The following is a 54,017-nucleotide window of genomic DNA, read 5'->3' on the forward strand; positions in this document are numbered from 1 at the left end:
ATTAATTTCTTAGAAGCGTCAATTGTTCTTCAACATTACTATGAGTAACGGTGTGTTTCTTGAAGTAATGTATGAGCGTCTCTTTTTCTTGTGAACTGGCATTGTATTGGTTTAAGATGTTCATAAGATGCATTTTCATATGCCCTTGTTGAATTCCCGTAGTTACAAGCGATTTTACAGCTGCAAAATTTTGTGCAAGGCCTGCTACTGCCACTATTTCCATAAGTTCTTTAGCATTTGGTTTTTGAAGAATTTCCAAAGCTACTTTTACCAGCGGATGTAAATTGGTAAGCCCACCCACAGTTCCCAAGGCAAGAGGAATCTCCATCCAGAATGTGAAAACACCATTTTCAACAGCTGCATGTGTTAGGCTGCTATATTTTCCATCTTTAGCTGCGTAGGCGTGTACTCCGGCTTCCACCGCTCTAAAATCGTTGCCTGTAGCCAATACTACAGCGTCAATTCCATTCATGATCCCTTTATTGTGCGTAACCGCTCTATAGGGTTCTATCTCTGCTATTTTTATGGCGGTTAGAAATTTTTCAGCAAAGGTGTGAGAATCGATTTTTTTATCATCAGATAATTCTTCAACCTTACAGGAAACTTCAGCTCTAACAATGCATTCGGGAACATAATTAGAAAGAATGCTCATTATGATTTCCGGATGTTTTTCTTCTTCATTGAAATCCTTATAATTTTCGGCCTGAGTCTTAAAGGTGTCGGCAAATTTTTCCAGACAGGAATTTATAAAATTCGCACCCATAGAATCTTTAGTTTCAAAAGAACAATGAAGTTGATAATAATCAGCCATTTCAGAGGTCTTATCCTTAAGCTCAATATCTAAAACACCTCCCCCGCGTTTTTCCATGTTTTTGGTAATGCTACTAACGGCATCCCGTAACTGAGGTTTGCAGGTATTAAAAAATTGCTTTAGTTTTTCTTCATCGCCTTTGAAAAGAAAATGCACCTGTCCAATTTTAATAGTGTTACGCACCTCTACTTTAAACCCTCCTCGGTTGTGCCAATATTTCGCGGCTTTGCTGGCTGCTGCAATTACTGAGCTTTCCTCAATTGCCATTGGGATAGCTATCAACTTATCATTTATAAGAAAGTTGGGAGCAATTCCAAAAGGCAGGTAAAAGTTACTGATGGTGTTTTCTGTAAATTCGTCATGAAGCTGCTGTAGGTTATCATCTTCATTCCAATATTGGCGTAAGATGCCTTCGGCAGATTCAGATTCTTTTAGATATGTTTGGGATAGCCAGGCTATTTTTTCCTCCTTTTTCAATTTGGAAAAACCGGAAATGGGTGCAATCATTTATAATAAATTTGGATGCCAAAGATACAATTCCTCTTCCTAATCAGGAAGTCGCTTTGTTTCAAATAGATAAAACTGGAATAATCAAGTGTTCGGGTTTAACAAATTGTTAGTATTTAACAGGCGGAAATGGCGTTTTTTGCTGAATTTTTAGTAAACTTGGCGTGCATAACACATTTTCTACATTTTATGAGATTTACAAGATTGATTCTTGCCCTGTTAGTGATAGGAACCTCTTCGGTTTTTGCTCAGGAAAAACAAATAACTTTAAATGAAATTTGGAATGGAACTTTTAGTCAGCAACGGCTAGAATCCCTTAATTCCCTTAACAATGGCACAGAGTATATAGTGCTTAATCAAGACAGGGATGCCGGTACTACTAGCATTGATGTATATGATTATAAAAGCGGGGAAAAGCAAGGAAGTCTTTTAAAGAGTAGTGACCTTGACCAAATAAACAGGTTTCAAAGCTATGAGCTTAGCGCGAACGAAGATAAAATTCTTTTAAGTACAGAAGGAGAGCAAATTTACAGACGTTCTTCTAGATCTATATACTATATTTACGATGTAGCTTCAAAAAAACTTACAAAGCTAAGTGAGAATAAGGTACAAGAACCAGCCTTTTCTCCAGATGCTTCAAAAGTTGCCTATGTGTATGACAATAACCTGTATATAAAAGACCTTGAGTCGGGGAAGGAAACACAAATAACTACCGATGGCAAAAAGAATAAAGTTATCAATGGTATTACCGATTGGGTGTATGAAGAAGAGTTTGCATTTGTAAAAGCTTTTGAATGGAATGCGAACGGAACTACTGTTGCTTTCTTAAAATTTAATGAAGCAGATGTACCTGAATTTTCAATGGACATCTACGGTCAGGATCTATACCCGGGAGCTTCTACTTTTAAATACCCAAAAGCAGGAGAGGCTAACGCCATAGTTTCTTTGAATATGTATGACCTTAAAAGTGATTCTTCAAAAGAAATAACGCTAGGAAATTATACTGATTTTTATATCCCAAGAATAAAATGGACGAATGAGACCGATGTGCTAAGTGTACAGGTTTTGAACCGTCATCAAAATAAATTGGATCTTATTTTTGTTGATGCTAAAAAAGATAAGGTTGAAGTGGTATTGACCGATTCCGATAAGGCGTATGTTGACATTACTGATAATCTAACTTTCCTTGCAGATAACAGTTTTATATGGACAAGCGAGAAAGATGGTTTTAATCATATCTACCATTACAACAAAAAAGGGAAGTTGATCAATCAAATTACTAAAGGAGATTGGGAAGTGACCAACTACTACGGATTTAATCCGAAGAGTAAAATGATCTATTACCAGAGTACGGAAAATGGAAGCGTTAACAGAGATGTATACGCTATAAAAACCAACGGAAGAGGTAAAAAGAGATTAAGTGAGAAAGAAGGGACTAATTATGCCGATTTCAGTGCAGATTATACCTACTTCATAAATACCTATACTTCTACCACTACTCCGGCAGAATACACCCTACGTGATGCAAAAACTGGGAAATTGGTGCGCAAGATAAAAGATAATGCAGCATTATTAGAAAAAGAAAAAGCATATGGTTTCTCTCCTAAAGAACTTTCTACTATTGAAGTGAATGGGAATGAGCTTAACATGTGGATGATAAAACCTTCTAATTTTGATCCTGCTAAAACGTATCCATTATTCATGTTTCAATACTCCGGGCCAGGATCTCAAACCGTTTCTAATACCTATTTTGGTGCCAACGACTACTGGTATCAGTTATTGGCAAATGAAGGATATATAGTAGTGTCTGTTGATGGAAGAGGAACAGGGTTTAAAGGTGCAGCCTTTAAAAAAGTAACTCAAAATGAACTAGGGAAATATGAAGTTGAAGATCAAATAGAAGCTGCTAAGAAATTAGGAGATCTTGATTATATAGATAAAGAGCGAATTGGTATTTGGGGTTGGAGCTATGGTGGCTTCATGTCTACAAATGCTATTTTAAACGGGAATGATGTCTTCTCTATGGCCATTGCTGTAGCCCCGGTTACGAGTTGGAGGTTCTACGATAGCATATATACGGAACGTTATATGACCACTCCTCAGGAAAATGCATCTGGATATGATGAGAATTCACCTATTAATCATGTAGAAAAATTAAAAGGAAAGTTCCTATTAGTACATGGAACGGGAGATGATAATGTACATGTTCAAAATTCAATGCGACTCATAGAAGCTTTGGTTCAGGCTAATAAGCAATTCGATTGGGCGATCTATCCAGATAAGAATCATGGTATCTATGGAGGGAATACAAGACTTCACCTCTATACAAAAATGACAAATTTCATTAAAGAAAATTTATAATAACCCTAACTTATTTAAACATTAAATAGATGGCAAATACTGCACCTCCAGCAACTCAAAAGGAACTCTTCGGGCATCCGGTTGGATTATATATTTTATTCTTTACAGAAATGTGGGAACGTTTTTCGTACTACGGTATGCGTGCCATATTAGTATTGTATTTAGTAAGTGCGACAACTAACGGTAATGCCGGGTTGGGTTGGACTCAGGCTGAAGCTTTAGCCCTTTATGGATGGTACACCATGTTAGTATATGTTGTTTCTATACCTGGAGGAATTCTGGCCGATAAGGTATTCGGACAGAAAAAGGCAGTTCTTATTGGAGGTATAATTTTGGTGCTTGGTCACGGTATTTTAGCCGTGGAGGAAATGTGGGCTTTTTATACAGGTTTGGCACTTATTATTGCCGGAGTAGGGCTTTTAAAGCCAAATATATCTACGATGGTAGGTGGGCTATATAAAGAAGGAGATATTAGAAGAGATAAAGGTTTTACCATTTTTTATATTGGAATTAATGTTGGGGCATTTCTTTCCAGCTTAATCGTGGGGTATGTAGGAGAAAACATTGGATGGCATTATGGCTTCGGATTAGCAGGAATTGCCATGGCACTTGGTTTATTGGTATACCTGTGGGGACAGAAATATTTAAAAGATGTTGGTAACCTACTTTCTAAAGTAGAGCGTGATGAGGGTGCATCTTTAGGAAGTCTATTCAGCGATTTGTTCCAGTCTCCAACTCAGTTGGTAATCTCAATTATATTATTAGGAGTATCTATATGGGGTTGGCTAAGTCTTGGTTTTGGATATGGATTGCTATTTATTTTCTTAACCTTAGTTGTGGCAATGATGATGATGGTGTATAAAGATCTTACCACTCAGGTAATGAAAGACCGTTATGTTGTAATGTTGCTTTCTTTTATTTTAGTAATTGTTTTCTGGGGTGCTTTTGAACAAGCAGGAGGTTTGATGAATATTTATGCTTTAGAAAATACGAATAGATCAATTCCTTTCAATTTACCTTTAATAGGAAATGAAGTACCTGCATCATGGTTTCAATCATTAAACGCGCTGTTTATTATAATATTTGGAGTAATCGTTGCAAACTATTGGGCCAAACGTAAGTTGAAGAGTAAAGAAGCATCTTCTATCTTTAAAATGGCAACTGGAGTTATTATTATGGGCTTAGGTTTCGTCTTTATGGTGTTTGCTGCCTTACAGTTTGAGAGTAATGGCTCTTCTGCTATGTATTGGTTAGTATTGGCTTATTTGTTTCATACTATTGGGGAGCTTTGTTCCTCTCCGGTGGCTTTATCATTTATTACAAAACTGGCACCGGTAAAATATGCCTCTTTAATGATGGGGGTTTATTTTGCAGCTACTGGTTTAGGAAATAAAGTAGCGGGTGAACTCGGTGCCTTTGCTTCTGAAGCTGGAGATATTGCGATCTTCTCAGGGATAACAATTTTTACAGTAGTTTTTGCAAGTATAGTGCTTTTAATGCTGAAACCTTTAAAACGTCTTACGCACGGGGCAGAGGATAATGAGCGAAAGTTGAAGGAGCAAGAAGAATATGAACTAGCAGATTCTGAAGGGAAAGCATAATATGGCAACGGTAAATTCATCTACAAACGATTTCTTTAAATCTAATGTACTAGGACATCCTGCCGGTCTATTCGTGCTGTTTTTTACCGAAATGTGGGAACGATTCTCATTCTACGGAATGAGAGTGCTATTGGTTAATTTTTTAACTATGGCAATAGTAGGAGTTGATAACCCTGGTTGGGGTTGGACTGCTGAAAATGCAGGTGCACTATTTGGAACCTATGCCGGTTTATTATATTTAACGCCAATACTTGGAGGTTTAATAGCCGATAAGTTTACGGGTTATCGCTGGGCTGTAATTATTGGAGCAGGAATCATGACGCTCGGCCATGCTTCTATGGCTATTGAAACAGAATTCTCGTTGTATTTTGGGCTCGGTTTATTGGTTATTGGAACCGGGTTTTTTAAGCCTAATATCACCTCTATAATTTCTGAAATGTATGAAGGTAAGGCTGACAAGAAGGATGGCGCCTATACTATTTTCTATATGGGAGTAAATGCCGGCGCATTCTTTGGAATGATGCTGTGCGGTTATCTTGCTGAAAAAATTGGTTGGAGCTGGGGCTTTGGTCTGGCAGGAATCTTCATGTTATTAGGAACTCTTCAATTCTGGCTCTCTAAACCTCTTTTTGGAAAAGTGGGGGGAGTACCCGATAAAGCTTTAGCAGAAAAACATTTGAAAGAAGAAGAGAGTAAAGGAGTGGCTCACAAATCGAACCCATTTACAATACTTGATAAAGTATTGGTAGCAGCTTCTGCGAGTATCGGGTTTATTTATTTAATAAACGATCCGCTTTCCAGAATCGCAAATATTAATCTTTTTCCTGAAGTATTTCCTATTAATATTGGTGCTGAGCCAATTTCAGGTCCAATTGGTATGGCCTTAATCGGATTAATTTTATTTCTGATACTTGTTATATCAAGAATTTCAAGGTATGCGCCAATTGTAAGAGATAGATTAATTGCCGTTATCATTTTTGCATTTTTTACAGTGTTTTTCTTCATGTCTTTTGAACAAGGTGCATCCTCATTAATAATTTTTGCAAGAGACAACGTAGATAGGGTTTTAGAAGGTAACTCAGCCACTATTTTTAATTTTGTAAATGCATTATTAACCGTTGTGCCATTAGCCATAATTACTTGGGTACTATATCTTTTATGGAAGCAAACATTTAAGAAGATCCCTGGTTCTAATATTGTATTAGGTGTTTGTTTTGCTGCAATCTGGGGGCTTGTAATATGGATGCTTATAAGAGAATTTACTGCCGATACTACAGAGATCACAGTGTCGTGGTTCAGTATTTTAAATTCGTTCTTTATTATTGTTTTTGCCTCCTTCTTTTCAAAATGGTGGGAAAGCAAATACAATCCGTCGGCAGCTTTTAAATACAGCTTTGGCCTCATCTTATTAGGTTTAGGTTTCGGTTTACTCGCACTAGGTTCCAGTGGAGTTGCAGAAGGAGCTAAAGTGAGTATGATCTGGTTGATATTAGCATACCTGTTGCATACTTTAGGTGAATTGTGCCTTTCTCCCTTGGGCTTATCTTACGTAAGTAAATTGGTGCCGGCCAGAATGATCGCTTTTATGTTTGGAATGTGGTATTTAGCCATTGCAATTGGTAACAAACTGGCAGGGTCTTTAGGTGGAATGATTGAAACGGTTACTCAGGAATATGATTTGTCTACATTTTTCTTGATCTTCACAATAGTTCCAATAGCTGGTGGTGTTCTGGTGGCTTTACTGAATCCACTTCTTAAAAGGTTAATGCATGATATTCGATAAAAAGGGAATGATAATTGTAAATCTGTAGAAAAATATAGTTATGAAGTTACTTTTTACCTCGTTGATTTTTATTTGCTGTTTTGGCTTGACACAAGCTCAGGAAATTAAATGGATGAGCATGAATGAAGCACTTGCAGCACAAAAGAAAGAACCTAAGAAAATAGTGATGGATGCTTATACCTCATGGTGTGGGCCTTGTAAGCTAATGGATAAGAATACCTTTACCAATAAAGATGTTATTAATTACATCAATAAGCATTATTATGCGGTAAAATTTGATGCAGAAGGAACGGAAGAAGTGATGTATAAGGGTTTTAATTACACCAATCCTAATTACGATGCTAAAAGAAAAGGTAGGAATTCTCAGCACTTCTTTATTAATGCTTTGAAGGTGTCGGGATATCCCAGTTTGGTGTTCTTTGATGAAGAATCGAATGTAATTGCACCAATTGCAGGCTATAGAACTCCGGAACAATTAGAGATTTATTTAAAAATGATTGCTAACGACGACTATAAAAAACTAACCTCTGCCGAAGCCTGGCAGAAGTATGAAAAGAACTTTAAAGGTGCTTTTAAAGATTAAGACTTAGTTATTTTGAAAGACTTCGTTAGCGGAGTCAATAATAAAACCTCCCTTTTCAGCAGTAGCATGGAAAGGGATTTTTTCATTTTCAGCGGTCTGTTTCCACTTCGCTATATACGTTTTAAAATTACTGCCGTCGGCAATTATTAACTTTGGCCTTAACCGGGCTAACACTCTTTCCAAATTCAGTTTTGGAGAATTGGAAAGCAAAACTATATCGGGATGGAGTTTCGGTACATTATAAATAGAACTACTATCTATAATAAAAAGAGTTTTTCCTGAAAGATTATAAATGTTTTTAAGGGTATCTTCCTTTGTTCTTTTTATGTTCAACGCTGTTTTATATGATTTTATAAAGGTTTCTTGGGAGATATGTTTACTCGAATTATGGTACAAGTTTAATTCATTTCTCTCCCTAATTCCTAAGATGGTCATTTTGCTCTTTTGAAAAACAATACTTTCTTGAGAATTGACAAAGCTTTTTTCAAAAATAAAGCTCAGTTGTATGCCTATAACAGCTAATAGGATCCATGCAAGATTTCTAAAACTTCTCTTTTTCAAGATAGGAATTATTGAAAGCAAGAAAATATAAAAACTAATACACATACGTGCTGAAAAGTGTATATCCTGAAATACAAAAGTTTCTTTGGATGCCACCCAACTTATAAAATGATTGAGCAGTGAAATAAGCTGACCGTAGTAAATAGCTAAAAATTCAGGCAAAGCAGATAAACTTGCTAATATCAGAATTACAATACCAAATGCCAATAACACTCCTAAAAAAGGCAGTACAACTAAATTGGTGAGTAAAAACAAAGCCGGAAATTGATGAAAATAGTATAAACTAAGTGGTAAAACTCCAATTTGTGCCGCCAGAGATACATTAATAAGACTCCACAAATATCTTAATCCTTTCAATTTTGGTTGATATAAGCGTTTTATAGCTGGTTGAAAGATAGCAATCGAAAATACAGCAGCATAACTCAGTTGGAATCCTGGTTGTAATATGAAATAAGGATTTATTAGCAGTAAAATGAAAATAGAGGCAACTAAGGTGTTTAGCAAATTGGTCTTTCTACCCAATTGCATTCCAATAGCTATGAAACTGAACATACTTACTGCTCTAACTACCGAAGGTGATAAGCCGGTTAATAATGCAAATCCCCATAGAAATAACAGGAGTACTACTGTTTTAATTACTTTGCCATATGGTAAAACTTCTATCGGTTTAAAAAGGTAGGTTAATAGAAGAAGCAAAATTCCTATATGTAATCCGGAGATTGCTAAAATATGAATAGCTCCGGCATAGATGTAACTTCGGTTTAACTGTGGGGAGAGCTCCTGGCGTTCACCGAGAAGTAAGGCTTGTATAATAGCCATTTCGTCTTGTTTGAAATGGTATTTATTCAGCTTTTTGATTAGTCTACTTCTATAAATTCCGGCATAACTACGGGGGCTGTAGTTTTCGTTTTTTAATTTTAGAATGTTTTGGTGAGTTATATTAATTTGATGATACACTCCTAAGTTTTCCATATAAGAGCGATAGTTAAATTGATAGGGGTTTGAGGGCGAATTAATTTTTGTGAATGGGGAAGCGATCAGAAGTTGATCTCCGCTTTTAAATAAGCCATTTAGGCTGTCCTTAGTCACGTTCAAAAGTATTTTACCGTCTACATTCTCATTGTTCAGTTTGAAGGCCCTTAAAACATACCTATGTTGAAAAGCAGAGGTTTTTAAAACCTCATTTACTTCCGCAGTTAACATTATAGGGTTATCTGAAGTGCTTTCGGATAGATAATGAGAGTAATGCTTTTGCTGGTTTTCGGGTAACTTAAGGGCTGTACTAAAAATTCCAAGGAAAAGAAATATCATCAAACTTATAATTCCGAAAAAGGGATCTTGCAATAACTGCTTTCTTGCTCGGAAAAAACTGAATAGGAACAGGGGCAGCAAAATTATAGCTAGGGCAAATAGATAAGCTTTTGGAATTTTAAAATAGAACTCCAAAAGTATGCCTGTTAATAGGCATAACGTAAGTTTAAATAGTGTGAAATTATACAAGTAGCCTATTGATGATTTCTACATCAATTTAGCAAAAAAACTAGATAACTCTACGTGCCATTACAAAATGTTCATACCAATAATTTTCGGCAAGAGAAGAAACAATGACACCCTTCGAGTTAGTGGAGTGTATAAAAAGTATGTGCCCGGGTTGAATTTCAACTACCAAACCAACATGATTGATAACCTTTTTATTCTTACTGGTTTCAAAAAACAAAAGATCTCCAATATTCACTTCGCCTAGGGCTAGCCGTTGCCCTTCTAAAGACATAGCTCTAGAAGATCTGGGTAATGAAATGTTTTCCTGGAGAAAAGAAGTATATACCAAGCCAGAACAATCCATTCCGTTACTTGTTGTTCCCCCATATTTATAACGTGTACCTTCAAAATTTTTAGCAAAAGAGGTAATGCTGTACACTCTATTATCTTCGGGAAGCTCTTCTTTTGAAGCTGTATTGATTTTATTTTCGGGAGAAGAATTTTCTAATATCCTTTTGGGAATTGGTCTGTATTGTTCTTCAATTATAACCTTAGATGTAGAATTAGACCTGGATGCACCGCAGGAAGTAAGTAAAGCGGTAAAAATTAACAATGCAACAAGTTTGAGAATATTGCTCATGAAAATAAATCAGTTTTTAATAGCGTTGTAAATGAGTTTCGCAGTTTTTTGACTGGCTCCAATTCCGCCAAGTTTTCTTTCTAACTCAAAGTATTGTCCAAATATTGTGTCTCTATTTTCTGGATTTAAAATTTTTTCCAACTCTACCTTCAATTGTTTCGTATTAAAATCGGATTGTATCAATTCTTTCACCACCTCTTTGTCCATAATTAGATTAACCAGCGAAATATAATCTAAATTAATAATACGTTTTGCAATTTGATACGAAATATTGCTTCCCTTATAACAAACAACTTCTGGAACTTTAAAAAGTGCAGTTTCCAGAGTGGCGGTGCCTGAGGTTACCAGAGCAGCTGTGGAAAGGCTTAGTACATCGTAGGTTCTGTTCATTACCAGATGAACATTTTTCTTTTTTATAAAAGGAGCATAAAATTCAACTTCCTGACTCGGAGCTCCGGCAATAATGAATTGATATTCTTTAAAATCATCGGTAATGCTTAACATAGTTTCAAGCATTTTAGAGATCTCCTGCTTGCGACTTCCGGGAAGTAGCGCTATAATGGGCCTGGAGTCTAGCTTATGTTCAGTCTTAAAGGCTTCTGAATCTACCAGTTCCTGTTTGGAAATAGCATCAATAAGAGGATGACCTACAAAATGTACCGGGAAATCATGTTTGTTTTCGTAAAATTCCTTTTCAAAAGGTAAGATGACATACATTTCATCTATATCTCTTTTAATAGCTTTAATTCTATTCTCTTTCCACGCCCAGATTTGAGGTGAAATATAGAAATGCGTAGGGATTCCTTCTTCCTTCGCCCATTTTGCGATCCTTAGATTGAACCCGGGGTAATCGATAAAAATCAATACATCTGGCTCATATGATTTTATGTCTTTTTTACAAAAAGAAATGTTTGATAGTATGGTCTTTAAATTGAAAAGAACTTCAACAAACCCCATAAAGGCGAGATCTCGATAATGCTTCACCAGGGTTCCCCCGCTTTGCTGCATGAGATCACCTCCCCAGAATCTAAAATCGGCCTGCGGATCCTCTTTTTTAAGCGCGTCCATTAAATTGGCAGCGTGTAGATCTCCCGAAGCTTCCCCGGCTATAATGTAATATTTCATAAACTATAAGATTTGTGAAACAGCAACTACCACAGCTGTTAATACGGTTGCTAAAAGAACTCCACGTGCGTGATAGATCTGTTTCTTTTTCAGAAATATGAAAAAAGGAAGGAAATTAAGGATGGCCCCAAGTGAGATTATTTTCCCCAGATAATTATTTGCTACCGCATCTTTAAGACTTGCTTCCAATCCAATTTTAGAAAACAACGTGATATATAGAAATATTCCGGCCATATTGGCAATAATTCCTATTATAAAACCGATGAGAATGTTTTTTCTAATCATTTAGATCCCAGCTATTTAAATCTTGTATAAAATGATGTGCCGTAAGGTCGAATTGAATAGGGACCACCGAGATATAATTGTGAGCCAATGCCCATTCATCGGTATCTTCCCCATGATCTTCATTTATAAATTCTCCTGTTAACCAATAATAATCTCTTCCCTGCGGACTGGTTCGTTTATCAAATTCTTCCTCCCAACGTGCTTTTGCTTGTCGGCATATCTTTACACCCTTGATCTCGGCTTCTGTCAATTTAGGAATATTAACATTAAGAACCACCCCTTTTGGGAGTCCGTTCTTAATAACATGTTGAGTTATAGATTTTATGTAAGCTTTTGATGGCTCAAAATCGGCATGTAACGAATAATCGTTCAGTGAAAATCCAATGGCGGGAATACCTTCTATTCCGGCTTCTACAGCAGCACTCATAGTACCGGAGTAGATCACATTAATAGAAGAGTTTGAGCCATGGTTAATACCGCTTACACAAAGATCTGGTTTTCTATGTAAGATTTCCTGAGTTGCAATCTTAACACAATCGGCTGGAGTTCCCGAACAGCTATATTCTTTATGTTTATCGGTTTCTGTTAATTTCAGCTCATCACAAAATAAAGTATCATTTAAAGTAATGGCGTGTCCCATACCACTTTGAGGGCTATCTGGGGCCACAACAATTACCTCTCCCAACTCCTTCATAACTTCTATTAAAGCTCTAATTCCAGGGGCGGTGATACCATCATCGTTGGTTACTAATATCAATGGTTTTTTTGGGGACATCACTATTTATTTTTATGGTTGCTAAAATAATAATTTCCAAAGGAAAGCTTATCTTAGACGGCGAACAAATAATTTGTGTACTTCGCAAAATTGTTGGCACAATTTTTTATGTATCTTGATTGAAATTAACGATGAAATTAATGCGGTTTATGAAAAGGAATTATAAGATTTTAGTGTTGGTGCTGTTAATGGCAGCAGCATCATGCAGTTTTACCACTAAAACTTTCAACGATCCGAATAAAGACAAACTTTTAATCGATTTGATTACCTATGTATTGGAAAGAGGTCATTACGATGCAAAATCTGTAGATGACAATTTTTCAAAAGAGGTTTACAAAGATTATTTAGCGTCTATAGATCCTTTAAGAAGGTTCTTCTATGAGGATGATGTGAAGGAATTTGCAGCCTATGAGAATAAGATAGACGATCAGATAAAAAACAAAGATCTAACCTTCTTTGATCTTACCCATACCAAGCTCTTAGAAAGAACAAAGGAAGTACGCGATATATATAGAGAGATATTGGCCGAGCCATTTGATTATTCTGAAGAAGAAGATATCAATACCGATTATGAGGAAGTGGAATACGTGAATACTCGTGAAGATTTGAAAGAACGATGGAGAAAGCAACTTAAGTTCACCACCCTTAGCGCATTTTACGATAAAAAACAGGATCAGGAAAAATCTTTGAAAAATGATCCCGAGTTTAAAGTAAAGTCTGATGAAGAATTAGAAAAAGAGGCTAGAGAATCTACTCTAACCAGTATGGAGGAATACTTTGATTTTACAGAAGACCTGGATCGTCAGGATTATTTTTCGGTATATATAAATGCTATTGTAGAAGAGTTTGATCCACATACTTTCTATTTTGCTCCTCAGGAGAAAGATAGGTTTGATATCGCTATGTCTGGAAAGCTTGAGGGAATTGGGGCACGACTTCAAAAGAAAAGTGATTATATCACGATAGTGGAGATCATTTCTGGTGGGCCGGCTTGGCTTACCGATAAATTAGCTGAGGGAGATGTTATCTTGAAAGTTAAACAGGAAGATGAGAAAGAAGCTGTAAACGTGGTAGGAATGCGCGTGGACGACGCAGTGAAACTTATAAAAGGTCCTAAAGATTCTAAGGTTACCCTTACAGTTAAGAAAAAAGTGCTGGGTAATATTGAAGAGATCACCATTGTTAGAGATGTAGTAGAGATTGAAGAGACCTACGCAAAATCTGCTCTGGTAAGAAAGAACGATCGCGAGTTTGGAGTTATAAATCTTCCTAAGTTTTACTTCAATATGGAGAATTATAATGAGCGTAATGCCGCTTCCGATGTTAAGCAAGAAATTATTAGGCTTAAAAAACAAGGTATGCAAGGTCTGGTATTAGACCTTAGAAATAATGGAGGTGGTTCATTAAAAACAGTTGTAGATATTGCCGGATTATTTATTGAAAAAGGTCCAATAGTGCAGGTGAAATCTAAGGAAGAAGGTCAGGAGATTTTAGAAGATAAAGATCCTTCTATTTTATGGGATGGCCCATTAGTGATCTTGGTGAATGAACTTTCGGCTTCAGCTTCTGAAATCTTGGCTGCAGCGATGCAAGACTATAAAAGGGCTATCATTATTGGAAGTAAACAAACTTATGGTAAGGGAACTGTTCAAAATGTAATAGATCTTAACCAAACCGTAAGAAGTAACGAATATGGCGATCTGGGAGCTCTTAAGCTTACTACACAGAAGTTTTATAGAGTGAATGGTGGTTCTACACAGTTGGAAGGAGTTAAGAGTGATGTAGTGGTTCCAGATAGATATAGTTATATAGATATAGGGGAGAAGGATTATGAAAACCCACTTCCATGGGATCAAATAGATGCTGCAAAGTATAAGATCTGGAATGGATACATAGATTACGAAGAAGCTATTCAAAAAAGCAAGAAACGTATGGCAGAAAGTGCTCAGCTTAATTTGATCGCTGAAAATGCTAAATGGGTGAAAGACCAAAGTTCAGATGATATTTATCCGTTAAATTACACAGCCTATGTGGCAAAAAGAGAAGCGACTCAGGAAGAAGCTAAACGTTTTGATGCTATCTCCGGGTATACTTCAAATTTGACATATGAATCTTTGCCGTATGAAGTTCAGCTTTACGCAAATGATACGATCTTAAAAGAGAAGCGTGATCGCTGGCACAAGAGCTTAACTAGTGATGTTTATGTTGAAGAAGCGATCAATGTTTTAGATGATATAAAAGTTAATAACATTCAAAAACGAAAAGTTGCAACTATCAAGAATTAGGTAGGTTATTTTTAATAGAACTTATTTAGAAACGCTTTAAGAGTATTTACTTTTGAAGCGTTTTTTTATTTAAGTGGTTTTTTAGTTTTCGTATATTATCAGTATAATTTATATGAATTTAATGAAGTGTGGTCATGGCGTAAAGAAAAATCAGGCAATTAATACAGATTGAATATCTTTGAAGAAATCTAAAAAAAATTATGAAAAGAAAATACGTATACCCCTTTATTATCTTGGTTGTGGCCGCTATTTTATTGATGCTGGATAAATGTTCTTAACTAAAAGGACATTCTTTCTGCATCCAGTTTTATAAAAATAAATAGCAGGATAGTGAAGCCCCAAAGTCCGGACCCTCCATAGCTGAAAAAGGGAAGGGGAATTCCAACCGTTGGTAATATTCCTGTAACCATACCTATATTCACCATAAAGTGAAGAAATATAATTCCGGCCACACTGTAGCCATATACTCTATTAAACTGTGATTTCTGTCGCTCGGCTAAAAATAGTAGTCGCAATAAAAGTAATACAAAAAGTAAGACAACTAGCGAAGTTCCTAAAAAGCCCCACTCTTCGCCCACGGTGCTAAAAATATAATCGGTGTGCTGTTCTGGCACAAACTGTCCTTTGGTTTGAGTTCCTTCGGTCCAACCTTTACCTAACCAGCCTCCGCTACCAATGGCAATTTCACTCTGGTTTGTGTTATATCCAATTCCACGAGCATCAACTTCTTTCCCTAAAACAATATTGAATCGGTCTCGATGCCTTTGTTCAAAAACATTTTGAAAGATATAATCAACGCTGTAGGAATACCCTATTCCAACTATAATTCCAATTAAGATCCATATATAGCCTGGTCGCTTATTTCTCTTAATAAATAAACTTAAGAGTGCTAATACTACAATTGCTATAGAGACATACAAAGGCCCAATCACTAAAGTGAGTACAAAAACCGTCACGGCAATAAAACCAATAACGAGGTAGATGCCTGCTAAACCTTCTCTGTATAAGGGGAAAAGAAAGGCGGCATAAACCAAAGCACTTCCCGCATCGGGTTGTGGGAGAATAATTAATGCTGGAATCGCAATAATGAGAAATGCTTTAATTTGATGAGAAAAAGTACGAACGTTGGTTTGTATATCTCCCAAATAATTTGCCAGTGCGAGTGCTGTTGCAGCCTTTGCAAATTCTCCCGGCTGTATACTTACTCCTCCAAATACATACCAGGAGGTGGCACCATTAATGGTTTTTCCGAATACAAAGAGGCCTAATATGGATATTAAGGAGATAATATAAATTACACTGGAAAATCGCATATAAAACTTAGCTTCAATAGATAGGAGTATTACTATCATAAAAAAGCTTAGCATGATCCAAAGTGCTTGCTTACCGTATATCTCGTCAAAATTGAAGATTGAAGAAGGAGTGTCACCTAAAGATGCAGAATAAATATTCATCCATCCAAAAATAACTAATAGGAGATAGATTAAAATTGTGGTCCAGTCAAATCCAACTGTGCTTTTTGACATTATTTATTAATTGTAAAAGGTTCCCCGCTAATTGGTTTAGCATATTCTTCTTCCAGACTATGAGTAAGTATCCAGTCTTCCATGTCGGTTCTTGTAATGGTCCCCTTTAAGTATTTTTCAATCATTAAACTGGCTATTCTTCCGGCGTATCTTCCACCCCAGTATCCGTTTTCTACAAATACTGCAAGAGCAATCTTTGGGTTGTCTACAGGAGCAAAAGCTATAAAGATGGAGTGGTCGGTTAGCTGCACGCGCTTTCCTCCAATTTTGGTGAAATTCTCTGCGGTACCTGTTTTTCCGGCTATTTCTATACCGGGAATGTTTAAACTTGCGGCAGTACCACTTTTGTATACCTGATGCATACCTTCAATTACCGGTTCGAAATGTCTTGGTTCTATTGTGGTGTATTTCTTTTCAGTAAATTCTTTTTGTTTAATAGATTGCCCATCCACTTCCTTAATCATATGTGGGGTATAGAACCATCCTTTATTAGCGATGGCGGCAGTCATATTGGCTAACTGGATAGGGGTTAGAAGTACTTCTCCTTGCCCTATAGCGTTAGATAGAGTTGCGGTAGCATACCATTTATATGTGGGATAGTCGTATATCTGGTTGTAATACTTAGAATTCGGGATTTTACCTGGCCTACCTGTAGATAGATCTGATCCCAAATAATCACCTAAACCAAAACTATCCAGATGCTCTGCCCAGACATCTATACCTTGCTGCGGAGTAGGATATTTTTCTATTATTCGGCGGTAAACATTTGCAAAATAAGCATTGCAGGATTGAGCAATCCCGGGTATCATATCTAACGGACTTGCGTGGGGATGGCACCCTAATTTACGACCTCTCCCATATACGTAGCCTCTGCTGCATGAAAACCTGTCGTGAATATCTACTACGTCTTCTTGTAAAGCGATAAGGGCATTGATGGTTTTAAATGGGGAACCCGGAGGATATTCGGCAAGTAGGCCTCTATCATATAGGGGGCGTGCTATAGTGTCATAATATAATTTCGTAAAATTAGGAGAGCGTTTTCTTCCAACCAGTTGAGCCGGGTCGTAACTTGGAGCAGTAATCATTGTCAAGATTTCCCCTGTAGAGGGCTCAATAGCAACTATTCCTCCTCTTTTATTAAGCATCAGTTTTTCGCCATATGCTTGTAAAACTGCATCAATTGAAATGGTTAGGTCTTTTCCTTTTTTAGGGAGAGTGTCATAAATGCCTTCTTTATAAGGGCCAATAACTCGATTAAAGCGGTCTTTCTGGATATATTTTACTCCTTTAACTCCTCGAAGCATTTCTTCATACTGACCTTCTACGCCTTGTTTGCCAATTAAATCTCCTGAAATATAATAAGGATTGTCTTCAATTATTTTTCGGTTTACCTCGGCTATATAGCCTAAAACATTTGCAGCGCTTTCTGTTTGATAGTCTCGTAAAGAACGTTTCTGAATATAGAATCCTGGATAATTTCGCATTTTCTCTTGAAAGTATGCGTATTCCGATTTAGTTAGCTGCGGAACTATTATCGAAGGCAGCCTTGGAGAATATATCTTTGCTTTATCGAGTTTTATGCTGAGCTCTTCGGGTGTAATATTTAAAATTCGGCAAAATTCAGAAGTGTCAAAAGCTTTTACATTTCTTGGGATAGCCATGACATCATAGGAAGGCTGATTTGAAACCAGCAGTTCTCCATTTCGATCAAAAATATAACCTCGCTGAGGGTAATCGTACACAACTTTAATGGCGTTATCCTCAGACAAGCGTGCAAAAGATTCGTCTACAATTTGAAGATAGAAGAGCCTTCCAAGGAAAATGAACCCTGTTGTTAAAATGATGATGTAGAGGAGAAGCCTTCTCATCGTTGCTTTTGTTTAAATAGTGTTAAGCTAATTAATATAAGCAGAATCGTGAATATTCCGGAAAATAATGTCTTCTTCAAGATCAAAAAGATATGTGAGAAATCAAACATTTCCAGGCTAAATAATATTAAATGGTGTATGAAAACCACAATTATAATATAGCCCAGCCGTGCTTCAAAGGGAGTATTTGAAAGCTTTACCGATTGATAATCGTAGCTAATTCCAAAAGAAAACCGCAATACTGTAGGTCTAATAAAGGCTATCACCAAACAGGCTATGGCGTTTATTCCCCCACTGTCTTCAAAAGTGTCTAAGGTAATACCAAGTAAGAAAGCTGCCAGAATAAAAAATGATTGCGGGCTGTTTAAAGGGTATAATATTAAGAACATCACATATAAATACGGATTTACATAGCCTAAAAAATTGATGTTATTTAGGAGCAATACCTGAAGTAATATCAGCACTACAAAACGGACGCTATTTGTGAGTATGGAATTAGTCATCGTTCTCTTCTAAAGCATTAATTTCTGCCTTGTCTTTGTTTTCAATTATATATACATATCCAATATTGGTCATATCATTGAAAAGCTTAATGTTGATGGTGTAATAACTTTCGTTAGTATCCAGTTTAAAATCGTCAATTCTTCCAATAGGGATTCCCTGAGGAAAAATTAGAGATTTTCCTCCGGTTATAATGGTGTCTCCTTTTTTAAGTGGGGCCAGTCTTGGCACATCAACCAACTGAACAATATTGGGATCTTTTCCGTCCCAAATAAGCGAACCAAAATGATTGGTTCTTTTTAATTGCGCATTTATTTTGGAGCTGCTATTTAAAATTGAGATTACCCGAGAGTAATTTTTAGAGGCATTATCGACAATTCCTACAATTCCTTGGCTGGTTACTACTCCATATTCCGCTTCTATACCAGCGCTTTTCCCCTTATCGAGGGTGATATAATTATCTACTTTAGAGTAATTGTTGCTAATAACTTTAGCTGTACGAAACTCGTAGATTCCGGAAAAGGACAGTGAGTCTAAATGGTTTTTGGTTAAGCTAGTATCAGGAATATTAGATAATAAACCTCTTAGTTGCTGATTCTCTTCTAGAAGTCGCTTATTATAATCGTCTAAATGAAAATAGGTCTGCACCCCATTGGCCCATCGGTAAATACCTCCGGTCACGAAATTCGCAGAACTTATAAATTTACTCTTGTGATAGGAGTGCGACTGAATAGTTAAAAATAGGGATAGAACTAGCAGCAACAGGAATAAGATGTTATTCTTATTGCGGATAAGAAAATTAAATATCTGCTGCATAAGTTAGTTCCTACTTTATCAAAATTCCTTTGTAACGGCTTAGGTTTTTAAGGCATATTCCTGTTCCTCTAACTACGGCTCTTAATGGGTCTTCAGCAATATATACAGGAAGATCTGTTTTTAAAGAAAGACGTTTGTCTAATCCTCTAAGCATAGAACCACCCCCGGCTAAATAGATACCCGTATTATAGATATCGGCAGCAAGTTCTGGCGGTGTTTGAGATAATGTTTCCATTACGGCATCTTCAATACGTAAAATAGACTTGTCTAATGCTTTTGCGATCTCTCTATAAGATATTTGAACCTGCTTAGGTTTTCCTGTAAGAAGGTCACGACCCTGAACGCTCATTTCTTCTGGCGGAACTTCAAGATCTTCGGTAGCCGCACCAATTTGAATCTTTATTTTTTCGGCAGTGCGTTCTCCTACGTATAAGTTATGCTGAGTACGCATATAATATACGATGTCATTTGTGAAAACATCTCCTGCAATCTTAATAGATTTATCGCATACAATACCTCCTAAGGCTATTACTGCAATCTCGGTGGTACCACCTCCTATATCTACTATCATGTTTCCTTTAGGTTGCATGATATCTACCCCAATTCCAATAGCCGCAGCCATAGGCTCGTGTATAAGATATACTTCTTTTCCATTTACTCGCTCGGCACTTTCTTTTACTGCGCGCATCTCAACCTCCGTAATACCGGAAGGGATACAAATTACCATTCTTAAGGCCGGAGTGAACATCTTCTTTTTAAGTGCCGGAATTTCTTTGATAAACATGCTTATCATTTTCTCACTGGCATCAAAATCGGCAATTACTCCATCTTTCAAAGGACGGATTGTTTTGATGTTTTCATGGGTTTTCCCCTGCATCATGGCAGCTTCTTTTCCCACAGCAATAATTTTTCCCGTAGTTCTATCGCGGGCAACAATAGAAGGGCTATCCACCACTACCTTGTCATTATGAATGACAAGGGTATTAGCGGTTCCTAAATCTATTGCTATTTCTTCAATGAGAAAATCAAAAAATCCCATAGTATGTATGTTGAGGTTAGGTAAATGTAATAAATTTAATGTTTAAAATGTCTTGTTCCAGTCATTACCATTGCTATGTTGTGTTCATTGCAATAATCGATGCTCAACTGGTCTTTTATAGATCCCCCCGGTTGTATAACGGCCGTTATTCCTGCATTTCCTGCAATTTCCACACAATCTGGAAATGGGAAGAAAGCATCACTCGCCATTACAGCACCATTTAAATCGAAATTAAAAGAGTTTGCTTTTTCAATACTGTGTGTTAAGGCATCTACTCTTGAGGTTTGTCCTGTTCCACTAGCCAGTAATTGTTTGTTTTTTGCTAAAACGATGGTATTAGATTTTGTGTGTTTGCAGATTTTAGAGGCAAAAATCAAATCATTTAACTCGTTTGAGCTTGGTTTATTGTTGGTGGCTTCTGTTAAATCTTCCACCGCATCAGTAATGTTATCTTTATCTTGAACTAAAACTCCGTTTAAACAGGTTCTTACCAGTTTTTCAGGCATTTCAGTCTCTTTTTGAACAAGGATGATTCTGTTTTTCTTTCCTTTTAGAATTTCTAAAGCTTCAGAAGAATATGAAGGAGCAATTACCACTTCACAAAATAATTTATGGATCTCTTCAGCAGTAGCTCTATCAATTTCAGTGTTGCTTATTAGAACCCCGCCAAATGCCGATACAGGGTCTCCTGCAAGCGCATCTACATAAGCTTCCGAAATACTATCTCTTTGTGCCAAACCACAAGCGTTATTGTGCTTTAAGATAGCAAAGGTAGGAGCGTCGTTTTTAAACTCGTTCATCAAGTTCACGGCAGCATCTACATCAAGTAAGTTATTGTAAGATAACTCTTTTCCGTGCTCCTGATCGAAAATAGCGTCGAAATCTCCAAAGAATGTTCCTTTTTGATGTGGGTTCTCTCCGTAACGAAGTTCTTTTCCATTTGAAAAGCTTTGTTTATATACGTTCTCTTCGGAATTTGAATTGAAAAAGTTGAAGATGGCAGTATCGTAATGGGAGGAAATCTGAAAAGATTTTCCAGCAAAACGCTTGCGATCTTCCAAAGAAGTACGACCTTCTTTTGAAGAAATCAAGGCTAAGAATTCGGCATAATCATTTACAGATGATACACAAAGTACATCTTTAAAGTTTTTTGCAGCTGCGCGAATAAGTGAAATTCCTCCGATATCGATCTTCTCGATAATGTCTTGTTCAGAAGCACCCGAAGCAACTGTTTTCTCAAAAGGGTATAAATCTACTATCACAATATCAATTTGAGGAATGTCGTATTCCTTCATTTCAGCAACATCAGAAGCATTATCTTGTCGGTTAAGTATTCCTCCAAAAACTTTTGGGTGTAAAGTTTTTACTCTTCCGCCTAAAATGGAAGGGTAAGAAGTAAGGTCTTCTACAGGAATAACGGGTATCCCCATGTCTGTGATAAACTTCTCTGTACCACCTGTTGAATAAATAGTAATACCTAATTGATTTAGCTTTTCTACGATGGGCCCTAGACCATCTTTGCTAAAGACCGAGATCAATGCAGATTTCGCTGATTTTAAATTGCTCATTGTGTTGTGTTTGTTAGGCTTGCAAAAGTAATTAATTAGCTACAAAATCTAAAGATCTGAGGTTTTATTTCTTAAAAAAAATGTAACGAAAATATAGTGTTGGCGTCTTACCTTTATTGGATGCAAAACACCTAATTTAATTATGCTGATTTACTTAAGGGTTTTAAAAGAAAGTTTCAATTTTGCTATCAATGCATTACGAAACAATAAGCTGCGTACTTTCCTGTCTCTTCTAGGGGTGACCATTGGAATTTTCTCCATTATTGGAGTGCTTGCAGCGGTAGATTCTTTAGATAAAGAGATCAAGGGAAGTTTAAGTTCTCTAGACAACAGCACCATTATTTTAATGCGATTTTCTTTTGGTCCTTCCGAGATACCTCAATGGAAAAGGCAACAATTCCCTGATGTTTCTTATGAAGAATTTCAGTACCTGGATAGAAATTTACCCGATGTGGAAGCTGCTACCTATGCTTTAAATGTACCCAGAGAGACCATTAAATTTGAAGAAAAAACGGTTTCTAGTGTAGATATAGGTGCGGTTACCGATGATTATTACCAAATAGAATCTTTACAACTCGCAGAAGGTAGATTTTTTAATGAAGCTGAATCTGTAAGTGGGTCTCCGGTGGTGATATTGGGGCATGAGATTGCACAAAACCTTTTTGGTGATAGCGATCCGTTAGGAAAACAGGTTAGAATGTACGGCCGGAAATTTTCGGTAATTGGGGTGTTGAAAAAAGAAGGAGCTGGTCTTTTTGGTGGCTCTAAAGATACCAGTGCTTTTTTACCGGTGAATGTGGTAAGAAGGATTTTTGGTGATAATAATAAATCGACCTTCCCTCAAATCATTATCAAACCTACGGATGATGTGGATAATGCCGAATTTATAGCGGTATTAACTCAGCAGCTAAGGAATTTTAGAGGCTTAAAGCCAGATGAGGTGAGTAATTTCTTTGTGAATCAATTACAAGGTTTTGCAGATCTTATTGATAATATTACAGGACAAATGAATTTTATAGGTCTTATTATTAGTGGGTTTTCCTTACTGGTAGGAGGTTTTGGGATTGCTAATATCATGTTTGTAAGCGTTAAGGAGCGTACCAACCTTATTGGTATTCAAAAATCTTTGGGAGCTAAGAATAAGTTCATTTTATTTCAATTCTTATTTGAGGCGGTAATTCTCGCTGTAATTGGAGGTTTGATAGGTTTATTCCTGGTATGGGTGATATCACTCCTGGCATCTCAATTTACAGGCGATTTTGAATTCGTGCTATCTCCATGGAATATGTTCTTGGGAACTGCAGTGTCAGCAGTAATAGGGTTGATATCAGGGATCATCCCAGCTATTTCAGCATCTAAATTAGATCCTGTAGAGGCTATTAGAACGGGAATGTAAATTCGAAAATTAAAAGAAAAAGGCTCATCCTAGGATGAGCCTTTTTCTTTTATATGTTTTTTAAATTAGCTAAGTATCTTGGCTACTTCTTTGTTCACAAATTCTAAGAATAGTTCATCTTCCTTAGAAAATGGATTGGCAGTGTGTGAATCTATATCAATTTGCCCGATATTCTCTCCATTAACAAATAACGGAATCACGATCTCTGCTTTTACAAACATGCTGCAAGCAATATAGTTGTCCTGTGCTTTTACATCGGCCACCACAAAGTTCTCATTAGATACCGCAACTTGTCCGCAAATTCCCTTTCCAAATGGAATAATGATGTGATCTGTGGGTTCTCCGGCAAAGGATCTTAATTTAAGTTCTTCTTTATCACCATTTTTAAAATAAAACCCTACCCAATCATAATAGGGAATGCTTTCTTTTAAGAGCTCACAAATCTGCGTCATTCTATGGTCTACAGATAATTCTTCAGTATTTAATATGGCGGTAACCTTCGGTTTTAATTCTTGAAATGGCATAACTGTTATTTTTGGCAAAAGTATTTAAAAATATTAGGATGCTACGCCTTCAATTTTCTATAAATTTGTTAAAACAAGATACTTCATTGCTCCAGCTATTTATAAAATACAAATCTGTATTAGCCTTCATACTCACCTTTTTGGGGAGTTATCTGGCCTTATCATTCATATATGGCTTGTATTTGGATCTTTTTCAATCTTCAAAATATTTTCCTGATTTCTTCACATATGTGGTAGCTCGAAAAAGTGAAGCACTCATAGAATTTCTAGGTTATGCCTCTGAAGTAGTTCCAAATCAAGGAGAGCCCTCTATGAAATTATACGTTGAAGGGGTTTTTCTTGCTCGAATAGTTGAAGGGTGTAATTCTATTAGCATTATAATTCTTTTTATTTCATTTTTATTTTCCTTTTTTGGAAAATTTAAAACCACAATGTTGTACTTAATGGGGGGAGTTATCACAATTTATGTCATCAATATTTTTAGAATTGCACTTTTAAGTATAACTCTATATGAATATCCCCAGTACACTACATTTCTGCATAGTGTAGTTTTTCCGCTTATTATTTATGGTACAGTGTTTATATTATGGGTGTTCTGGGTACGTATTTTCTCTAAACCCATAAGAAATGAAGGCTAGATATAGGGTAATTGGTATTGGGGGGCTGGTGGTGCTATTAGCGCTTATACGGTTTTATGAGCACCAACTTTTTTATGATCCTTTTCTGTCTTTTTATGAAGATGATTATTTACGTGGTAAAATTCCTCAGTTTGCAACCTTTAAGCTCATACTAAATGTGGTTTTCAGATTCTGGCTGAATACTTCGGTTTGCTTAGCAATTATCTATGTGGCTTTCCTAAGCAGAAATATTGTGAAATTCTCCCTAGTCTTGTATGCTATCCTGTTCTTGATTTGTCTTACCTTATTTATATTTTTTATATCAAATACTAGTGATATGCATTATCAAACTTTATTCTACGTAAGAAGATTTTTAATACACCCGATTTTTGTAATTATTTTATTACCAGCATTTTATTATTACCGACTCAAGAAACGTCAATCCTCAAAATTCAAAAGTATTTCCTGAAAATCTTAAAGTGAAACCTTTAAAATTTCCAGTATTTTTGACGGGATAATTATAGTTGTTGTTTCTAAAATTTAGAGACTATCTCATATTTTAATTATTGTTTATATTTGTACGGATGAAAAGTGGTTTACATAGATCGATCTCTGTTGCATTGGCATTTTTAGTGCTAGTGTCCACATTTTCATTTTCTATAGACAAACATTTTTGTGGGAGTATTCTTGTAGATCAGGCTGTGTTTTCAAAAGCCAAGTCTTGCGGAATGGAAATGAAGATGGACGAATCTTCTTCCATGGCTTCCTTAGAAAAGGACTCTTGTTGCAGTAATGAAAAAGTATCTATTGATGGTCAGGATGAATTGAAGTTAAATTTTGATTCGCTGGATTTACAACAACAGATTTTTGTTGCTTCATACACTTACACTTATTTAAATTTATTCGAAGTATTACCTAAACAGGTAACACCTTTCGATGATTATTCTCCACCCTTACTGGTCACCGATATACAGGTGTTAGATCAGGTTTTTCTTATTTGATAATTTTTTAATACTCAGGAATTCACAGCTCATAAAGGCTGCTGTATTTATTATTGCTGCTTTATAAACACAATTCCATGTGTCTTTACAAGCTCAACTTAAATTGAGATGTTTTAAAATTTTTCAGATACTATAGATGTTCAATAAATTAATTAAATATTTCCTGTATAACCGGCTGGTTACCGTGCTCCTGTTGCTTTTCTTATTAGGTTGGGGAGTGGTTACTACACCGTTTAGCTGGGATACAGGTTTCCTGCCAAAAGATTCGGTACCGGTAGATGCTATTCCAGATATTGGAGAAAATCAGCAAATTGTGTTCACTTCCTGGCCCGGGAGATCTCCTCAGGATATTGAAGATCAGATTACCTATCCAATGACGACTTCGTTGCTTGGTATTTCGGGTGTGAAATCTATTAGAAGCACATCTATGTTCGGGTTTTCCATTGTATATATCATTTTTGATGAGGATGTAGAATTTTACTGGTCCAGAACCAGAGTTTTAGAAAAATTGAATTCTTTGCCTGCAAATCTTCTTCCAGAAGGAGTGCAACCAAGTTTAGGACCCGATGCTACAGGTTTAGGGCAGGTGTTTTGGTATACTTTGGAAGGACGTGATGGCAGAGGAAATGTCACTGGCGGTTGGGATCTTAATGAACTTCGCTCTATTCAGGATTATTATGTAAAGCTTGGCTTAAGCGGAACTTCGGGTGTTTCAGAAGTGGCCTCGGTAGGCGGGTATATCCAGGAATATCAAATAGATGTTAATCCCGATGCACTAAAGGCTTACAATATTGGGATAGATAAGGTGATGATGGCGGTTAAAAATTCTAACCGTGATATTGGAGCCAAGACCCTTGAAATAAATAAGGTGGAGTATTTAGTTCGTGGCCTGGGATATGTCAAATCTGTAGAGGATATTGAAAATTCTGTGGTTACCGCTGTAGATAACAAGCCAGTACTAATAAAAGATCTGGGAGTGGTTCATCTTGGTCCGGCAGAACGTCGCGGAATACTTGATAAAGGAGGCGCAGAGGTAGTGGGAGGTGTAGTGGTGGCCAGATATGGTTCGAATCCGTTGCAGGTAATTAAAAACACAAAAGAAAAGATAAAAGAGATCTCGGCAGGCTTACCACAAAAAACCTTGGCCGATGGTACCATCAGTAAATTAACCATAGTTCCTTTTTACGATAGAACACAATTGATAGGAGAGACCCTTGGCACTCTGGAAAATGCCCTTTCTCACGAGATCTTGATAAGTATTATTGTAATTATAGTCTTAGTACTTAACTTAAGAGCTTCATTGCTTATTTCAAGTCTGTTGCCGGTAGCCGTTTTGGTAACATTTATTGCTATGCGCTACTTTGGAGTAGATGCCAATGTGGTAGCACTTTCGGGAATAGCAATAGCTATTGGGGTGATGGTGGATGTCGGGATCGTTTTTGTAGAAAATATCATTCGACATCTGGAAATGAAAAAGAATACTGGTGCTAAAGATGAGAAATTATTAGCGGTTATTTATAAGGCAACTTTAGAAGTAGCTCCCGCGGTAACAACTGCGTTAGCAACAACTATAGTGAGCTTTCTTCCTGTATTCTTTATGGAACATGCTGAAGGGAAATTGTTTAGGCCCCTTGCTTTTACAAAAACCTTTGCTTTAGGTGCCGCCTTTTTAATTGGAATATTCATCCTACCCATGCTTTCATATTTTGCCTTTAATATAAGAATTCAAAAACAGCGTATTGCGCGTGTTTGGAATATAGGTATAATAATAGCGGGAATATTCTTAGCTATCTATTTTAGTTTTTGGTTGCCTTTAACCCTTGTCATTATTGGTGTTATTAAATTATTGGAAGATAGGAATCCTGAATTTTTAGGAAAGCATTCAAGTTTAATTACTATTGTAATAATACTTGCTGTCACGGTGTTCTTTCTTACAGAAGAATGGTTGCCCTTAGGATATCAATCGTCCTTGTTCTCAAATTACCTATTTGTAATAGTTTTACTTGCCTTCACTTTAGTAGTCCTTATGGGAATTGTGAAGTTCTACAAGCCTTTATTAAGCTGGTGTTTGGTGAATAAAGGCAAATTTATAATCGTGCCCTTGGCTACCATTTTCTTTGGAGTAATGATATGGCTAGGTTTTCCAAAAATAGTGAGTCCGGTGGCTAACGGATTTGAAAAAATAGGATGGAATGTGCGAACTACTTCGCTATGGAAAGGAATGTCTTCTGCTTTTCCGGGAGTAGGAAAAGAATTTATGCCTTCCTTAAATGAGGGAAGCTTTTTGCTCATGCCTACTTCTATGCCGCATGCAGGAATTGAAGCTTCCAAGCAAACCTTGCAACAACTTGATATTGCTATTTCAGATATTCCAGAAGTGGATGTGGCAGTTGGTAAGTTAGGAAGAATTGAAAGCGCGCTGGATCCTGCGCCAATTTCCATGTATGAGAATATTATCAATTATAAATCCGAATTTCTTCTGAATGAATTTGGAAAGCCAATGACTTTCAAAGTGGATAAGGAAGATCGCTTTATATTAAGATCTGGAGATAGTTTAACCAATGAACAGGCCATTGTCCAGAGGGTTTCAAAAGAAAATCTAATTGAAGATGAAGATGGTGAATATTACAGAAATTGGAGAAGCCAGATAAAAACTCCAGATGATATTTGGAATGAGATTATTCAGCGTGCAAATTTACCCGGAGTTACTTCGGCACCTAAACTTCAGCCTATAGAAACCAGACTGGTAATGTTGCAAACCGGAATGCGAGCTCCTATGGGAATCAAAGTATACGGTCCAGATTTGCAAACTATTCAGGAGTTTGGTTTGAAGCTGGAAGATTTGCTAAAACAGGTACCTTCTGTTAAATCGGAAGCGGTATTTGCCGACAGAACTGTGGGGAAGCCGTATTTGGAAATAGACATTAATAGAAATGCAATTGCCAGATATGGACTAAGCATAGAAAACGTTCAACAAACTATTGAAACTGCTATGGGCGGTATGGAAATTACAAGTACGGTTGAAGGCAGAGAACGTTACCCTGTAAGAGTACGCTATCCTCGGGAACTTAGAGATGATCCAGATAATATTAGAAAAATACTTGTTCCAACTTCCACCGGGGCCCAAATTCCATTAGGAGAATTGGCAGAGTTAAAATATACCCGCGGACCGCAAATGATTAAAAGTGAAGATACCTTTTTAGTAGGGTATGTACTTTTTGATAAACGAGATGGCTTTGCTGAGGTTAATGTTGTTGATGATGCTCAAGAATTTCTTCAGAAAAAAATAGATCAGGGAGAGCTGGAAGTTCCTGCAGGTGTCAGTTATAAATTTTCCGGGAATTATGAAAATCAGGTACGTGCAGTAAAAAGACTGGCCATTGTTATTCCAATAAGTTTGATCATTATTTTCATGTTACTGTACTTTCAGTTCAAAACTGTCATTGCATCTGCAATTCATTTCTCAGGAGTATTTGTTGCCTTTGCAGGTGGTTTCATCATGATTTGGTTGTATGGGCAAACCTGGTTCATGGATTTTTCAGTTTCAGGTATGAATATGAGGGAACTTTTTCAAATGCATGATATCAATTTAAGTGTGGCGGTTTGGGTAGGTTTTATTGCCTTATTCGGAATTGCTACCGATGATGGGGTATTGATGGGAACCTATATCCATCAGGTCTTTGAACGTAAGAATCCTCAAACGGTAAAAGCGGTGAGGGAAGCTGTTATGGAAGCCGGCTTAAAAAGAGTACGTCCCGCAATGATGACAACTGCAGTAACGATAATTGCTTTATTTCCTGTACTAACTTCCAATGGGAAAGGAGCCGATATTATGGTGCCTATGGCTATTCCAATTGTTGGTGGAATGATCATCCAGATCATGACAATCTTTGTAGTCCCTGTTTTACAAGCGTATTGGAGAGAAACTGTAGTAAAGAAAAATGAGAAGCTCTTAATTGAAAAGAATAGAAGATGAAAAGTTTTAATCTATATAAAATCGGTCTATTGATATTTCTTCTTCAAGGAATGACAATAAATAGCTTGCATGCACAAGAAACTCTGGCAGATTACTTAGAGATAGCAGCAAAAAATAATCCGAAACTCAAAGCATCTTATGCCCAGTTTGAAGCTGCGCTAAAGCAATCTCCTCAAGTGGCCAGTTTACCGGATCCTACTTTAACCGTGAGTGGGTTAGGAAGAATGATTGAAACCAGAGCAGGAACTCAGGAAGCTCGTTTTAACCTAATGCAGATGTTCCCTTGGTTTGGAACCTTAGATGCGCGTAAAGATGCGGCTAACCTGATGGCAGAAGCGAAGTTTCAGAGTTATCTAAATCTTCAGAATGAACTTTCTTTTGAAGTAAAATCGGCATATGCAGAGCTATATGCTTTGTCTGAAGTTATTGAGATTAAAAAGAAAAATTTAAGCATTTTAGATTCTTATCGGGAACTGGCCTTAAGCAGGTTCAAAAGTGGAGGAGGTGCTATGGTAAATGTGGTAAAAGTAGATATCGAAAGAGAAGCCGCTCTAACTGAAATCGAACTTTTAGAGGAAATGAAAAAGCCTTTGGCAACAAAGTTCAACTTGTTATTACATAGAGAAGCAGAAGTTGTTATAAAGGATAGCCTTGTAATTAAACCCGCTCCACGAATTGTGAACTATAAGGAGGATTTAAAAAATAATCCCATTGTATTAAGCTTAGAAAAGCAGAAGGCATCTTATGCCGCTAAAGAAATACTTGCCGAAAAGGAGGGAATGCCCAATATTGGTTTAGGAGTAGATTATTCCATTATCTCTAAGCGAACTGATGCAAATCCTGATAGGAATGGACAGGATGCCATCATGCCTATGGTATCTGTGAGCTTGCCAATTTTTAGAAAGAAATACAAAGCTGCAAAAGAAGAGGCAAATTTGCTGTCGGTTAGTATAGAGAATGAAATGTTAGATGTTAAAAATGAATTGCAAACTAAGGTGGAGTTAACCTTATATGATCTAAAAAAAGCGGTTAGGCTCATTGAACTTTATGATAAGCAGTTGAAAAGTTCCAATCAGGCAAATAAGCTCTACATCTCGTCTTTTAGCAATGCAATTGGAACTTTTGAAGAGGTATTACGAATGAATCAAGATATCTTACTATTGCAAACCCAGAAAATAGAAGCCATTAAAAGAGGGTTTATAGCGAATGCAAAGCTGGAATATCTGTTATTCGATAGTTCAAAATAGAAACAAAATTGAAAATATATCCATAAATATAGACTCATGGAAAATAAGAAAATCATACTTATTGTTATAGCTACCCTGATTATTGGGGCTGGCTTAGGCTGGTTGCTTAAACCTTCAACTTCCGAAAAAGAGGTTATGGAGATGGAAGAGCAGGAACATCTGGATGAAGTTGCATCAGAAATCTGGACCTGTTCTATGCATCCTCAAATCAGACAGAATGAACCCGGAGATTGTCCTATTTGTGGAATGGAATTAATTCCTTTAGCAGCCGATAATAGTGGGTCAAGCCCAAATAATTATCAGATGAGCGAAAATGCCATCAAACTTGCTAATATCACTTCCGAAATAGTGGGAGTGGGAAATGCTTCCAAAGAATTAAGGTTGAATGGGAAAGTGCAGGTAGATGAACGAAATGCTTATTCACAATCTACTCATATTCCGGGTAGGATTGAGAAACTTAGTATCAATTTCACGGGGGAGAAGGTTCGTCGCGGTCAAACGCTGGCAATGGTTTATTCTCCGGAACTAGTAACTGCGCAAGAAGAATTATTACAAGCAGCGAGCATTAAAGAGAGTCAGCCGGAATTATTTGAAGCCGCCAAAGAGAAACTTAAAAACTGGAAAATTGGAAGTGCTCAGATAGAGCGAATTCTAGCAAATGGAAAAGCCATTCAACGCTTCCCAATTGGAGCTGATGTAAATGGAATTGTTACCGAAAAAATGGTAGATCTGGGAGATTATGTGGAGCGAGGAATGCCAATCTATGAGATTTCCGACCTCTCTAAAGTATGGGTCCTGTTCGATCTTTATGAAAGTGAATTAGCATGGGTTAAAGAGGGTAGCAAGATTTCATATACCATCAATTCCCTCCCCGGAGAGACATTTGAAGGTGCAATAAGCTTTATTGATCCCATCATTAATTCTCAAACCCGAGTGGCTACTGCCAGAGTTGAGGTTGATAACAAAGATGGAAAACTGAAGCCGGAAATGTTTGCATCGGGAATCGTTAAAAGTGGAGTTTCTAAAACAACTTCCGAAGAAATAATAATTCCGAAATCAGCAGTTTTATGGACAGGAGAACGCTCGGTGGTCTATATTAAAGAAGACTTGAAAGGGAGATCAAGTTTCCAATTGAGAGAAGTGATATTAGGCCCTGCTTTGGGTGATTCTTATGTTGTAAAAGAGGGATTATCAACCGGAGAAGAGATTGTTACCAATGGGACGTTTACGGTAGATGCGGCAGTTCAGCTTTCGGGAAGACCAAGTATGATGAATCCAAAACTGGATACTAAAGATAATTCTGTTCTTAATGTGGAGAATCTTACCAAAGATGAAAAAGCGCAATTCCAGCCTATCATAGAAGATTATTTAGCTCTTAAAAATGCATTAGTAGAAGATGATTTCAAAGGAGCAAAATCTATTATCAAAGGTTTAGAATCAAAAATAAAAGCTTTTAATACCTCCAAGCTCAACGAAAAAACATTGAAGATTTGGAAGAGTTTTGAAAAAGAATTATTGCAGTCAACCCGCTTGTTTTCAGCATCTCAGAATATAGAGGAAATAAGAAATGAATTTATAGATTTTTCAGAAAGTATTATTGGAATGGTAAATGTTTATGGTCTCAATTATAAACAGCTCTTTGTAATGCATTGCCCTATGGCTAACAAAAATAAAGGTGCCAATTGGTTAAGCGCTTCCGCCGAAGTGAAGAATCCATATTACGGTAGTGCAATGCTTGGTTGTGGAGAGTTGAAAACAAGACTAAAATGAAAAATCTAGGTAAAAGCAAGACAGAAAGATACCTTTCCAGTTTTAAGAAATGGACGGTAAGGTTCGTGTACGGAGTAATATCGCTAGTTCTGGTTATTATTGCCATTAGACAGGCTCTAAGCTAATAACCATGCTATTTATGATCTCCTGCGTATGAAACAAAATTAGTAACCCTTAAATTTTAATAGTTATGAAAATTGGTAAGTACAGTAAATTTGTAATTATGATGGCGGTATCATTTATAGTGATGTATGCGGTCATGTTTTTAAATGTAGCAGATGTAGATCATGTTATGATGAGCCCCATGCGTATTTATATGACCTCTCTCATGATAGCATCTATGGCAATAGTAATGCTATTGTTCATGTTGGGCATGTATACCAATAAAAATAAGAATATAGCAATACTTATAGTTGGTATTGTTGGGTTTGCAGCGTTTTTTTATATGGAACGCAATCAAAGCTTTATTTCAGATGAAGAATATATGAGGGCCATGATCCCGCACCACTCTTCTGCTATTTTAACCAGTCAGCAGGCTCATTTAAAAGATCCGGAAGTGAAGAAACTGGCAAAGGAAATTATAGAAGCTCAAAAGCGTGAAATTGCACAAATGAAACAAATGCTCGACAGGCTGGAGAAGGCTGAAAAATAATTAATAGATCTTAGTAAATTAATCAATAAAAATAAATTCGGAAAAAAATGAGAAAACAGACGAAATTAGGAATTACACTTTTAGCAATTGCAGGTTTAAGCTTCTACTCTTGCGGAGACAAAAAAGAAAAGTCAGCGGAAATTGATGCGGCAGAAATGCATGAAGATTCAGCTCATGATGAATTGATCGAGACCGATGATGTTACAGCTTCTTTTAAAGACTCGACTGTAGCAGCGGTATATGAGCACTACACGGGTGTTAAATCTGCCTTAGTACAAACAAATTCTGGGCAGGCCAAAGAACATGCACAAGAATTATTAGAAGCCTTAAAAGTGGCTAAGGATGATGCGGGAATGACCGAGGCGGCTACTCAAATTGCGAACTCTACAAATGTGAATGAACAACGAGAATCCTTTTCGGAACTTACTGCTCGAATAGAAAAAATGTTGAATGGAGCTTTAGCATCGGGTGAGATCTACAAGTTATATTGCCCAATGGCTTTTGACGGAAAAGGAGATTATTGGTACTCAAACAGTAAAGAGATCCTAAATCCTTATTATGGCGAAAAAATGCTGAAATGCGGAAGAGTAGAAGAAACCATTAAATAATGTTTGAAGCCCGTGAAATGTGAATTTTTACGGGCTTATTTAAATTACAGTTGATGCCTGAAAATATTTTATTTATTAAAAACATGGTGTGTCCCCGATGCGTTTCTACAATAAGGGAGATACTTACCAGCCTTGAAATTCCTTTTCAAAAAATCGACTTAGGAGAAGTCCTTCTGAAACAGAGTGTAACGGAAAAACAAGAAAAACAGCTTCAGGCTGAATTTAAAAAAGTGGGTTTTGAGATTATCTCTCAAAAGCATGATCGTATTGTGAACGCTATTAAAGCTATAGTAATTAAAGGTGTTTATGAGAATAAAGATTTCAAAGATCGTAATCTATCAGATATCTTAAGTGAAGCTTTAAACTTTGAATACAGTCATTTAAGCTCAATATTTTCAAAACAGGAAGGAAAAAGCATTCAGAAATTCCAACATAGCATCAAGATGGAAAGAGCCAAAGAATTGCTGAAGTATGATGAATTAAGTATTTCAGAAATAGCTTTAGAGCTTGGCTCTAATAGTGCGGCATATTTGTCTACGCAGTTTAAGCAAAGCTTAGGAATGAGTCCTTCACAATATCGTTTGCAACAACTAAACGCTCGCAAACATTTAGATTCGATATAATTATTCCATAAATTCATAAAATCTTACAATAATTTTAAAAGTCTTTAAGAGCTCTATTTCTTATTTTTGAGTAAACCATAAAAACCAAAATTATGAGAAATGAGAAACTAATTCATGCGCTTGGTAATTGTATCAATCATTGCAATTATTGTGCTGATGCATGTTTAGATGAGGACAATGTGAAAATGATGGTCAAGTGTATTAGAACCGATAAGGTTTGTGCCGAAGTATGCGCAGCCTTAAATCAGGTGCTGGCCACAGGTTACACCGATGTTAACGATTTAGTGAAATATTGTATAAAAGTTTGCAAGGCCTGCGCTGAAGAATGCGAGCAGCATGATCACAAACATTGTCAGGATTGCGCAAAAGCATGTAACGACTGTGTAAAGGCATGTCAGGAATTTCTAGCTTAAAAAGCTTAGAATAACATATAAAGGCTGCTTAAAAGTAGGATATACATTCATTTTATATCTATTTTTTTAAGCAGCTTTTTCAATTCTATACTAATGGAACATACCTATAAAATTATTGGAATGACCTGTAACGGTTGCAGGCAACACGTAGAAAATCTTTTAAAGGAGGTTAAGGGAGCAAGTACTGTTCATGTTGATTTGGAAAAAGCTGAAGCTACTATTGAGATGAAATCTCATGTTAAACTTGAGAAGTTTCAAAAGGCCTTAAAAAATGATGGTGATCATTATCAAATAGTATTACCGGGAGAAGAAGCATCTGCAGCAAAGAAAATGAAAGCTGCAAAGAATAAAGGGACAGGAACGGGCACATTTTACTGTCCTATGCATTGTGAAGGGGATAAGACCTACGATAAGCCGGGCGATTGCCCTGTATGTGGTATGGACCTCCTGGAAGAAATGAGTTTGACTACTTCCGGCACAAAATACACCTGCCCTATGCATCCTGAGATTATTGAAGATGAGCCCGGAGACTGTCCTATTTGCGGGATGGACCTGGTGCCGATGGAAGCAGATGCCTCAGCCGAAAGTAAGGCCTACAATAATTTACTTCAGAAGTTCAAAATTGCGGTAATCTTTACGCTGCCAATTTTCCTTATAGCTATGTCAGAAATGATTCCTAATAATCCTTTGTATAGGTGGATGGATCAAAAATATTGGAATTGGGTGCAGTTTGGTTTATCGCTTCCGGTTGTTTTCTATGCCACCTGGATGTTCTTTGAACGCGCATGGCGATCTATTGTTCGCTGGAATTTGAATATGTTCACACTTATTGGGATAGGTGCAGGAGTGGCGTGGATTTTCAGCTTAATAGGAATAGTATTTCCAAGTATTTTTCCTGCTCAATTTAAAACAGCCTCGGGTACGGTTCATATCTATTTTGAAGCAGCCACAGTGATCTTAACTTTGGTCTTATTGGGACAGTTATTGGAGGCTAGAGCTCATAGCAGGACCAATGGTGCAATTAAGGAATTGCTGAAGTTAGCTCCGAATAAAGCTGTTAGGCTTGTTGATGGAGTAGAAGAGGTAATTGCTACAGATAAGATAGAAGTTGGAAATATCTTAAGAGTAAAACCTGGCGATAAAATTCCGGTAGATGGAATAATTATCAACGGGCATAGCAGTATTGATGAGTCTATGATAACCGGAGAGCCCATTCCTGTAGAAAAGAGTGAAAATGACAGGGTGAATTCAGGAACTATCAACGGAAATCAGAGCTTTACAATGAAGGCAGAAAAAGTGGGGAATGAAACCTTGCTTGCTCAAATCATTAAAATGGTAAATGATGCCAGTCGGTCGCAAGCTCCAATTCAAAAATTAGCCGATAGGATCTCTGGTTATTTTGTGCCCATCGTGGTATTGGTGTCTGTAATTACTTTTATTGCCTGGGCAATTTATGGACCGGCACCGGCTTATGTCTATGCACTTATCAATGCAATTGCCGTACTTATTATTGCGTGTCCGTGCGCACTCGGACTTGCCACACCTATGTCGGTAATGGTAGGCGTAGGGAAAGGTGCCCAAAATGGGGTGCTTATCAAAAACGCACAGGCTTTGGAGCTAATGAATAAGATGGATGTGCTTATTATTGACAAGACCGGTACTATTACTGAAGGAAAACCTTCTGTTGAAAAAGTGGTAAGCGCTAACACCGATTTTTCGGAAGATGAGGTTCTACAATATATAGCATCTATAAACTCCCTGAGTGAGCACCCTTTAGCCGATGCAACTTTGGCATATGCGAAAGGAAAAACCATCACTCTAAAAGAAGCTTCTCATTTTAATGCAGTTACAGGAAAAGGAGTTATTGGAAAAATAGAATCTACAGATGTTGCTGTAGGGAATGAGAAGTTGATGGCACAGGTGGGAGCGAATATTCCATCTCATTTTCAACAGAAAGTTACTCAAGAACAGGAACAGGGAAAGACGGTTTCCTATTTGGCTGTAGATAATGAGGTTGCGGGTTATATCACTATTTCTGATGCTATTAAGAAAACTAGTAAAAAAGCTATAAAGACTTTATTGGACGATGGAATGGAAGTGATCATGCTTACGGGTGATAATAAGAATACCGCAGCTAGTGTAGCAAAAGATCTCAATCTAACCGATTTTAAAGCGGGGATGCTGCCGGAAGATAAACAAGCTATGGTAAAAGAATTGCAAGCGCAAGGGAAGAAAGTTGCAATGGCCGGTGATGGAATTAACGATGCACCTGCCTTGGCTCAAGCCGATATAGGAATTGCTATGGGTACAGGAACTGATGTAGCTATAGAGAGTGCCGAGATCACTTTAGTGAAAGGAGATTTGCAAGGAGTTGTAAAGGCTCGAAACTTGAGTAAAAAAGTAATGCGAAATATAAAACAAAACTTGTTCTTTGCTTTAGTATATAACTCAATAGGGGTTCCTATTGCAGCGGGTGTATTATATCCTTTCTTCGGAATTTTACTTTCCCCTATGATTGCTGCTTTGGCCATGAGTTTTAGCTCGGTTTCTGTAATAGCAAATGCTTTGAGACTGAGAAGAGCCAGTTTGTAAAATTGGCTTTACTATAAAAGGATCAAAAAAGGGATATTTTTCATATCCCCTTTTTGAATTCTATACTTATTATTTCCTTCTTCTACCTTCCCTAAAAGATCTTCTCTTTTCTAACTGATGATGCATACTCTTTTTCCATGTCTCATACTGTTCCTCATTTAGAACTTTCTTCATCTTTTGCTGAAAGGCTAGCTGTTTATCCAGTCTGGCATTCATCATTTCATATCTGGAAGTTTTAGTTCTTTCGGCTCCCTCTTCTTTCATTTTAATATATTCCTCTTTTCTTGCCTGTCGTAACTCCGCCTCCTGCTTCATAAGTTCTTTAACTTCTTTTTGCTGCGCTGCACTTAGTTCTAAGTTTAAAGCCATTTGTTTAGACATTAAGGTAGCTCTTTGCTCGGAAGTCATTGTGGATCTATTGCTATCTCTTTTATGAAATTCTCTTTGTTGTGAAAATCCTGATAAGGAGAGTAACAGGATTAAAATAAGACTTAATTTTTTCATTTTATAGGGTTTTAAAGGTTTGATACTAAGACACTAAAAAGTTGAAAAGGTTTAATAAGGTTTCTATATAAAAAGCAAAGCCTGCCAAAATTGGCAGGCTTCTAACAGAAAACAAAAAACTAAATGAAATTAGCTTTTAGCTATTGGATCTAAGATTAGATCAATTCTCTTTAATGCATCTTGTAAGTGATATCTAGTTAATGTATCACTTGTTCGGTTTATCGCATTTCGAATGCTGCGTTGTAGGTTTACCAATTCCCCTCTAACTATAGGGCGGATATCACTTTGTGCAACATTTACGTTGGTTCTGGAAACATATCTTCTATACTGAGCCGGAATTGCTTCCTGTTCATTGGTCATTAAAAATTCCATACGTTCTAAATAAGCACGTTGAAGATTTCTTCTATAAAGATCTATTTTAGCACCTCTATTCAATTCGCTCCAAATACCCTTTCTAACATCGGTCATCATATTAAGTAGCGAGTAGGCTTTATTGCCATTGATCTCTGAATTTTCCATTAAACGTCCCATTCTTCCGAAATCCAGTAGGTTACTTAAGGTGCGTTCTTGCATATTTCTAACACGTTCTAAATTCCCATCAAATTCAATTTTATTGAAGATGTCCTGATCTATTAACCATTCGGGAGTTTCAAACAATTCATTATGTAAGAACTGCATCGCCTTTTTCTGCTGGGCAGCATCTACATGTGTATATACAGCTCCTTCTTGATCGTAGGTTTTGTATATTTCATAAACTCCACCAATGTTAGCTGTAACATGCCCCATATAGCGATTGTACTGGGTAAGCACCTGCTCGTACATGGTTTCAAGATCATCATATTCCTTCCCATCTTCTGCAGTCCATTCAATTAAGTTAGGAATGATACGTTTTAAATTCTTGATTCCATACTCACTTGCAAGAACAGCATCATCACCAAGATCTTCAGTTTGAGAACTTGGATCGATCACTCCACTTTGCTGACTTCCGAAGCGATAATTAGCATCTCCGGCATGTGCCAATATCCATTTATCTAAAGTTGATTTTTCTTCTGTAGCCGACTTTTCCGGAATAGGGCGGTACCCCCATTCAATGGCATATTTATCGTAAATACCAATTTCCGGCATCAAGGCAACATCTCCGTCTTCTGGTTGTGCTACATAATTGAAACGCGCGTAATCCATAATAGAAGGTGCAGTTCCAAATTTCTTGGTGAATTCAGGGTCTCTTAACTTCTCTACAGGGTAAGCAACACTACTTCCCATGTTGTGAGGTAATCCTAAAGTATGGCCAACTTCATGTGAAGAAACAAAACGAATTAACCGTCCCATTACTTCATCTTTAAATTTCACACCTCTTGCATCTTCGTTGATAGCAGCTGTCTGCACAAAGAACCAGTTTCTAAGTAACGTCATTACATTATGATACCAGTTGATATCCGATTCTAAGATCTCTCCCGATCGAGGGTCACTAACATGAGGTCCATTTGCATTAGGAATAGGAGAAGCAAGATATCGTACTACAGAATAGCGCACATCTTCCGGACTCCAATCTGGATCTTCTTCTTTAGTAGGGGCATCTTTTGCAATAATAGCATTTTTGAAACCTGCAGCTTCAAAAGCCGTTTGCCAATCTTCAATACCAGCTTTTATGAATGGAACCCATTGTTTAGGAGTAGCTCTGTCTATGTAATAAACAATTTGCTTTTTAGGCTCTACCAGTTCTCCATTCTTGAACTTCTCAAGATCTTCATCTTTTACTTCCAGCCTCCAACGATCAAGATATTTGATGGTTTTGCTTTCCTGAGCATCTAATCCATAATCTACCTGCCCTCTTGCAAACCAGCCCACACGCTGATCGAAATAACGGCGTTTCATTGGTACCTTAGGAAGCAAGATCATAGAATTACTGAATTCAAATGAAATAGAACCAGTACTTTCATTAGAAGGTGGGTCTCCTGCACTATAAGTTTTTACGTGTCTTACTTCAACATTTTCAGGGTAACTTCTAATAGTATCTATGTAAGATCTGTTTTCATCCAGCCTAGAAACTTTATATTGTTTTCTTGGTCTTTCAGGTAAACCCAAGGCCTGAACATCTTTAGTATATAAATCTGTTACATCAATAACATAGGAGTTATTTACAGAATCTTTGTGAATAGCTTTAATAGGGAAACTTTGAAGGATAGGTTCAAAATTAGAATTAACTACGGCTTCGTGAACCGGCAGAGAATCTGCCGCGAAGATCTCGTAAGAAACCACTCTTAGCAGGATATTGTTATTCTTCTTTTCCCAACGATGAACTTGTGTATCTTGTTTTCCTCCACCAAAACCTACCCCGCTTGCAGTTTTTGCAATTCGAGTAACAGTAAGCATTTCTCGTGTAAGAAGACTATCGGGAATTTCATAGAAATAATTATCGTCTACTTTATGAACAGTGAATAAACCGGTATCAGATTTCGCATCCTTGGTTATTACTTTGTTGTAGGGTTTGATGCCGTTCTTATCTTTCGATTCTGATTTTTCTGACGTTGCAGCAGTTTTCTTTTTAGCATTGGGTTGAAAAACAGCACAGCCGGACATCGACAGGGACAAGGCTACCACAAGGAGCTTGTACGAGAAATGTTTAGTCATGAATTTGGTTTTAGTTAATTAATAATGTCAAAAAATAATCCTTACAATAGTATAAAACCAAAAAAGGACCACCCTTGAGGTAGTCCTTTGACTTATAAAATCATAAATGGTTTAACGCTGAGTTAAAATTTTAACAAAAAAACTCCATTTTCTCTCCACGAAATACTCTAAAACCATTTTTCTACATCTTCTAATTGAAGAGCAGCCATTGGTAATTTATTCTTTTTTCTAAGACCGTTCAATTTTTGGTGAACTTGAGTAGCCTTATTATCTTTCAATTTAGAAACTGAATGGTATTCGTGCATTACCACATCTATCCATTCCTGAGGAATTCCAATTTTTATGAAATCTTCCGGTTTAGGCACTGCGGCTTTCTTTTCCGGTTTCATTTGAGGGAAGAACAGCACTTCTTGAATTGATTGATTGTTGGTAAGGAACATGATCAATCTGTCCATTCCAATTCCCAATCCGGAAGTTGGCGGCATCCCGTATTCTAGTGCTCTCAGGAAATCTTCATCTATAAATTCAGTTGCCTCATCATCACCTTTTTTAGAAAGCGCTAATTGATCTTCAAAACGAGCACGTTGCTCTATTGGATCATTTAATTCTGAATAGGCGTTGGCAATTTCTTTTCCGCATACCATAAGTTCAAAGCGCTCGGTAAGATCAGGATTGTCGCGGTGTTCCTTACATAAAGGGCTCATTTCCTTCGGATAATCTGTAATGAAAGTTGGCTGAATAAAGTTTCCTTCACATTTCTCCCCGAAGATCTCATCGATAAGCTTTCCTTTACCCATGGTATCATCAACTTCGATTCCCATTCCTTTAGCAGCATCAAAAAGTTCTTTTTCAGATTTACCCGTAATGTCGAAACCGGTATACTCTTTAATAGCATCGGTCATCGAAATACGCTTATAGGGCGCTTTAAAGTTTATACTATGCTTTCCGAAGGTTGCTTCGGTAGAACCATTTACTGCCTGTGCACAATGTTCTAATAAACTTTCAGTGAAATCCATCATCCAGTTGTAGTCCTTATAGGCTACATAGATCTCCATAGCGGTGAATTCTGGATTATGAGTTCTGTCCATTCCTTCATTTCTGAAGTTCTTGGAGAATTCGTACACTCCGTCAAAACCACCAACGATTAGTCTTTTTAAATATAATTCATTGGCAATTCTTAAATACAAAGGAATATCTAATGCGTTATGATGGGTAATAAAAGGTCTTGCTGCCGCTCCTCCTGGAATAGATTGTAGGATAGGTGTTTCCACTTCAAAATATCCTTTCTCATTAAAGAAACTACGCATAGCATTGAAAAGCTTGGTACGCTTAATGAAAATCTCTTTTACCTTTGGATTTACAACAAGATCGGCATAACGCTGGCGATACCTGTGTTCGGGATCGGTAAAACCATCAAAAGTCTTCCCTTCCTTATCGGTCTTTGGAAGTGGAAGCGGTCGTAAAGATTTGCTTAATAAATGAAAATCTTTCACCATAATAGTCTTCTCGCCAACCTGAGTGTTGAAAAGCTCTCCTTCTATCCCAATAAAATCGCCTATATCAAGTAATTTTTTGTAAATATCATTGTATTTGCTTTTATCTTCATCAGGGCATATTTCGTCACGGTTAAAGTAAACTTGTAACTTTCCGTTGGCATCCTGGATTTCAGCGAAAGAAGCTTTTCCTTGAATTCTGCGAGACATAAGTCTTCCCGCAACAACTACTTTTTCCCCTTCCTTAAAATCAGATTTTATTTTAGCGGTAGTATGAGTAACCGGAAATAAATCTGCCGGATATGGATTGATGCCTAATTTTTTTAGCGCAGAAAGTTTTTCCCTGCGTACAATTTCTTGTTCAGATAGCTGCATGATAATATGTATGTTTAAAAGCTTAACTTCAAGATAAGCAGCTGCAAATATAATGACAATCGGGCAACCAATCAATTCAATTTCACTTGATTTCTGTAAAGGGGAATGAACCCTCGAAGCAATTATAATTGGTATCTTTGCTACCCAAATTATTTAAGCAAGTTTACTATGAGTGTTTGGCGGGTTATTCTATCTGTTATATTTCCTCCTTTAGCGGTGTACGATAAGGGTTGTGGGTCTATTTTAATTGTTTTACTACTTACGCTTTTAGGCTGGATCCCGGGTGTTATTGCTGCACTCATCATCTTAAACAACAGGAAGTAATGAACAAAACTGTAGAAATTCAGCATTTAGGTTTAAAAGATTATAAAGAGACCTGGGATTATCAGGAATCACTTTTTAAATCGATTTTAGATTTAAAGATCAGGAATAGAAGAGAAGAATTGTCCTTAGTAACGCCAAATTATTTACTCATGGTAGAACATCCACATGTTTATACCATGGGGAAAAGTGGGAAGATCGAGCATTTACTGTTGGATGAGGTCCAGTTGGAAAAAAGAAATGCAACGTATTATAAAATTAATAGAGGAGGAGATATTACCTATCATGGCCCTGGGCAGTTGGTGGGGTATCCCATCCTAGATCTGGATAATTTTTTTACAGATATCCACAAATATCTACGGTTCTTAGAAGAAGTGATCATTCTTACCTTGAAAGAATACGGACTCAATCCTGAAAGAAGTGAAGGGGAAACCGGTGTTTGGTTAGATGTAGGCACTCCTTTTGCCAGAAAGATATGTGCCATGGGGGTGCGCGCTAGTAGATGGGTGACCATGCATGGATTTGCACTGAATGTAAATGCCAACTTAGGTTATTTCGACAATATTATTCCCTGCGGAATTCGTGGAAAAGCAGTGACTTCTTTAAATGTGGAATTAGGGAAAAGAGAAGTTTCCATGAAAGAGGTAGAAGAAAAAATATTGAAACATTTCTCGAGCATCTTTGAAGCAAGATTAGAAGCTTCAGAAAACGGAGAGGTTTAGCGGGTATGTAATGGATGGGGTATATTTTACATTTAGAAGCTGAATTTCAAAATAATGCAAATGAAAATATTGCGGTGGGACAAAAGGCCTATATGCGAAATCAGTTTAAGTTCTTCGGAATCAAAACTCCTTTACGAAGAGAAATTCAAAAGCCATTTTTAGTAAAACAGTTTTTGCCACCTAAGAAGAAAGTGCCGCTACTGGCAAAGGAATTGTGGGACAAACCTGAGCGGGAATATCAGTTCTTTGCTCAAGAACTGGTTTTTAAATATGTTAAAGAATTTGAGGAGTCAGATATAGAGTTATTCGAATTTATGATCATTCATAAATCGTGGTGGGATACCGTAGATTTTATCGCGGTTAAATTGGTGGGTTCCTACTTAAAGAAGTATCCTCAAAAAAAGGAATTTTATGTAGATAGATGGTTGCGGTCAAATAATATTTGGTTGCAAAGAACAGCAATCATCTTTCAATTAAAATATAAAACAGAAGTAGATACAGGGATATTAGAAAAATCCATTCAGTCCCTGTTGGGGTCAAAGGAGTTTTTCATCAATAAAGCTATTGGATGGATGTTAAGGGAATATAGCAAGACGAATCCGGTTTGGGTAAGAGAATTTGTTAAGCGTACCGCTTTGGCAAACCAGAGTAAAAAGGAGGCTTTAAGATTAATGAGAGATTAATTTATAGTTTCTTATTTAAAACCTATAATACAAAATACTGTCATCTTCCGCTTTTACAGCAAATCCTTCATTTTTAGATTCTGACATATCGATTTCTGAAGTTCCATATACCGGGAAATTTGAGAGTAATTTTCCCTTGTTATTAAATACATACACTCGCTGAGCCTGCGTATCGGTGACAGCTATGTAGGTCTTACCATTCACTACATGTAGCTTAGGACTGGTGTACAGACCGAAATCCATCGTGATTTCAACACCATTGATATTTAAAAAGTTTTCCGACATCCAAACCAAATTGTTCTTATCGGCATCCAGCTTAACATTTAAAGGGTATGCGATTGTCTCCCTCGTTATCTTTCCTTGTTGATCTATATGTAGCAATTCTCCGGTAGATGAAATTGAAATGAAGTCATCTTTATACAGATACCATGCATTTTCTGAAAGTTCTATTTTTCCTTTTACAGTAATGCGCTCCTTTCCTTGTCGGCTCAAAATATGTAACTTTCCGTTTACCTCCGGAACAAGGATGTAATCTTTATTTTTTACTCGTATGTGTTTAGGAGGATTTGAAATTTCATTTTCTGTCTTTTTGAAATCGAAACCTTTTACTAGTTTTCCCGCTTTATCATACATCAGCGCATTTTTGCCCTGAGTTATTACAAACCTATAATTTCTGTTATTATCGTAATCCATAATTGCCAATGGTTGCGTAATGGCGTCTTTAAATTCTATAGGAAAAGGTTTTACGGTATTTCCATTTCTATCTATAATTTCCAAACTGCTTTGTGTGCTAAAGGCCAATTGTAAATTACCGTTCTTAAATAAATCTACCTGATGAATCTTCCCAGTGATCTGACTGCTGAGTTGTTTTTTCCAAAGAAGTTTTCCTTGTGTTGAAAAAAGATATAATTGATTTTTTTCATCCTGTACCGCAATTTCGGGCTGATTATTTTCGTGATTTTGAACTACATAAGCCGGACCTGATACCGGAGCTTCTAATTTAATGGAAGTGGTTTCCTGAATTTTTTCGTTAGAATTTTCTGATTTGTCTAAGACACCGTGAACGTGAGCGAAACCTTCATTTTGTACAAACTGAAGTGCGGCAATAGAGAAATCATCTAGCTTAAGATTATTAAAATCTTCTATATTATCTTCTGAAAGATTCTGCTTAAGAACAGTTTTAAACTGTGAAATCTTTGTAACGAACATTAAAGAAGAGGCTTCGGTTAGATTTTCTAAACTTGATTGGTAGAATTCCTGATTTTCCAAAGTGCTTCCGTTCTGGAAATTTGAAATAATATCCTGAAGTGCTTCTTTATCTTCTGAAAAAACCATAAAACTCTCAATAAACACGTAAAATTTGAGGTCCATTTCTTCTACAAGAGGATTGAGATACTTGAGGAAATTTTGTGTGGGAAGTAAGTTATAGATCTTTTCTCCTCGAAATTCACTTTCAGGGATGGTAGGAGTTTCAAAAACGTCGGCAGCCAGGGTAGGATCTGTGGTTTGTAACGCTAAAACCTTGCTCTTTTCGCTGTAAATTATACCCGCTTCCTTGCTATACCGCAAGATGTGATCGGGTGGTATTTGTAATGAGTCATTGCGGTAATTGGCAAGATTCTTCTCTAAATTATCGATTTTGGCATAGGTAAATGAATAGAAACCAGCTGAACTTGTTGGGGTAACCTTAGCTAGATCATTTTTATAAACTCCCACATTTTGAAATACTTTTAATAGTTTGTCTTTATTAAAATTGGAAGTTGTTATACCATTTACTGCTATTTTCTTGTTGTTTATGTCCAGATCTAAAACACTCCAATCTGCTAAATGAAATATTGGGATTTGTAGATTAGGAAATATCTTGTCTAACTGAGTGTCTAGATAATTGTGATTTATGAAAATGGATGATTTCTTTTTATCTGCTCCTTTAAATGCCATTCTCAAGGCCGGGTTTTCTTTCAATCTTTCTTCAGCATTTGTAAGTACAGATTCTAATAAGCTTTTAGAATTACTCACCAGAAAGGTGTTTTTGTGAAAAGATGTAAATACGGTAGTTTTATTGAAGCTATACTTTTTATAAGTTGTGCCCTTAAGTTTGAAGGTTTCTACCGATTTGTTTTGAATGGAGTCTAGATCGATATTGTCTGGCAATTTAGTAGTTATAAGAAGATAATTCTTTATTCTGTTCTTATCTGGGACTAAGCAAATAAGGTTGTTAGCGCTTTGCAGATAGGGCTGGAGAAAATTAATACCATTTTTTAAACCGCTTTCTATTAGTATATCCTTATTTAAAAGTTGAGAACTGTCTATTGCACTATAAAAATCTGTTGCTTGCGTAGTTTTTATTATATAAGCTGATTTTTTTGGGATAAAATATAAAAGATCGGCTTCTTTGCTAGAGGAGTTATTTTGACAAGATATTAAGCAGACAACGGCTATGAAAGCAGCAACTAACTTCTTCATAAATCAGGGGTTTTCGCAAATGTACTAAGTTATATGTCAAGTTTCAACTGCTCTGGTAAAAGCCTGAAGCTTCTTCGATGATATTTTGTAATACCAAATTCTACAATAGCAGCGCGATGTTCCTTTGTGGGATAGCCTTTGTTCTGTTTCCAATTATACATTGGGTACTCTTCATGAATTTTTGTCATATAAGCGTCGCGATACGTTTTTGCAAGGATGGATGCTGCCGCAATATTTAGGTATTTTCCATCTCCTTTTATTACACATAGATGAGGGATTTCTTTGTAGGTCTTGAATCTATTTCCATCCACCAGAATATGATCGGGTATAGATACTAACTGTTCAATGCTATCATGCATGGCGAGTATAGAGGCGTTTAGGATATTTATTTCATCTATTTTGATATTATCTATATGGGCTATACCAAAACATAGGGCTTCATTTTCAATTATTTCTTTTAAATAAGTTCGATTTGACAACGATACAATCTTCGAGTCATTCAACTTTGGGTTTTTGAATCGTTTGGGAAGTACAACTGCGGCTGCAGTTACAGGTCCTGCAAGACAGCCTCTTCCAGCTTCATCGGTCCCGCATTCTATCCCCTTTTTATAATATGAATTTAATAACATTGAAATAATTTATGATTTATTTTAAGAAACCTACGCAACCATTCTAAGATTAATGCATCTACGAAGTAGCGTTGTGTTAAGATTTTAACACTTCAAATCTCATGATCAATTTGTTATATTAAGAAATTATTATGATTTTTGGCGCAGGCTAATTCAAATTAACAAAATAATGAAAAAAAGATTAAATGGAATTCTAACGCTGTTTCTAGCGTTCGTTGTGCAATTGACTTTTGCACAAGAGAAGACGGTTACTGGTATGGTAACTGATGCGGAAGGGATGCCTCTTCCAGGTGTTAACGTGGTTATTCGTGGTACCAATACTGGTGCTCAGAGTGATTTTGACGGTAATTATTCTATAAAAGCAGAACAGAACCAAGTTCTTGTTTTTAGTTATGTAGGCTTTTTAACTCAATCGCGTACTGTAGGTGCGCAATCGGTTATAAATGTTACAATGGAAGAAGATGCAGCTGTTTTAGACGAAGTTATTGTTCTGGGATACAGTACCAAAGGAGTTGAAGAAGTTACAGGGTCTTCAGTTCAATTAGGTGGTGCAGAGTTGGCGGAATCTCCAACAGTTTCTGTAGATCAAGCTCTACAGGGTAGAGTCGCTGGACTTCAAATCTCTCAAGCCTCAGGTACTCCGGGTTCTGTCGCGGATATCCGAATTAGAGGTATAAGTTCGATTAATGCCGATAATGATCCTCTTTATGTAATAGATGGGGTGCCGGTTACAAACAATAATATTTCGGGAAGTACTAGTTATTCTTCTTTAAACCCTTTGGCTTCTATTAATAGTCAGGATATCGAAACTTTAACAGTATTAAAAGATGCTTCGGCAACTGCAGCTTATGGTGCACGTGGATCTAATGGGGTAATTGTTATTACTACCAAATCTGGGAAATCAGGTGATACAAAATTCACATTTTCTTCCCAAGTAGGTTTTCAAAATGATGCTTACAACAAAAGAGATGTGTTAAAAGGAGCAGAGAGATATACTTTATTAAATGAAGCTCTTTACAGATCTTACGGACCAAATGGTACTATCGCTGATTTAGGAATTTCTGGCCCAGAAAATGGGATTTCAGAACTTCTTTCTGTGGATGATTTTTATGATGGAGTTACGGATAATAACTGGTCAGGTGAAATTAGAAATGAAGATGCTTTAACGCAGAATTATACTTTCTCTGCTTCAGGAGGTGGTGATAAATCTAACTTCTATGCATCTTTAGGTTATAACAAAACTGAAGCTACTGTAATTGGTAGTGCTTTTGAGAGAATCAATGGATCATTAAGCTTTGATAGAGATTTAAGGGATAATTTAAATTTGAGTACTTCTATAAATGTTTCTAACATTACTCAGAATCCGGTTCTTGAGAACGGAACTTTCTTTTCAAATCCTTTCATTACAAGATATTTGATGAATCCTTTTAACAGTATTAGAAATGATGATGGTTCATATAATATCGATCTTCCTTTTGGGTCTCTTCCAAACATTTTTTATGTTAACGAGAATAACGTGACTAGAAATGCATTAACAAGAGCGATTTCAAATACCAAATTGGATTGGGAATTATATGATGGTCTTACGTTCTCTAATAGAATTAGTATAGATTACCAATTAAACGAATATACTTCTTACAGAAATAGATATGAAGGTGATGCTGATGATATTAATGGTAGCATTGAAGTGAGTGATGAAAAGAACTTTAACTTAGTATACCAATCATCTTTAAACTATGGTTTCAAATTAGGAGAAGACCATAATTTTGATATTACCGCTCTTTTTGAATATCAAAAGAATCAAAACTCTTATTTATATGGTTCAGGTGAAAACTTTCCTGTAGATGGTTTAATTCAAATAAATACTGCAAGTGCTAATTTTGATGCAGATTCTCAATTTAGTGACTGGTATAATGTGTCTTATTTAGGATTAGTAAACTATAACTATGCTGGTAAGTACGTAATTGATGGAACTATCCGTCGTGAAGGATCTTCTCGATTTGCACCAAACAATAGATTTGGTACGTTTGGTTCTGTAGGTGCAGCCTGGAATGTTCATAGAGAAGATTTTATGTCAGGTAATATCTTCAATACGCTTAGATTAAGAGGATCTTTTGGTATTACAGGTAACAATGGTGTTGGACTTAATGCTTACCAACCTTTATTAACTTATAGTGCAAACTATGCAGATAATGGTGCAGGTTTTCCTTCTCAGTTTGGAAATGCCGATCTTACATGGGAAAAAGGAGAATCTTTTGATGTAGGTCTTTCTTTCGGAATTCTTCAAAACAGAATTTCTGGATCTTTTGCTTACTACAACCGTAGAACATATGATCTTTTATTAGACGTGCCATTATCTTTAACGACTGGTTTTGATGTTCAAGCTAGAAACGTTGGGGAAATGGTGAATAAAGGTATTGAAGCTGAATTAGCTTTTGATGTTATTAAAACAGAAGACTTTACTTGGAATATTTCTGCTAACTATGCAACTGTAGATAACGAAGTTACTGAACTAGCTCTTGGAGCAAATGGAAGTGAATTAGATACTGAAGCAGGTAGTAGTTATAAAACAACTAGAACTGGTTTACCATTGCGTTCTTGGTTCATGAGAACTTGGGCAGGGGTAGATTCTGAAACTGGATCTCCTACTTGGTATCTTAATGGTGTAGATGGTGAAGTAACTTCAAACTATAATGCCGCAGCTAGAGTTGATCAAGGCGCTAGTGCTTTACCAACATATTCTGGTGGTTTAGGAATGAGATTAAATTACAAAGGGTTCTTCGCTGAAGGAAATGCATCTTTTGCAGGTGGACACAAAATCTATGAGCAATACGCACAATTTTATTTAAGAACTAACTCTTTCACTTTGAATTCTTATAATGGTGTAAGTGAGCTATTAGATAGATGGCAACAACCTGGAGATATTACAAATGTACCTAAATTAGACTATGGTAGAAATGATAACTTCCATGCAACTTCGTCACGTCATTTATATGATGGAGATTATATTAGATTGAAAAATGTTGCAATTGGATATTCTATACCTTCTAAGTTTGTTGAATCTGTTGGAATTGATGGTTTAACGCTTACATTACGGGGTACAAATGTTGCTACATGGGTAAAAGATGATGGTTTATTATTGGATCCCGAAGTTAGAGCGAATGGATACACTGCATTAACTACGCCTCCTGTTGAATCATACACTTTAGGAGTTAACATTAAATTTTAAGAAAAATGAAAAAGAGCTTTAAATATTTATTTACAATTGCTTTAGGTCTTGGGGTTTTATCCTCTTGCTCTGAAGATAGTTTAGATCCAACTTTACAGCAATCTAAAGATATCGTTATTAGTGTAAACACGATTAATGATCTTCAAGCTGTAATCAACGGAGCTTATAACAGAATGTCTCTAACCGACTATTATGGAAGAGACAAGATCATTTTAGGAGAAGTGTTTTCAGATAATACTTCCTCTAATGCTAATTCAAATCGTTTCGTAGCCGAAGCGAGAATGGATTTATTGCCAACTTCTGCAATTGCTGAAACTTTATGGGCAAGACTGTATACGGTTATTGGGTCTGCTAATATCGTTATCAATGCTGAAGATATTACTGGAGATGAAGCGGAAATTAATCAGATAAAAGGTCAAGCTTATGTTATTAGAGCTTTAGCTCATTTTGATCTTCTAACTTTTTATGGACAACAGAACGTTAATGGCGGTGGTCTTTCGTCTTTAGGAGTGCCATATGTTACTGCTTTTAGAGATGAAAATAGCTTATTTCCTGCACGTAACACTGTGCAAGAAGTTAGAGATATGGCTTATGCAGATTTAACAGCTGCTAAAGGTTTGATGGATGATAGGGTAGGGAATGTTGAATACATCAATACCTACGCGGCAAGTGCTATAGAAGCAAGAATAGCAAATTACTTCGGTGATTGGCAAAGGTCTTTAGATGCTGCTGAAGAAGTAGTTTTATCTGATAATTTTTCAGTAATTTCAGAAAGTGCTTTCTTAAACTCTTTTGTAATAGATGGTGCGTCTAATTCAGTATTTGAAATAGCTGCTTCTGAAACTGATAATGAAGGAATTAATGGTCTTGCAAATATTTACCAGCAAGGTAGCTATGGTGATGTTATTGCATTGCCTAATTTAGCTGCTATCTATGAAGAAGGTGATGTTCGTGGGGTTTCTGATTTTAATCCGGCTGATGATGAAGATCCAACAACCGTGATTGGTTTGCATCCTAATGGAGCTTTAAGAAATGTGGGTAAATATCCTTCTTATGCTCCTTATAAGGATAATATTTCTGTGGTGCGATATGAAGAGGTTGTGTTAATTTATGCTGAAGCTTTATTGGAAACAGCTAGTCCTGCGGAAGCACTTACTTATCTTAATATGATACCTTCTAATAGAGGTGCTAGTGCTTACACCGAGGCTACTAAAGCGAACATTCTTTTAGAAAGAAGAAAGGAATTGGCATTTGAAGGTTTCAGATTTCATGACTTGGCGAGAACTAAAATGGATATTCCATTTGTAGATGTTGCTTTACAATTCCATGAAGGTCCTACTTATGGAAGTTTTAATTATGCATTGCCAATTCCTCTTGCAGAGGATGATGCAAATGCTAACCTTGTTCAGAATTTTGGTTACTAAGGTTATTAATTAATATAAAAAAAACCACCCTTTATGGGTGGTTTTTTGTTTTTATAGGAATGCTGTGTGTTCGCTTTATTATTTTACTTTTGTAGTATTCTTATCTTACATATGAAGCAATTAGCAATTCTACTTTTTTTTTTATTTACAGGGTCTTTAAGTTATAGTCAGGATCTAGAAAAAGATTTATCCACTTTGGGCAGGCCACAGCAGCAAGACTCTCTTCAAAAGCCCCCTATCACAGCTTACAAAATTATAAGTATCATGAATGATACTACTTTTCTCGATACCACACTCACTATCCAAAAAGATTATAAGTTTAATTATCTGCGTAAAGATAATTTTGAATTACTTCCGTTTGCCAATGTGGGCCAAACTTACAATTCTTTATCTCACAATTCCAAAGATGAAAATTTACTGCCTCAGTTTGGAGCTAGAGCAAGGCATTATAACTTTATGGAAGTCGAGGATATTTATTATTATGAAGTTCCTACTCCGCTAACAGAGCTATTTTTCAAAACGGTTCCGGAGCAAGGTCAGAACTTGGACGCTTTATTTACTGTAAATACTTCAGAGCGTCTTAATTTTATGATCGCTTACAAAGGCCTTAGGTCTCTGGGCAATTATCAAAATTCTTTGGTAAGTACGGGGAATTTTAGGTTCGGAATCAATTACCGAACTCCTAACGGAAAGTATTATGTGAGATCCCATTTCGTTTCTCAAGATCTATTAAATAGGGAGAGTGGAGGTTTGAACGACCAGGCTTTAGCACAATATTTATCAAAAGAATCAGAATTTGATGATCGTTCTTTACTGGAAATGCAGTTTGAAAATGCAGAGAATGTTCTGTTTGGCAAAAGATTTTATCTTAATCATCAATTCTACTTTTTAAAGGCAAAAAATAACCAGATTGAACTTGAGCACGTTCTCGATTTTAGTGATAAAAAGTTTATCTATCGGCAGGATGCTGCATCGGCATTATTTGGAGACTCTTATAGGGCAAGCAATCTTCGAGATGAAGTTAAGCTACGTCACATAGATAATTTAGTTAAACTGAGATATCAAAACAACCTTTTAGGACAGTTGGCAGTAAAAGCTGGAGTAAGTTATTATAATTATGGTTACAATTCTGTAGTTATTCTTGAAGACCAAACCATAGGAAACCGTTTAAAAGGTGAAAACTATTCTTTTGGTGCTGAATATTCCAATACTTTTAGCGGATTCGAAATTTATGGGGATGCTATGGCGAATCTTGTGGGAGATTTTACCGGGTATTATTTTACAGCAGGTTTGGGGTATAATATAAATGAAAATAATGCACTAAAAGTTGAAATCAATACCAACGAAAGAAAGCCAAATTATAATTTCCTTTTAAACCAAAGCGATTACCGTAATTATAACTGGCAAACTGATTTCGATAATCAGAACTCCCAAAATTTGAGTTTCAAATTACAATCTAAGAATATTGCAAATATTACCGGGGAGATTGCTCGAATAGGTAACTATGCCTATTTCGCTAAGGGTGAAGATAACGGGGTTAAGCCGTCTCAGTCGGGGAGTAATGTGAGTTATCTAAAATTAAAGGTTAAAAAGCAATTTGACTTTGGCAAATTTTCTCTTGCTAATACAATAATGTATCAAAATGTGTCCGAAGGTAAAGATGTACTTAATCTTCCGTCTTTTGTTACAAGGAATTCCTTTTTTTATAAAGACCATTGGTTTCAAAGAGCACTTTATTTGCAAACCGGTTTCACGCTTAAATATTTCACCTCTTATAATATGAATGGCTACGATCCGGTTTTAGCCGAATTCTATGTGCAAAATGAGCAGAAACTTGGGGATTTCCCGGTGGTAGATTTTTTCTTTAATGCCAAGGTCAAGCAAACCAGGATCTTTTTTAAGCTGGAACACCTTAACGAACTTATAAATACCAACAACAATTTCTCTGCTCCTTCATACCCTTACCGCGACTTCCTAGTCCGCTTCGGTTTGGTATGGGATTTCTTTTTA

The 54,017-nt window shown here is 36.6% G+C and carries 42 protein-coding genes; 24 read left to right on the plus strand and 18 right to left on the minus strand.

Going from position 1 to position 54,017, the window contains the following annotated elements:
* Position 1: 1 nt before the first annotated feature.
* Entirely contained in the window at positions 2 to 1,318 is a 1,317-nt protein-coding gene (locus tag L1I30_RS04190; RefSeq protein WP_236132993.1) for a hydroxymethylglutaryl-CoA reductase, degradative, read from the minus strand.
* Between the two features lie 189 nt (positions 1,319 to 1,507).
* Here L1I30_RS04190 and L1I30_RS04195 point away from each other — a divergent pair, with 189 nt between their 5' ends.
* The 4 genes from L1I30_RS04195 to L1I30_RS04210 are packed head-to-tail and all read left to right on the plus strand — an operon-like array spanning position 1,508 to position 7,646.
* Positions 1,508 to 3,679, plus strand: coding sequence for a S9 family peptidase (locus L1I30_RS04195; RefSeq protein ID WP_236132994.1), 2,172 nt, complete (start codon positions 1,508 to 1,510; stop codon positions 3,677 to 3,679).
* A gap of 29 nt (positions 3,680 to 3,708) precedes the next feature.
* Entirely contained in the window at positions 3,709 to 5,280 is a 1,572-nt protein-coding gene (locus L1I30_RS04200) for a peptide MFS transporter (protein WP_236132995.1), read from the plus strand.
* A gap of 1 nt (position 5,281) precedes the next feature.
* Positions 5,282 to 7,063, plus strand: a complete 1,782-nt coding sequence (locus L1I30_RS04205; RefSeq protein WP_236132996.1) for a peptide MFS transporter — start codon at positions 5,282 to 5,284, stop codon at positions 7,061 to 7,063.
* 40 nt (positions 7,064 to 7,103) lie between these two features.
* Positions 7,104 to 7,646 (plus strand): thioredoxin family protein, encoded by a 543-nt coding sequence (locus L1I30_RS04210; RefSeq protein ID WP_236132997.1) that lies wholly within the window; start codon positions 7,104 to 7,106, stop codon positions 7,644 to 7,646.
* Between the two features lie 3 nt (positions 7,647 to 7,649).
* On the opposite strand, the gene L1I30_RS04215 is transcribed toward L1I30_RS04210, so the two are convergent.
* Genes L1I30_RS04215 through surE form a run of 5 tightly spaced genes read right to left on the minus strand, consistent with a single transcriptional unit; the run spans position 7,650 to position 12,511 of the window.
* Positions 7,650 to 9,707: a ComEC/Rec2 family competence protein gene (locus L1I30_RS04215; RefSeq protein ID WP_308444044.1), complete on the minus strand. Its 2,058-nt coding sequence runs from the start codon at positions 9,705 to 9,707 to the stop codon at positions 7,650 to 7,652.
* Positions 9,708 to 9,747: 40 nt separating this feature from the next.
* Positions 9,748 to 10,326: a C40 family peptidase gene (locus tag L1I30_RS04220; RefSeq protein WP_236132998.1), complete on the minus strand. Its 579-nt coding sequence runs from the start codon at positions 10,324 to 10,326 to the stop codon at positions 9,748 to 9,750.
* A gap of 9 nt (positions 10,327 to 10,335) precedes the next feature.
* The gene (gene lpxB, locus L1I30_RS04225) at positions 10,336 to 11,451 is read right to left on the minus strand and encodes a lipid-A-disaccharide synthase (protein ID WP_236132999.1); all 1,116 of its coding nucleotides are present in this window, start codon (positions 11,449 to 11,451) and stop codon (positions 10,336 to 10,338) included.
* A 3-nt stretch (positions 11,452 to 11,454) separates the two neighbouring features.
* Positions 11,455 to 11,736 (minus strand): hypothetical protein, encoded by a 282-nt coding sequence (locus L1I30_RS04230; protein WP_236133000.1) that lies wholly within the window; start codon positions 11,734 to 11,736, stop codon positions 11,455 to 11,457.
* Complete coding sequence (surE, locus tag L1I30_RS04235; protein ID WP_236133001.1) at positions 11,729 to 12,511, minus strand: 5'/3'-nucleotidase SurE; 783 nt, start codon at positions 12,509 to 12,511, stop codon at positions 11,729 to 11,731. Before surE ends, L1I30_RS04230 begins: the two co-directional genes overlap by 8 nt.
* A 149-nt stretch (positions 12,512 to 12,660) precedes the next feature.
* Between surE and L1I30_RS04240 the strand changes: the two genes are divergently transcribed.
* Positions 12,661 to 14,796 carry a carboxy terminal-processing peptidase gene (locus L1I30_RS04240; protein WP_236133002.1) on the plus strand — a complete coding sequence of 712 codons (2,136 nt, stop codon included), beginning with the start codon at positions 12,661 to 12,663 and terminating at the stop codon, positions 14,794 to 14,796.
* 278 nt (positions 14,797 to 15,074) lie between these two features.
* Here L1I30_RS04240 and rodA read toward each other — a convergent pair whose 3' ends face one another.
* Genes rodA through purH form a run of 6 tightly spaced genes read right to left on the minus strand, consistent with a single transcriptional unit; the run spans position 15,075 to position 22,114 of the window.
* Positions 15,075 to 16,322: a rod shape-determining protein RodA gene (gene rodA / locus L1I30_RS04245; RefSeq protein WP_236133003.1), complete on the minus strand. Its 1,248-nt coding sequence runs from the start codon at positions 16,320 to 16,322 to the stop codon at positions 15,075 to 15,077.
* The gene (gene mrdA, locus L1I30_RS04250) at positions 16,322 to 18,190 is read right to left on the minus strand and encodes a penicillin-binding protein 2 (RefSeq protein WP_236133004.1); all 1,869 of its coding nucleotides are present in this window, start codon (positions 18,188 to 18,190) and stop codon (positions 16,322 to 16,324) included. The genes rodA and mrdA overlap by 1 nt, the downstream gene beginning before the upstream one ends.
* Positions 18,187 to 18,693 carry a rod shape-determining protein MreD gene (locus L1I30_RS04255; RefSeq protein WP_236133005.1) on the minus strand — a complete coding sequence of 169 codons (507 nt, stop codon included), beginning with the start codon at positions 18,691 to 18,693 and terminating at the stop codon, positions 18,187 to 18,189. Before L1I30_RS04255 ends, mrdA begins: the two co-directional genes overlap by 4 nt.
* The gene (mreC, locus tag L1I30_RS04260; RefSeq protein WP_236133006.1) at positions 18,686 to 19,507 is read right to left on the minus strand and encodes a rod shape-determining protein MreC; all 822 of its coding nucleotides are present in this window, start codon (positions 19,505 to 19,507) and stop codon (positions 18,686 to 18,688) included. Before mreC ends, L1I30_RS04255 begins: the two co-directional genes overlap by 8 nt.
* Before the next feature lie 10 nt (positions 19,508 to 19,517).
* A complete protein-coding gene (locus tag L1I30_RS04265) occupies positions 19,518 to 20,546 on the minus strand; it encodes a rod shape-determining protein (RefSeq protein ID WP_236133007.1) in 1,029 nt (342 codons plus the stop codon).
* A gap of 35 nt (positions 20,547 to 20,581) precedes the next feature.
* A complete protein-coding gene (gene purH / locus L1I30_RS04270; protein ID WP_236133008.1) occupies positions 20,582 to 22,114 on the minus strand; it encodes a bifunctional phosphoribosylaminoimidazolecarboxamide formyltransferase/IMP cyclohydrolase in 1,533 nt (510 codons plus the stop codon).
* 142 nt (positions 22,115 to 22,256) lie between these two features.
* Between purH and L1I30_RS04275 the strand changes: the two genes are divergently transcribed.
* Positions 22,257 to 23,510, plus strand: coding sequence for an ABC transporter permease (locus L1I30_RS04275; protein WP_236133009.1), 1,254 nt, complete (start codon positions 22,257 to 22,259; stop codon positions 23,508 to 23,510).
* 65 nt (positions 23,511 to 23,575) lie between these two features.
* On the opposite strand, the gene L1I30_RS04280 is transcribed toward L1I30_RS04275, so the two are convergent.
* A complete protein-coding gene (locus L1I30_RS04280) occupies positions 23,576 to 24,034 on the minus strand; it encodes an XrtF-associated fRMsr-like GAF protein (RefSeq protein ID WP_236133010.1) in 459 nt (152 codons plus the stop codon).
* An 86-nt stretch (positions 24,035 to 24,120) separates the two neighbouring features.
* On the opposite strand from L1I30_RS04280, the gene xrtF reads away from it, so the two are divergent.
* The 12 genes from xrtF to L1I30_RS04335 all read left to right on the plus strand — a co-directional run bounded on the left by xrtF (position 24,121) and on the right by L1I30_RS04335 (position 37,533).
* Complete coding sequence (xrtF, locus tag L1I30_RS04285) at positions 24,121 to 24,672, plus strand: exosortase family protein XrtF (protein WP_444542719.1); 552 nt, start codon at positions 24,121 to 24,123, stop codon at positions 24,670 to 24,672.
* Entirely contained in the window at positions 24,662 to 25,120 is a 459-nt protein-coding gene (locus L1I30_RS04290; RefSeq protein WP_236133012.1) for an exosortase F system-associated membrane protein, read from the plus strand. The genes xrtF and L1I30_RS04290 overlap by 11 nt, the downstream gene beginning before the upstream one ends.
* Positions 25,121 to 25,235: 115 nt before the next feature.
* Positions 25,236 to 25,652: an HYC_CC_PP family protein gene (locus tag L1I30_RS04295; protein ID WP_236133013.1), complete on the plus strand. Its 417-nt coding sequence runs from the start codon at positions 25,236 to 25,238 to the stop codon at positions 25,650 to 25,652.
* A 136-nt stretch (positions 25,653 to 25,788) separates the two neighbouring features.
* Positions 25,789 to 29,628, plus strand: a complete 3,840-nt coding sequence (locus tag L1I30_RS04300; protein ID WP_236133014.1) for an efflux RND transporter permease subunit — start codon at positions 25,789 to 25,791, stop codon at positions 29,626 to 29,628.
* Positions 29,625 to 30,875, plus strand: coding sequence for a TolC family protein (locus tag L1I30_RS04305; RefSeq protein ID WP_236133015.1), 1,251 nt, complete (start codon positions 29,625 to 29,627; stop codon positions 30,873 to 30,875). Before L1I30_RS04300 ends, L1I30_RS04305 begins: the two co-directional genes overlap by 4 nt.
* Before the next feature lie 36 nt (positions 30,876 to 30,911).
* The gene (locus tag L1I30_RS04310; RefSeq protein ID WP_236133016.1) at positions 30,912 to 32,645 is read left to right on the plus strand and encodes an efflux RND transporter periplasmic adaptor subunit; all 1,734 of its coding nucleotides are present in this window, start codon (positions 30,912 to 30,914) and stop codon (positions 32,643 to 32,645) included.
* Positions 32,642 to 32,770, plus strand: coding sequence for a hypothetical protein (locus L1I30_RS14305; RefSeq protein WP_262911016.1), 129 nt, complete (start codon positions 32,642 to 32,644; stop codon positions 32,768 to 32,770). The genes L1I30_RS04310 and L1I30_RS14305 overlap by 4 nt, the downstream gene beginning before the upstream one ends.
* 65 nt (positions 32,771 to 32,835) lie before the next feature.
* Positions 32,836 to 33,297, plus strand: a complete 462-nt coding sequence (locus tag L1I30_RS04315) for a DUF305 domain-containing protein (protein WP_236133017.1) — start codon at positions 32,836 to 32,838, stop codon at positions 33,295 to 33,297.
* A gap of 47 nt (positions 33,298 to 33,344) precedes the next feature.
* Complete coding sequence (locus L1I30_RS04320) at positions 33,345 to 33,905, plus strand: DUF3347 domain-containing protein (RefSeq protein WP_236133018.1); 561 nt, start codon at positions 33,345 to 33,347, stop codon at positions 33,903 to 33,905.
* 53 nt (positions 33,906 to 33,958) lie between these two features.
* Complete coding sequence (locus L1I30_RS04325; protein ID WP_236133019.1) at positions 33,959 to 34,528, plus strand: helix-turn-helix domain-containing protein; 570 nt, start codon at positions 33,959 to 33,961, stop codon at positions 34,526 to 34,528.
* A gap of 92 nt (positions 34,529 to 34,620) precedes the next feature.
* The gene (locus L1I30_RS04330; RefSeq protein ID WP_236133020.1) at positions 34,621 to 34,941 is read left to right on the plus strand and encodes a four-helix bundle copper-binding protein; all 321 of its coding nucleotides are present in this window, start codon (positions 34,621 to 34,623) and stop codon (positions 34,939 to 34,941) included.
* Between the two features lie 93 nt (positions 34,942 to 35,034).
* Positions 35,035 to 37,533, plus strand: coding sequence for a heavy metal translocating P-type ATPase (locus L1I30_RS04335; protein ID WP_236133021.1), 2,499 nt, complete (start codon positions 35,035 to 35,037; stop codon positions 37,531 to 37,533).
* A 69-nt stretch (positions 37,534 to 37,602) separates the two neighbouring features.
* Here L1I30_RS04335 and L1I30_RS04340 read toward each other — a convergent pair whose 3' ends face one another.
* The 3 genes from L1I30_RS04340 to lysS form a co-directional block, all read right to left on the minus strand.
* Entirely contained in the window at positions 37,603 to 38,037 is a 435-nt protein-coding gene (locus L1I30_RS04340) for a DUF4890 domain-containing protein (protein ID WP_236133022.1), read from the minus strand.
* A gap of 129 nt (positions 38,038 to 38,166) precedes the next feature.
* Positions 38,167 to 40,668: a zinc-dependent metalloprotease gene (locus L1I30_RS04345; protein WP_236133023.1), complete on the minus strand. Its 2,502-nt coding sequence runs from the start codon at positions 40,666 to 40,668 to the stop codon at positions 38,167 to 38,169.
* Positions 40,669 to 40,835: 167 nt separating this feature from the next.
* Positions 40,836 to 42,536 (minus strand): lysine--tRNA ligase, encoded by a 1,701-nt coding sequence (lysS, locus tag L1I30_RS04350; RefSeq protein ID WP_236133024.1) that lies wholly within the window; start codon positions 42,534 to 42,536, stop codon positions 40,836 to 40,838.
* Between the two features lie 168 nt (positions 42,537 to 42,704).
* Here lysS and L1I30_RS04355 point away from each other — a divergent pair, with 168 nt between their 5' ends.
* The 3 genes from L1I30_RS04355 to L1I30_RS04365 are packed head-to-tail and all read left to right on the plus strand — an operon-like array spanning position 42,705 to position 44,262.
* Entirely contained in the window at positions 42,705 to 42,860 is a 156-nt protein-coding gene (locus tag L1I30_RS04355; RefSeq protein ID WP_236133025.1) for a YqaE/Pmp3 family membrane protein, read from the plus strand.
* Positions 42,860 to 43,579, plus strand: coding sequence for a lipoyl(octanoyl) transferase LipB (lipB, locus tag L1I30_RS04360; protein ID WP_236133026.1), 720 nt, complete (start codon positions 42,860 to 42,862; stop codon positions 43,577 to 43,579). The genes L1I30_RS04355 and lipB overlap by 1 nt, the downstream gene beginning before the upstream one ends.
* A 14-nt stretch (positions 43,580 to 43,593) precedes the next feature.
* Positions 43,594 to 44,262, plus strand: a complete 669-nt coding sequence (locus L1I30_RS04365; RefSeq protein WP_236133027.1) for a DNA alkylation repair protein — start codon at positions 43,594 to 43,596, stop codon at positions 44,260 to 44,262.
* 15 nt (positions 44,263 to 44,277) lie between these two features.
* On the opposite strand, the gene L1I30_RS04370 is transcribed toward L1I30_RS04365, so the two are convergent.
* A complete protein-coding gene (locus tag L1I30_RS04370) occupies positions 44,278 to 46,725 on the minus strand; it encodes a DUF3352 domain-containing protein (RefSeq protein ID WP_236133028.1) in 2,448 nt (815 codons plus the stop codon).
* A 29-nt stretch (positions 46,726 to 46,754) separates the two neighbouring features.
* Positions 46,755 to 47,354 carry a ribonuclease HII gene (rnhB, locus tag L1I30_RS04375; protein WP_236133029.1) on the minus strand — a complete coding sequence of 200 codons (600 nt, stop codon included), beginning with the start codon at positions 47,352 to 47,354 and terminating at the stop codon, positions 46,755 to 46,757.
* A 169-nt stretch (positions 47,355 to 47,523) separates the two neighbouring features.
* Here rnhB and L1I30_RS04380 point away from each other — a divergent pair, with 169 nt between their 5' ends.
* From L1I30_RS04380 to L1I30_RS04390, 3 genes are all read left to right on the plus strand, one after another.
* Complete coding sequence (locus L1I30_RS04380) at positions 47,524 to 50,583, plus strand: SusC/RagA family TonB-linked outer membrane protein (RefSeq protein WP_236133030.1); 3,060 nt, start codon at positions 47,524 to 47,526, stop codon at positions 50,581 to 50,583.
* A 5-nt stretch (positions 50,584 to 50,588) separates the two neighbouring features.
* Complete coding sequence (locus L1I30_RS04385; protein WP_236133031.1) at positions 50,589 to 52,007, plus strand: RagB/SusD family nutrient uptake outer membrane protein; 1,419 nt, start codon at positions 50,589 to 50,591, stop codon at positions 52,005 to 52,007.
* Between the two features lie 111 nt (positions 52,008 to 52,118).
* Positions 52,119 to 54,017 (plus strand): putative porin (locus tag L1I30_RS04390; protein WP_262911017.1); only part of this gene is annotated, 1,899 nt, incomplete at its 3' end.

The organism is Gillisia lutea, assembly GCF_021568705.1.
Lineage (GTDB): Bacteria > Bacteroidota > Bacteroidia > Flavobacteriales > Flavobacteriaceae > Gillisia > Gillisia lutea.

Excerpts from the sequence above, each read along its gene's own strand:
- L1I30_RS04190 (WP_236132993.1), bottom strand. The coding sequence starts at position 1,318 with ATGATTGCACCCATTTCCGGTTTTTCCAAATTGAAAAAGGAGGAAAAA.
- L1I30_RS04195 (WP_236132994.1), top strand. The coding sequence starts at position 1,508 with ATGAGATTTACAAGATTGATTCTTGCCCTGTTAGTGATAGGAACCTCT.
- L1I30_RS04200 (WP_236132995.1), top strand. The coding sequence starts at position 3,709 with ATGGCAAATACTGCACCTCCAGCAACTCAAAAGGAACTCTTCGGGCAT.
- L1I30_RS04205 (WP_236132996.1), top strand. The coding sequence starts at position 5,282 with ATGGCAACGGTAAATTCATCTACAAACGATTTCTTTAAATCTAATGTA.
- L1I30_RS04210 (WP_236132997.1), top strand. The coding sequence starts at position 7,104 with ATGAAGTTACTTTTTACCTCGTTGATTTTTATTTGCTGTTTTGGCTTG.
- L1I30_RS04220 (WP_236132998.1), bottom strand. The coding sequence starts at position 10,326 with ATGAGCAATATTCTCAAACTTGTTGCATTGTTAATTTTTACCGCTTTA.
- lpxB (WP_236132999.1), bottom strand. The coding sequence starts at position 11,451 with ATGAAATATTACATTATAGCCGGGGAAGCTTCGGGAGATCTACACGCT.
- L1I30_RS04230 (WP_236133000.1), bottom strand. The coding sequence starts at position 11,736 with ATGATTAGAAAAAACATTCTCATCGGTTTTATAATAGGAATTATTGCC.
- surE (WP_236133001.1), bottom strand. The coding sequence starts at position 12,511 with ATGTCCCCAAAAAAACCATTGATATTAGTAACCAACGATGATGGTATC.
- L1I30_RS04240 (WP_236133002.1), top strand. The coding sequence starts at position 12,661 with ATGAAAAGGAATTATAAGATTTTAGTGTTGGTGCTGTTAATGGCAGCA.
- rodA (WP_236133003.1), bottom strand. The coding sequence starts at position 16,322 with ATGTCAAAAAGCACAGTTGGATTTGACTGGACCACAATTTTAATCTAT.
- mrdA (WP_236133004.1), bottom strand. The coding sequence starts at position 18,190 with ATGAGAAGGCTTCTCCTCTACATCATCATTTTAACAACAGGGTTCATT.
- L1I30_RS04255 (WP_236133005.1), bottom strand. The coding sequence starts at position 18,693 with ATGACTAATTCCATACTCACAAATAGCGTCCGTTTTGTAGTGCTGATA.
- mreC (WP_236133006.1), bottom strand. The coding sequence starts at position 19,507 with ATGCAGCAGATATTTAATTTTCTTATCCGCAATAAGAATAACATCTTA.
- L1I30_RS04265 (WP_236133007.1), bottom strand. The coding sequence starts at position 20,546 with ATGGGATTTTTTGATTTTCTCATTGAAGAAATAGCAATAGATTTAGGA.
- purH (WP_236133008.1), bottom strand. The coding sequence starts at position 22,114 with ATGAGCAATTTAAAATCAGCGAAATCTGCATTGATCTCGGTCTTTAGC.
- L1I30_RS04275 (WP_236133009.1), top strand. The coding sequence starts at position 22,257 with ATGCTGATTTACTTAAGGGTTTTAAAAGAAAGTTTCAATTTTGCTATC.
- L1I30_RS04280 (WP_236133010.1), bottom strand. The coding sequence starts at position 24,034 with ATGCCATTTCAAGAATTAAAACCGAAGGTTACCGCCATATTAAATACT.
- L1I30_RS04290 (WP_236133012.1), top strand. The coding sequence starts at position 24,662 with ATGAAGGCTAGATATAGGGTAATTGGTATTGGGGGGCTGGTGGTGCTA.
- L1I30_RS04295 (WP_236133013.1), top strand. The coding sequence starts at position 25,236 with ATGAAAAGTGGTTTACATAGATCGATCTCTGTTGCATTGGCATTTTTA.
- L1I30_RS04300 (WP_236133014.1), top strand. The coding sequence starts at position 25,789 with ATGTTCAATAAATTAATTAAATATTTCCTGTATAACCGGCTGGTTACC.
- L1I30_RS04305 (WP_236133015.1), top strand. The coding sequence starts at position 29,625 with ATGAAAAGTTTTAATCTATATAAAATCGGTCTATTGATATTTCTTCTT.
- L1I30_RS04310 (WP_236133016.1), top strand. The coding sequence starts at position 30,912 with ATGGAAAATAAGAAAATCATACTTATTGTTATAGCTACCCTGATTATT.
- L1I30_RS14305 (WP_262911016.1), top strand. The coding sequence starts at position 32,642 with ATGAAAAATCTAGGTAAAAGCAAGACAGAAAGATACCTTTCCAGTTTT.
- L1I30_RS04315 (WP_236133017.1), top strand. The coding sequence starts at position 32,836 with ATGAAAATTGGTAAGTACAGTAAATTTGTAATTATGATGGCGGTATCA.
- L1I30_RS04320 (WP_236133018.1), top strand. The coding sequence starts at position 33,345 with ATGAGAAAACAGACGAAATTAGGAATTACACTTTTAGCAATTGCAGGT.
- L1I30_RS04325 (WP_236133019.1), top strand. The coding sequence starts at position 33,959 with ATGCCTGAAAATATTTTATTTATTAAAAACATGGTGTGTCCCCGATGC.
- L1I30_RS04330 (WP_236133020.1), top strand. The coding sequence starts at position 34,621 with ATGAGAAATGAGAAACTAATTCATGCGCTTGGTAATTGTATCAATCAT.
- L1I30_RS04335 (WP_236133021.1), top strand. The coding sequence starts at position 35,035 with ATGGAACATACCTATAAAATTATTGGAATGACCTGTAACGGTTGCAGG.
- L1I30_RS04340 (WP_236133022.1), bottom strand. The coding sequence starts at position 38,037 with ATGAAAAAATTAAGTCTTATTTTAATCCTGTTACTCTCCTTATCAGGA.
- L1I30_RS04345 (WP_236133023.1), bottom strand. The coding sequence starts at position 40,668 with ATGACTAAACATTTCTCGTACAAGCTCCTTGTGGTAGCCTTGTCCCTG.
- lysS (WP_236133024.1), bottom strand. The coding sequence starts at position 42,536 with ATGCAGCTATCTGAACAAGAAATTGTACGCAGGGAAAAACTTTCTGCG.
- L1I30_RS04355 (WP_236133025.1), top strand. The coding sequence starts at position 42,705 with ATGAGTGTTTGGCGGGTTATTCTATCTGTTATATTTCCTCCTTTAGCG.
- lipB (WP_236133026.1), top strand. The coding sequence starts at position 42,860 with ATGAACAAAACTGTAGAAATTCAGCATTTAGGTTTAAAAGATTATAAA.
- L1I30_RS04365 (WP_236133027.1), top strand. The coding sequence starts at position 43,594 with ATGGGGTATATTTTACATTTAGAAGCTGAATTTCAAAATAATGCAAAT.
- L1I30_RS04370 (WP_236133028.1), bottom strand. The coding sequence starts at position 46,725 with ATGAAGAAGTTAGTTGCTGCTTTCATAGCCGTTGTCTGCTTAATATCT.
- rnhB (WP_236133029.1), bottom strand. The coding sequence starts at position 47,354 with ATGTTATTAAATTCATATTATAAAAAGGGGATAGAATGCGGGACCGAT.
- L1I30_RS04380 (WP_236133030.1), top strand. The coding sequence starts at position 47,524 with ATGAAAAAAAGATTAAATGGAATTCTAACGCTGTTTCTAGCGTTCGTT.
- L1I30_RS04385 (WP_236133031.1), top strand. The coding sequence starts at position 50,589 with ATGAAAAAGAGCTTTAAATATTTATTTACAATTGCTTTAGGTCTTGGG.